Annotated in this window: 46 protein-coding genes (1 of these 46 running past the window's edge); 12 read left to right on the forward strand and 34 right to left on the reverse strand. The window is 68.1% G+C overall.

Features of this window, described 5'->3' with window-relative positions:
* Positions 1–123 precede the first annotated feature (123 nt).
* The 3 genes from J5T34_RS19720 to J5T34_RS19730 are packed head-to-tail and all read left to right on the forward strand — an operon-like array spanning position 124 to position 3,609.
* Complete coding sequence (locus J5T34_RS19720; protein WP_208582160.1) at positions 124–1,278, forward strand: acyl-CoA dehydrogenase family protein; 1,155 nt, start codon at positions 124–126, stop codon at positions 1,276–1,278.
* A 39-nt stretch (positions 1,279–1,317) separates the two neighbouring features.
* Positions 1,318–2,295 carry a Bug family tripartite tricarboxylate transporter substrate binding protein gene (locus J5T34_RS19725; protein ID WP_208582162.1) on the forward strand — a complete coding sequence of 326 codons (978 nt, stop codon included), beginning with the start codon at positions 1,318–1,320 and terminating at the stop codon, positions 2,293–2,295.
* Positions 2,296–2,328: 33 nt separating this feature from the next.
* A complete protein-coding gene (locus tag J5T34_RS19730; protein ID WP_208582254.1) occupies positions 2,329–3,609 on the forward strand; it encodes a CaiB/BaiF CoA transferase family protein in 1,281 nt (426 codons plus the stop codon).
* A gap of 117 nt (positions 3,610–3,726) precedes the next feature.
* On the opposite strand, the gene J5T34_RS19735 is transcribed toward J5T34_RS19730, so the two are convergent.
* Positions 3,727–4,164, reverse strand: coding sequence for a PRC-barrel domain-containing protein (locus J5T34_RS19735; RefSeq protein ID WP_208582164.1), 438 nt, complete (start codon positions 4,162–4,164; stop codon positions 3,727–3,729).
* 169 nt (positions 4,165–4,333) lie between these two features.
* On the opposite strand from J5T34_RS19735, the gene J5T34_RS19740 reads away from it, so the two are divergent.
* A complete protein-coding gene (locus J5T34_RS19740) occupies positions 4,334–5,938 on the forward strand; it encodes an alkaline phosphatase D family protein (RefSeq protein WP_208582166.1) in 1,605 nt (534 codons plus the stop codon).
* Between the two features lie 214 nt (positions 5,939–6,152).
* On the opposite strand, the gene J5T34_RS19745 is transcribed toward J5T34_RS19740, so the two are convergent.
* From J5T34_RS19745 to J5T34_RS19780, 8 genes are all read right to left on the reverse strand, one after another.
* Positions 6,153–6,983 carry a M55 family metallopeptidase gene (locus J5T34_RS19745; protein WP_208582168.1) on the reverse strand — a complete coding sequence of 277 codons (831 nt, stop codon included), beginning with the start codon at positions 6,981–6,983 and terminating at the stop codon, positions 6,153–6,155.
* A 40-nt stretch (positions 6,984–7,023) separates the two neighbouring features.
* Positions 7,024–8,085 (reverse strand): P1 family peptidase, encoded by a 1,062-nt coding sequence (locus tag J5T34_RS19750; protein ID WP_208582170.1) that lies wholly within the window; start codon positions 8,083–8,085, stop codon positions 7,024–7,026.
* A gap of 15 nt (positions 8,086–8,100) precedes the next feature.
* Positions 8,101–9,015, reverse strand: a complete 915-nt coding sequence (gene gsiD, locus J5T34_RS19755) for a glutathione ABC transporter permease GsiD (protein WP_208582172.1) — start codon at positions 9,013–9,015, stop codon at positions 8,101–8,103.
* 8 nt (positions 9,016–9,023) lie between these two features.
* Complete coding sequence (gsiC, locus tag J5T34_RS19760; RefSeq protein WP_174105379.1) at positions 9,024–9,944, reverse strand: glutathione ABC transporter permease GsiC; 921 nt, start codon at positions 9,942–9,944, stop codon at positions 9,024–9,026.
* A gap of 103 nt (positions 9,945–10,047) precedes the next feature.
* Positions 10,048–11,604, reverse strand: a complete 1,557-nt coding sequence (gene gsiB / locus J5T34_RS19765) for a glutathione ABC transporter substrate-binding protein GsiB (protein WP_208582174.1) — start codon at positions 11,602–11,604, stop codon at positions 10,048–10,050.
* Between the two features lie 107 nt (positions 11,605–11,711).
* A complete protein-coding gene (locus J5T34_RS19770; RefSeq protein WP_208582176.1) occupies positions 11,712–13,631 on the reverse strand; it encodes a dipeptide ABC transporter ATP-binding protein in 1,920 nt (639 codons plus the stop codon).
* Positions 13,632–13,662: 31 nt separating this feature from the next.
* Positions 13,663–14,667 carry an isoaspartyl peptidase/L-asparaginase family protein gene (locus J5T34_RS19775; protein WP_208582178.1) on the reverse strand — a complete coding sequence of 335 codons (1,005 nt, stop codon included), beginning with the start codon at positions 14,665–14,667 and terminating at the stop codon, positions 13,663–13,665.
* A gap of 49 nt (positions 14,668–14,716) precedes the next feature.
* Entirely contained in the window at positions 14,717–15,754 is a 1,038-nt protein-coding gene (locus tag J5T34_RS19780) for a MurR/RpiR family transcriptional regulator (RefSeq protein WP_208582180.1), read from the reverse strand.
* A gap of 466 nt (positions 15,755–16,220) precedes the next feature.
* On the opposite strand from J5T34_RS19780, the gene J5T34_RS19785 reads away from it, so the two are divergent.
* Positions 16,221–16,958 (forward strand): type 1 glutamine amidotransferase domain-containing protein, encoded by a 738-nt coding sequence (locus tag J5T34_RS19785; RefSeq protein ID WP_208582183.1) that lies wholly within the window; start codon positions 16,221–16,223, stop codon positions 16,956–16,958.
* Positions 16,959–16,998: 40 nt separating this feature from the next.
* Here the strand turns inward: J5T34_RS19785 and J5T34_RS19790 are convergent, their stop codons facing one another.
* From J5T34_RS19790 to J5T34_RS19810, 5 genes are all read right to left on the reverse strand, one after another.
* Positions 16,999–18,456, reverse strand: a complete 1,458-nt coding sequence (locus tag J5T34_RS19790) for an FAD-binding oxidoreductase (RefSeq protein WP_208582185.1) — start codon at positions 18,454–18,456, stop codon at positions 16,999–17,001.
* A 24-nt stretch (positions 18,457–18,480) separates the two neighbouring features.
* Positions 18,481–19,284 (reverse strand): 4-hydroxy-2-oxoheptanedioate aldolase, encoded by an 804-nt coding sequence (gene hpaI / locus J5T34_RS19795; protein WP_208582188.1) that lies wholly within the window; start codon positions 19,282–19,284, stop codon positions 18,481–18,483.
* 72 nt (positions 19,285–19,356) lie between these two features.
* Positions 19,357–20,832 carry an NAD-dependent succinate-semialdehyde dehydrogenase gene (locus J5T34_RS19800; protein ID WP_208582190.1) on the reverse strand — a complete coding sequence of 492 codons (1,476 nt, stop codon included), beginning with the start codon at positions 20,830–20,832 and terminating at the stop codon, positions 19,357–19,359.
* Positions 20,833–20,866: 34 nt separating this feature from the next.
* Positions 20,867–22,390: a UxaA family hydrolase gene (locus tag J5T34_RS19805; RefSeq protein WP_208582192.1), complete on the reverse strand. Its 1,524-nt coding sequence runs from the start codon at positions 22,388–22,390 to the stop codon at positions 20,867–20,869.
* Positions 22,391–22,448: 58 nt separating this feature from the next.
* Complete coding sequence (locus J5T34_RS19810) at positions 22,449–23,483, reverse strand: tripartite tricarboxylate transporter substrate binding protein (protein WP_208582194.1); 1,035 nt, start codon at positions 23,481–23,483, stop codon at positions 22,449–22,451.
* 168 nt (positions 23,484–23,651) lie between these two features.
* On the opposite strand from J5T34_RS19810, the gene J5T34_RS19815 reads away from it, so the two are divergent.
* Entirely contained in the window at positions 23,652–24,647 is a 996-nt protein-coding gene (locus J5T34_RS19815; protein WP_208582197.1) for a LysR substrate-binding domain-containing protein, read from the forward strand.
* Positions 24,648–24,677: 30 nt separating this feature from the next.
* On the opposite strand, the gene J5T34_RS19820 is transcribed toward J5T34_RS19815, so the two are convergent.
* The 5 genes from J5T34_RS19820 to J5T34_RS19840 form a co-directional block, all read right to left on the reverse strand.
* Positions 24,678–25,601: a nucleotidyl transferase AbiEii/AbiGii toxin family protein gene (locus J5T34_RS19820; protein WP_208582199.1), complete on the reverse strand. Its 924-nt coding sequence runs from the start codon at positions 25,599–25,601 to the stop codon at positions 24,678–24,680.
* On the reverse strand, positions 25,598–26,212 hold the full coding sequence (locus tag J5T34_RS19825; RefSeq protein ID WP_208582201.1) for a type IV toxin-antitoxin system AbiEi family antitoxin domain-containing protein: 615 nt from the start codon (positions 26,210–26,212) through the stop codon (positions 25,598–25,600). The genes J5T34_RS19820 and J5T34_RS19825 overlap by 4 nt, the downstream gene beginning before the upstream one ends.
* 335 nt (positions 26,213–26,547) lie before the next feature.
* Positions 26,548–28,053, reverse strand: a complete 1,506-nt coding sequence (locus J5T34_RS19830; protein ID WP_347880676.1) for a TAXI family TRAP transporter solute-binding subunit — start codon at positions 28,051–28,053, stop codon at positions 26,548–26,550.
* A 2-nt stretch (positions 28,054–28,055) separates the two neighbouring features.
* A complete protein-coding gene (gene gltS, locus J5T34_RS19835; RefSeq protein ID WP_208582204.1) occupies positions 28,056–29,249 on the reverse strand; it encodes a sodium/glutamate symporter in 1,194 nt (397 codons plus the stop codon).
* A 152-nt stretch (positions 29,250–29,401) separates the two neighbouring features.
* Complete coding sequence (locus tag J5T34_RS19840) at positions 29,402–30,742, reverse strand: dicarboxylate/amino acid:cation symporter (RefSeq protein WP_208582206.1); 1,341 nt, start codon at positions 30,740–30,742, stop codon at positions 29,402–29,404.
* 318 nt (positions 30,743–31,060) lie between these two features.
* On the opposite strand from J5T34_RS19840, the gene J5T34_RS19845 reads away from it, so the two are divergent.
* On the forward strand, positions 31,061–32,965 hold the full coding sequence (locus J5T34_RS19845; RefSeq protein WP_208582208.1) for a sensor histidine kinase: 1,905 nt from the start codon (positions 31,061–31,063) through the stop codon (positions 32,963–32,965).
* A complete protein-coding gene (locus tag J5T34_RS19850; RefSeq protein WP_208582210.1) occupies positions 32,962–34,362 on the forward strand; it encodes a sigma-54-dependent transcriptional regulator in 1,401 nt (466 codons plus the stop codon). The genes J5T34_RS19845 and J5T34_RS19850 overlap by 4 nt, the downstream gene beginning before the upstream one ends.
* 434 nt (positions 34,363–34,796) lie before the next feature.
* Here J5T34_RS19850 and J5T34_RS19855 read toward each other — a convergent pair whose 3' ends face one another.
* The 3 genes from J5T34_RS19855 to J5T34_RS19865 are packed head-to-tail and all read right to left on the reverse strand — an operon-like array spanning position 34,797 to position 37,654.
* Positions 34,797–35,798 carry a tripartite tricarboxylate transporter substrate binding protein gene (locus J5T34_RS19855; RefSeq protein ID WP_208582212.1) on the reverse strand — a complete coding sequence of 334 codons (1,002 nt, stop codon included), beginning with the start codon at positions 35,796–35,798 and terminating at the stop codon, positions 34,797–34,799.
* 18 nt (positions 35,799–35,816) lie between these two features.
* The gene (locus J5T34_RS19860) at positions 35,817–36,656 is read right to left on the reverse strand and encodes a phosphate/phosphite/phosphonate ABC transporter substrate-binding protein (RefSeq protein WP_208582213.1); all 840 of its coding nucleotides are present in this window, start codon (positions 36,654–36,656) and stop codon (positions 35,817–35,819) included.
* Positions 36,653–37,654: an ornithine cyclodeaminase family protein gene (locus J5T34_RS19865; protein WP_208582222.1), complete on the reverse strand. Its 1,002-nt coding sequence runs from the start codon at positions 37,652–37,654 to the stop codon at positions 36,653–36,655. Before J5T34_RS19865 ends, J5T34_RS19860 begins: the two co-directional genes overlap by 4 nt.
* A 121-nt stretch (positions 37,655–37,775) precedes the next feature.
* Here J5T34_RS19865 and J5T34_RS19870 point away from each other — a divergent pair, with 121 nt between their 5' ends.
* Positions 37,776–38,663 carry a LysR family transcriptional regulator gene (locus J5T34_RS19870; protein ID WP_208582224.1) on the forward strand — a complete coding sequence of 296 codons (888 nt, stop codon included), beginning with the start codon at positions 37,776–37,778 and terminating at the stop codon, positions 38,661–38,663.
* 33 nt (positions 38,664–38,696) lie between these two features.
* Here the strand turns inward: J5T34_RS19870 and J5T34_RS19875 are convergent, their stop codons facing one another.
* The 5 genes from J5T34_RS19875 to J5T34_RS19895 all read right to left on the reverse strand — a co-directional run bounded on the left by J5T34_RS19875 (position 38,697) and on the right by J5T34_RS19895 (position 44,113).
* On the reverse strand, positions 38,697–39,884 hold the full coding sequence (locus J5T34_RS19875) for a c-type cytochrome (protein ID WP_208582227.1): 1,188 nt from the start codon (positions 39,882–39,884) through the stop codon (positions 38,697–38,699).
* A 49-nt stretch (positions 39,885–39,933) separates the two neighbouring features.
* A complete protein-coding gene (locus J5T34_RS19880) occupies positions 39,934–40,803 on the reverse strand; it encodes an ABC transporter ATP-binding protein (protein WP_208582229.1) in 870 nt (289 codons plus the stop codon).
* Positions 40,797–41,888 carry an ABC transporter permease gene (locus J5T34_RS19885; protein ID WP_208582231.1) on the reverse strand — a complete coding sequence of 364 codons (1,092 nt, stop codon included), beginning with the start codon at positions 41,886–41,888 and terminating at the stop codon, positions 40,797–40,799. The genes J5T34_RS19880 and J5T34_RS19885 overlap by 7 nt, the downstream gene beginning before the upstream one ends.
* A gap of 3 nt (positions 41,889–41,891) precedes the next feature.
* The gene (locus J5T34_RS19890) at positions 41,892–42,920 is read right to left on the reverse strand and encodes an ABC transporter substrate-binding protein (RefSeq protein WP_208582233.1); all 1,029 of its coding nucleotides are present in this window, start codon (positions 42,918–42,920) and stop codon (positions 41,892–41,894) included.
* Between the two features lie 83 nt (positions 42,921–43,003).
* Entirely contained in the window at positions 43,004–44,113 is a 1,110-nt protein-coding gene (locus J5T34_RS19895; RefSeq protein ID WP_208582235.1) for an LLM class flavin-dependent oxidoreductase, read from the reverse strand.
* Between the two features lie 205 nt (positions 44,114–44,318).
* On the opposite strand from J5T34_RS19895, the gene J5T34_RS19900 reads away from it, so the two are divergent.
* Entirely contained in the window at positions 44,319–45,524 is a 1,206-nt protein-coding gene (locus J5T34_RS19900) for an acyl-CoA dehydrogenase family protein (RefSeq protein WP_208582237.1), read from the forward strand.
* Positions 45,525–45,529: 5 nt separating this feature from the next.
* Here J5T34_RS19900 and J5T34_RS19905 read toward each other — a convergent pair whose 3' ends face one another.
* Positions 45,530–48,442, reverse strand: a complete 2,913-nt coding sequence (locus tag J5T34_RS19905; RefSeq protein ID WP_208582239.1) for an EAL domain-containing protein — start codon at positions 48,440–48,442, stop codon at positions 45,530–45,532.
* Between the two features lie 318 nt (positions 48,443–48,760).
* Between J5T34_RS19905 and J5T34_RS19910 the strand changes: the two genes are divergently transcribed.
* A complete protein-coding gene (locus tag J5T34_RS19910) occupies positions 48,761–49,210 on the forward strand; it encodes a nuclear transport factor 2 family protein (protein WP_208582240.1) in 450 nt (149 codons plus the stop codon).
* Positions 49,211–49,271: 61 nt separating this feature from the next.
* Here the strand turns inward: J5T34_RS19910 and J5T34_RS19915 are convergent, their stop codons facing one another.
* The 6 genes from J5T34_RS19915 to J5T34_RS19940 all read right to left on the reverse strand — a co-directional run bounded on the left by J5T34_RS19915 (position 49,272) and on the right by J5T34_RS19940 (position 57,329).
* On the reverse strand, positions 49,272–50,285 hold the full coding sequence (locus tag J5T34_RS19915) for a tripartite tricarboxylate transporter substrate-binding protein (protein WP_208582242.1): 1,014 nt from the start codon (positions 50,283–50,285) through the stop codon (positions 49,272–49,274).
* 201 nt (positions 50,286–50,486) lie between these two features.
* Positions 50,487–51,413: a LysR family transcriptional regulator gene (locus J5T34_RS19920; protein WP_208582244.1), complete on the reverse strand. Its 927-nt coding sequence runs from the start codon at positions 51,411–51,413 to the stop codon at positions 50,487–50,489.
* Between the two features lie 102 nt (positions 51,414–51,515).
* Complete coding sequence (locus J5T34_RS19925) at positions 51,516–51,833, reverse strand: YkgJ family cysteine cluster protein (RefSeq protein WP_208582246.1); 318 nt, start codon at positions 51,831–51,833, stop codon at positions 51,516–51,518.
* 163 nt (positions 51,834–51,996) lie between these two features.
* Complete coding sequence (locus J5T34_RS19930; RefSeq protein ID WP_208582248.1) at positions 51,997–55,194, reverse strand: autotransporter outer membrane beta-barrel domain-containing protein; 3,198 nt, start codon at positions 55,192–55,194, stop codon at positions 51,997–51,999.
* A 273-nt stretch (positions 55,195–55,467) separates the two neighbouring features.
* Entirely contained in the window at positions 55,468–56,472 is a 1,005-nt protein-coding gene (locus J5T34_RS19935) for a tripartite tricarboxylate transporter substrate binding protein (RefSeq protein WP_432207689.1), read from the reverse strand.
* A complete protein-coding gene (locus tag J5T34_RS19940) occupies positions 56,469–57,329 on the reverse strand; it encodes an amidohydrolase family protein (protein WP_208582250.1) in 861 nt (286 codons plus the stop codon). Before J5T34_RS19940 ends, J5T34_RS19935 begins: the two co-directional genes overlap by 4 nt.
* Positions 57,330–57,458: 129 nt before the next feature.
* Between J5T34_RS19940 and J5T34_RS19945 the strand changes: the two genes are divergently transcribed.
* On the forward strand, positions 57,459–57,671 hold the start of the coding sequence (locus J5T34_RS19945; protein WP_174109096.1) for a LysR family transcriptional regulator. It continues 675 nt past the right edge of the window; only the first 213 of its 888 coding nucleotides appear in the window; it begins with the start codon at positions 57,459–57,461; its stop codon lies off the right edge, out of view.

The following is a 57,671-nucleotide window of genomic DNA, read 5'->3' on the forward strand; positions in this document are numbered from 1 at the left end:
TGTTAAAGATGGCAAAACAGCGAGCCGCTATTTGCCGCTGGATTGCTAGGCTGCCTTCCACCCGATACGGGCCCGCCGGTATGGCCCCCGGCCCGCCGCCAACCGAAAGAGGAAGCTATCGCGATGATCCGTGACCCCGACACCTACCCCGCCTTTCTCGCGCAATTGCGCCGCTTCGTGCAGCAACGCCTGGTACCGCGCGAAGCCGAAGTGGCATCGCGCGACGAGGTGCCGGCCGACCTGGTCAAGGAAATGGCCGACTTCGGGCTGTTCGGGTTTTCGATTCCGGAGGCCTATGGCGGCGCGGGCATGACGACCGAGGAACTGGTTCTGGCGGCAATCGAGCTGTCGCAATGCTCGGTGGCCTTCCGGGCGCGCGTCGGCACCAATACCGGCATCGGCTCGGAGGCGCTGGTCGCCGACGGCACGCCCGAGCAGAAGCAGCGCTATCTGCCGCGCCTTGCCAGCGGCGAGATCACCGGCTCGTTCGCGCTGACCGAGCCTGAGGCCGGATCGGATGCGACGGCGTTGACCACCTCGGCGCGCCGCGACGGCGACCACTACGTGATCAACGGCACCAAATGCTTCATCACCAATGCGCCCATCGCCGGACTGTTTACCGTGATGGCCCGCACCGATCCCGAAACCACCGGTGCGTCGGGCATCTCGGCCTTTCTGGTCGAGCGCGGCACGCCGGGCCTGAGCACGGGACCGGCCTATCGCAAGATGGGCCAGGAGGGCTCGCCGGTATCGGAGGTCCATTTCGACGATTGCCGCGTCCCTGCCGCCAATCTGATTGGCGGTATCGAAGGTCAGGGCTTTCGCACGGCGATGAAGGTGCTGAACAAGCAGCGCATCCATCTGTCGGCGCTGTGCATCGGCCCGGCGATCCGCATGCTCGACGATGCGATCCGCTTCGTCAGCACGCGCAAGCAGTTCGGGGAGCCGTTGTCCAGCTTCCAGCTGGTGCAGGCGATGATCGCCGACTGCCAGACCGATATCCACGCGGCGCGTGCGCTGGTGCTGGAGACCGCGCGCCAGCGGGACCGCGGCGAGGACGTGACGATGCAGGCCTCGATCTGCAAGTACTTCGCCTCGGAGATGTGCGGACGGGTCGCCGACCGTTGCGTGCAGATGTTCGGCGGCTACGGCTATATCGCCGACTACGGCATCGAGCGCTTCTATCGGGACGTGCGCCTGTTCCGGCTGTACGAGGGCACCAGCCAGATCCATCAACTCAATATCGCCAGGCGCACGCTGGCGCAGGCCGGCGCCTGATCCCCGCGCCGCAGCCGATAAAACACAACAGGAGACAGCATGTTCAAGACCCTTGTCGCCGCGCTCGCGCTGGCGGTCGGCGCCGCCACGCCGAGCGGCGCGGCCCGCGCCGATGCCCCCTACCCCAGCAAGCCGATCCGGCTGGTGGTGCCGTTCGCGCCGGGCGGTTCGTCCGATATCCTGGCGCGCCTGCTCGCCGACCGCCTGAAGACCGAGCTCGGCCAGGTGGTGGTGGTCGAGAACAAGCCGGGCGCCGGCGGCAATATCGCGGGCGAGAACGTCGCGCGCGCCGCACCCGATGGCTACACGCTGCTGCTGGCCGCTGCCGGGCCGACCGTGATCAATCCGAGTCTGTACAGCAAGATGCCGTTCGATCCGGCGCGCGATCTGGCGCCCGTCACGGTGCTGGCACGGGAGCACAATCTGATGGCCGTGAAGGCGCAGTTGCCGGTGCGCACGCTGGCGGAGTTCGTCGCCTATGCACGCAGCCATCCGGGCAGGCTGTCGTTCGGCTCGCCGGGCAACGGCACCGTCGCGCATCTCGGCGGCGAGCTGCTGAACCGCACCGCGGGCCTGCAGATGCAGCATGTCCCGTACAAGGGCAGCGGTCCGGCGGTGGCGGACCTGATGGCCGGGCATATCGATCTGATGATCGACAACATGCCGGCGCTGCTGGCACAGGTGCAAGCCGGCAAGCTGCGCCCGATCGCCGTCGCCAGCGACAAGCGCGCCGCCGCGCTGCCCGAGGTGCCGACCTTCGAAGAAGCCGGCGTCAAGGGCTATCAGGTCACCGCGTGGAAGGGCCTGATGGCGCCGGCCGGCACGCCCAAGCCCGTCATTGCCAGGCTGCATGAGGCCTGCGCCCGCATTCTCGCCACGCCGGAGATGCGCAAGCGCGTGATCGAACTGGGCGCGGAACCGGTCGGCAACAGCCCGGAAGCCTTTGCGGCGCAGATTCGCAGCGAGACGGCCTGGTGGGCGGCGCAGGTGAAGGCGACCGGCACGCGCCTCGATTGAAGCCACCCGCTGACAGGAAACCGAACACCCATGATGCCGCCGCGCCCCGAATCGCCCTCCTGCGCCAATCCGTCCCATCCGCCCGAGCGCAAGCACGGCCCGCTGTCCGGCGTGCGCATCCTCGACATGGCGACCGTCCTTGCCGCGCCATTCGCCAGCACGCTGTGCGCCGATATGGGCGCCGACGTCGTCAAGCTCGAACTGCCCGACGGCAGCGATCCCTTGCGCGGATTGGCGCCGGTCAAGGACGGCCTGCCGCTGTTCTGGAAGGTGACCAACCGCGGCAAACGCGGCATCACGCTCGACGTGCGCAAGCCGGAAGGCCGCGCATTGTTTTTGCGGATGCTGCCGCAGTTCGACGTCCTGGTGGAAAACTTCCGCACCGGCACGCTCGATCGCTGGGGGCTGGACTTCGAGACCTTGCAGGCGGCCTGCCCGGGTCTGATCGTGCTGCGGCTGACGGGCTTCGGCCAGACCGGCCCTTACGCCCGGCGCGCCGGCTTCGCCCGCATCTTCGAGGCGATGAGCGGCTTCACCAATCTGGCCGGCGAGGCGGGCGGATCGCCGCTGCATATGAACTATCCGGTCGGCGACATGGTGGCAGGGCTGTTCGGCGCCTTTGCGATCTCCGCGGCGGTGGCCGAGCGGCGTGGCGGCGCGAGTCGCGGCCTTCACCAGCAGGACGACGCGCCGCTGCGAGGACGCGAAATCGATCTGTCGGCCACCGAAGCGCTGTTCCGGCTGCTGGAGGCCCTGCCGGTCGAGCACGAGCAATTGGGCCAGGTTCGCGGCCGTGCCGGCAATCGCGCCGGCTATACCGCGCCGTCGAACATGTATGCCACCGCCGATGGTCAATGGATTTCGCTGGTGGCGTCGTCCGATCCGATTTTCCGGCGGCTATGCGCCGCCATCGGGCGCCCGGAACTGGCCGACGATCCCTGCTTTGCCACCAATCCGCTGCGCGTTCGCCATATCGAACGGCTCGACGCGATCCTGGCCGACTGGTTCGCCGCGCACGATTACGCGACGGTCAGCGCGGCTTTGGCCGCAGGCGAAATTCCGTTCAGCAAGATCTTCACGATTGCCGACGTTGCGCAGGACCCGCATTTCGCCGCGCGCGAGGCCATCGTGCGGCTGCCCGATGCGGATCTGGGCAGCGTGCCGGCGCCCTGCGTGGTGCCGCGCTTCTCCGGATACCGGCCACCGCCGCCGCACAGCGGTCCGGCGGTGGGCGAACACAATGCGTCGTTCTATGCCGAACTGGGCATCGACGCCGGCCAGCTGGCCGCGTTGCGCGACCAGGGCGTGATCTAGCAGGATCCGCGTGCGACTCGGCGCTTTGCGCCTACCGCCTCGTTCGCCATTGCGGAATTACATGCCGCTGTAAGAACGACGCGCCCGCCTGGCATCGATGCGCGCGCGTCGTCGATATCACAGCGTGCCGCTGCCGGACACCCAATACGGCTCGCGTTCGTAGTACTGGTGCAGCTGCGTCCCCCATTGCGGGTCCGCCATGCGTGGCCATTGGTCCTTGTTGAAGCCGGGCGCCGCCTTGATCCGATCGGCGGTGATGCCGAGGCGGAAGCATTTCTGGTCGGTATCCATGACCAGCGCATTCCACGGGATCGCGTGCAGCGTGTCGCCGATGCCGAGAAAGCCGCCGGTGGTCAGCACGGCATAGGCAATGCGGCCGCGGGGCACGTCGAGCATGATCTCGCTGATCTCGCCCACGTGCTCGCCGTCCGACGAATAGACCTTGGTGTCTTCGAGGCTCGAGGCCGCCATCACTTCCGGCCCCGGGCCTTCGCCGACCCCAGACCCTACGATATTGGCACCGCCCTGATCCGTGCCGGGTTGCGAGGGATTCATCGCCGTCTCCTTGATGGTGGTTTGCAGGAACTGGTGTTTCGCAACGACCATGCCATCCCGGTGCGGCGGGCCTGCCCCCGGCCGGCGCCGCCTTTCATCATTTTTTCGCAATCGCCCGCTAAGGTCCTGCCTTTCCCTCCCCCACACCTTGAAAGGCAAAAGGCAGGACATGACCCGAACCCCCTACCCCCGTCGACGTTTCCTGATCCACACCGGCGCGCTCGGCCTTGGCACCAGCCTCGGCCTGACCGCCTGCGGCTCCGACGACTCGCCCGAGGCGCCGGCGGTCATCGTGCCCGACAGCGAACGGCCCAAACTGCCGTACGGCATCCAGATCGGCGATGTGGGCGGCGGGCGCGCGGTGGTCTGGGCACGCGCCGACCGTCCCGCGCAGCTGCGCGTGGAGTACGACACCACCGACAGCTTCCGCAATCCGCGCAAGGTGCTCGGTCCCACCGTCAGCGCCGCATCCGATTTCACGGGCCGCGTGGAGCTGTCGGGGCTGCCGGCCGGCGAATCGATCTTCCTGCGCGTCGCCTACGACAGCATCGACAACCCGCGCGCGACGGGCGTGGTGGTGCCGGGCCAGTTCCGCACGATCCCGCGCACCGACGCCAACCGCCCCGTGCGCTTCGTCTGGGGTGGCGACGTCGCCGGCCAGGGCTGGGGCATCAATACGGAATTCGGCGGCATGAAGATCTTCGAGGCGATGCGCCGCCGCGAGCCGGACTTCTTCCTGCATAGCGGTGACACGATCTATGCCGACGGCCCGATCCTGGCCGAGGCCACCGCGGAGAACGGCCGCGTCTGGAAGAACCTGGTGACGCCCGAGGTCTCCAAGGTTGCCGAAACGCTGGACGAATACCGCGGCCGTTATCGCTACAACCTGATGGACGAGAACGTGCGCCGCTTCTCGGCCGAGGTGCCGCAGATCTGGCAATGGGACGACCACGAGGTCACCAACAACTGGTCGCCGACCAAGGACCTGAGCGCCGATGCGCGCTACACCGAGAAGAACATCGCCACGCTGGTCGCGCGCGCCACGCAGGCCTTCCGCGAGTACGCGCCGATGCGCATCGGCAGTACCGCGGCGGAGCAGACGCTCTATCGCAAGGTCTCGTACGGCCCGCTGCTCGACGTGTTCGTGCTGGACATGCGCACCTATCGCGGCGGCAATACAGCCAACCTGCAGACCACCGAGAACGGCGACACCGTCTTCCTCGGCAACGAGCAGATCGAATGGCTGGTCAACGGCGTGAAGCAATCGCAGGCGACCTGGAAGATCATCGCCGCCGACATGCCGATCGGTTTGTGGGTACCGGACGGCAAGGACGCGGCCGGCAATGCGCGCTGGGAAGCGATCGCCAACGGCAACGACGGCGCCGCCATGGGCCGCGAGCTGGAGACCGCGCGCCTGCTGCGCGCGATCAAGGGCGTGCCCAATGTGGTCTGGCTGACCGCCGACGTGCACTATTGCGCCGCGCACTACTACGATCCATCGCAGGCCCAGTTCACCGACTTCTCGCCGTTCTGGGAATTCGTCGCCGGCCCGCTGAACGCCGGCACCTTCGGCCCCAATCAGCTCGACGCCACCTTCGGCCCGCAACTGGTCTTCCAGAAGGCGCCGCCTGCCGGCCAGGCGAACCTGTCGCCGTATTCGGGCTTCCAGTTCTTCGGCGAGGTCAATATCGATCCGGCGACGAAGGCGCTGACCGTGGATCTGCGCGATCTGGATGGGGTCAGCGTGTTCAGCAAGACGTTGCCGGTGGCTTGAGGCCGTTGCGATTGGCAAGGCCTTGGCAGCTGATCTCGCCGCTTGTGTTCTCGCTCGCCCCCTCATGGGGGAGAGGGTCGGGGAGAGGGAGGTGGTTTTTTCTTGCGATGGCTGCATAACGACCGCTGCCTGCCCTCTCCCCCGCCCCTCTCCCGCAAGCGGGAGAGGGGAGAAAACACGCGCCCGGATCTTCGGCGGTCGGACGTTTTCGCCGCTAGCGCAACATGAACGACATCGCCGACAGGCAGTTCAGCATGCGCACAGCGTCGGACACGCTGGCGGCATCGAAGCACAGCGTGACACCGTCCCGCCGCTGCAGCGCGGGCCATTGGCAGAACAGGTCGGCATGCGCAGGCGTCAGCGTCCGCAATTGGCACGTCACGGGGCCCGGAATGGTGAAGGGCTGCACCGCGGTCGGATCGGTCTGCAGCGAGCGGACCGCGGCTTCGGCTGCCGCGGCGATGGCTTCGCCCGCCGCGGCCGGCGTCATCGAGTCGCCGGTGCCCTGCCCCTGCGCGCTCTTGGTGGCGACATAACGCACCCACGGCAACAGCGCCGACGTCTCCTCGACGAACACATCGTCGCCGCTCGCCATCAGCACCGGCACACCGGCCTCGCCGGCGAGCGCGGCATACAGTCCCGCTTCGCCCAGCTCGATGCCGTTGACGCTCACGCTGGCAAACGCGCCGCTGTTGATTGTATGCGCGAGAATGCCGCGTCCCTGCGCACGGCCGTGATAGCCGATCATCAGTACGCCATCGCAGCCCTGTTCGATGCCGCTCATCATGCCGGCGTAGCGGGGCTTGCCGAGCACGAGGCGCACGCGCGGGTCCAGCAGATCGGGCAGCAGATTGCGGAAGCCGCCATGCGAGTCGTTGACCAAGACGGCCTCGGCACCCGCCGCGAAGGCGCCACGCGCGGCGGCGTCGGCCTCGCGGGTCATCCAGACGCGGGCACGCTCGTACTCGCCGTTGCCCGGACGCGTCTGTTCGGGATGGAAGACGCCGGCGACGCCCTCGATATCGGTGGAGATCAGGATCTTCATGGGAATGGCGCACGCCGAACGGATCGACGGCGTAGGTGGTTCAACCGGCGGACTTCAGTTCAGGCATCACTGCCAGCAAGGATTGGCGGCAGTGTCCGTCGCGGCCGCTGACGGTCTCGGCGTACCACAGCGCATGCAGGATGGCCTGCTCGACGCTGTCGGCCGCGGCATGGAACAGCGGATCGAGCGCGGTCTCGTGGACCATCGCGACCGCCGGCATCGGCGTGCCCGCTTCGTGCGGCACGGTATAGGCCGTACTGAACGCCAGCACGATATCGCCGGAGCCGTGGCCGTAGACCGAGCCGGTGCGCGCCAGCCCCGCTCCGGCGCGCCGCGCCAGACGTCCCAGCTGGCGGGAATCGAGCGGCGCGTCGGTGGCGACGATCATGATGATCGAGCCTTTCTCCGGCGCGGTGTCCGGTGGAGCGGCCGCTGCCAGGCGTTGTGCCAACTGCGGGCCGACTCGCCTGCCCGCGACCGTCAGCATCGACGGCGTGCCGTAGTTGGCCAGCACCAGCGCGCCCACGCGGTGCGGGCCCGCAACACGCGACGCCGTGCCAATGCCGCCCTTGGCGCCGAACGCCGACATCCCGCGTCCGGCCCCGACCGAACCTTGTGCAACCTCGGCGTCCGCAGCGGCGCAGGCTTGCAGATAGTGCGCTTCGCCAACGGCCATCGCCTGGATATCGTTCAGATAGCCGTCATTGCATTCGAATACCAGCGGATTGACCGTGGGCCAGCTGCGCCCGATCTCGGCATGCACGGCGACGGCCTGCCGGATCTGCGCCTGTGCCACCGCGCCGACCGAGAAGGTGTTGGTCAGCGCAATCGGGGTTTCGAGTACACCGAGTTCGTCGACCTGCACCAGCCCGATGCTCTTGCCGAAGCCGTTCAGCACCGCGGCCGCGGCAGGCACCTTGTCCAGATACGGATCACCGGCGTGCGGCAGCACCACGGTGACGCCGGTCTGCACCGCGCCATCGGCCAGCGTGCAATGGCCCACGCGCACGCCAGGTACATCGGTGATCGCATTGCGCGCGCCAGCCGGCAGATCGCCAATATGCGGCGGCACGCCTGGCGCGACAGAGGATGGTTGCGGCATTGCGATAGTCTCTCGCTAGCGGCGATCGATCTTCGGATCGAGCGCGTCGCGCAGCCCGTCGCCGAGCAGGTTGAACGCGAGCACGGTCAGGAAGATCGCCAGGCTGGGGAAGATCGCCACATGCGGTGCGGTCACCATGTCGGCGCGCGCTTCGTTCAGCATCGCGCCCCACTCCGGCGTCGGCGGCTGCGCGCCCAGCCCCAGGAAGGACAGGCTGGCGGCGGTGATGATCGAGGTGCCGATCCGCATCGAGAAATAGACGACGATCGACGAGATCGTGCCCGGCAGGATATGCCGCATCAGGATGGTCCAGTCGGACGCACCGATGCTGCGCGCGGCCTCGATATAGGTCAGGCGCTTGAGCATCAGCGTGTTGCCGCGCACCAGCCGCGCGAACGCCGGGATGCTGAAGATCGCCACCGCGAACACCACGTTGACCATGCCGTTGCCCAGGATGGCAACGATGCCGATCGCCAGCAGGATGCCCGGAAACGCGAACAGCACGTCGGAAATCCGCATCACGATCCGGTCCCACCAGCCCTCGTAATAGCCGGCCAGCAGACCCAGCAGCGTGCCGACGATCGCGCCGACGATCACCGAGAAGAAGCCGGCCGCCAGCGAGATGCGCGTGCCGGCCAGGATGCGGCTGAAGATGTCGCGGCCCAGCGAATCGACGCCGAACCAGTGCGCCGCCGACGGCCCGGCGTTCAGCGCGTCATAGTCGAAGTAGTTCTCGGGATCGTAGGGCACCAGCTGCGGCGACAGCACCGCGACGATCACCAGCAGGATCACGAACACGCCGGCGGCCAGCGCCAGATGCTGGCGGCGGAACTTGCGCCAGAACTCGCTCCACGGCGTGCGGACGGGCTCGGCCTGCGCCGCTGCGTTCGGCACGGCGGCCTCGTTGGCCACGGTCGATAGCTCGGTCATGGACGGCCTCACTTGTAGCGGATGGTGGGGTTGATCACCGTGTACAGCAGATCCACCACCAGATTGATCAGGATGAATTCGAGCGAGAACAGCAGCACCTCGGCCTGGATCACCGGGTAGTCGCGCATCTCGACGGCGTCGACCAGAAGCCGGCCCAGGCCCGGCCAGTTGAACACCTTCTCGACGACGATCGAGCCGCCCAGCAGAAAGCCGAATTGCAGGCCCATCATCGTGACGACCGGGATCATCGCGTTGCGCAGGCAGTGCTTGGCGACCACCAGCGACTCGCGCACACCCTTGGCACGCGCCGTGCGCACGTAATCTTCCTGCAGCACCTCGACGAACGAGGCCCGCGTAAAGCGCGCCATCACCGCCGCCACCGCGGCGCCGAGCGTCAGCGACGGCAGGATGTAGTGCTTCCAGCTTTCCGCGCCGATCGACGGCAGCCAGCCGAGCTGGACCGAGAAGATCTCCATCAGCAGCATGCCGAGCGCGAAGGCCGGGAACGAAATGCCCGACACCGCCAGCGTCATGCCGATCCGGTCGGGCCAGCGATTGCGCCAGACCGCGGAGCCGATGCCGATCAGCATGCCGAACACCACGGCCCACAGCATCGAGGCGACGGTCAGCCACAGCGTCGGAAAGAAGCGATCGCCGATCTCCTCGCTGACCGGACGCTTGGTGCGCAGCGAGGTACCGAATTCCCCTTGCAGCGCGTTGCCGAAGAAGGTGACGAACTGCTGGTGCAGCGGCTTGTCCAGGCCCAGATCCTTGCGCACCAGTTCGACGGTGGCGGCATCGGCCTCGGGCCCCGCGGCCAGCCGCGCCGGATCGCCGGGCAGCAGATGCACGAACAGGAAGACCAGCACCGCGACGATCAGCATCGTCGGCACTACGCCCAGCACGCGCTTCAGAAAGTAATTCAACATGACGACTCCCAACCCGCGGTTTGTTTTCCCCGCCGATTCGGTCGTCCCCGCGAACACGGGGACGACCAGGATCAGCGGAAAAAACCGATCGCGGGTGCGACGCTTACTTGATATCGATGTTCTCGAACTCGAACGAGCCGTCCGGCATCACATGGGCGCCGCTCAGCCGCTTGCTGCGGGCATACAGCACCTGCTCGGTCACCAGGAAGGCCCACGGCGCGTCGTTCCAGATGCGCTGCTGCGCGTCCTTGTACAGCCGGGCCTTCTCGTTGCGATCTGTGGTGCGCAGTGCGCCGGCGATATCGGCATCGACCTGATCGTTCTTGTAGTAGGCGGTGTTCAGCAGCTTCGGCGGCATCGACTCCGACGCCAGCAGCGGACGCAGCGCCCAGTCCGACTCGCCGGTCGACGACGACCAGCCCACGTAGTAGATGCGCACGCCGGCGTCCTCGGGCTTGGGTACGCTCTCGACCTTCTCCACGCGCTGGCCGGCCTCGAGCGCCTGCACCGAGGCCTTGATGCCGACCTGTTGCAGTTGCTGCTGCACGAACTGGATCACCTTCTGCGCGGTGGTATGGTTATAGGCCGACCACAGCGTGGTTTCGAAGCCGTTCGGATAACCGGCCTCCTTCAGCAGCGCGCGCGCCTTGGCCGGATCGTACGGCCACGGGCCCAGCTTCTCCGCGAAATCGACGCCCGGCGGCACCACGCCCTCGGCCGGCACCGCATAGCCGGCGAAGGCCACCTTGGCCAGCGCCTGCTTGTTGATCGCGTAGTTGATCGCCTGGCGCACCTTGGGGTCGTTGAACGGCTTGACCATCGTGTTCAGCGACAGATAGCGCTGAATGATCGAGGGCGCCGCGATCAGATCGACCTTCGGGCTGGCCTTCAGTACCGCAGCCTGCTCGAACGGGATGCTGAACGCAAAATCGGCCTCGCCGGTCTGCATGATGGCCGAGCGGCTGTTGTTGTCGACCACCGGCTTCCACGTGATGGTGTCGATCTTGGGCAGACCGGTTTTCCAGTAGCCGGCAAATTTCTTGCCGCGCAGATGGTCGGGCTGCTTCCACTCGACGAATTCGAAGGGACCGGTGCCGACCGGATGGAAGGCGATGTCCTTGCCGTACTTCTTCAGCGCGGTCGGCGAGATCATCACCGCCGACGGATGTGCCAGCACGTTGATGAACGGCGAGAACGGCTCCTTCAGCGTGATCTTGACCGTGGTCGGGTCGACCACCTCGGTGCGCGCGACGCGGTTGAACAGCGTGTAGCGCTTGAGCTTGTTGGCCGGATCGGTGACGCGGTCCAGATTGACCTTGACCGCCGTGGCGTCAAAGCTGGTGCCGTCGTGGAACTTGACGCCCTTCTTGACCTTGATCGTGTAGACCAGCCCGTCCTTGCTGACGTCGTAGCTGTCGGCCAGCACGTTGACCAGCTTCATGTCCTTGTCCAGGCCGAACAGGCCCTGGTAGAAGGTCTTCGATACCGCCTGCGACAGCGTGTCGTTCGAGTCGTAGGGGTCCAGCGTGGTGAAGGTCGAGGCCACCGCCATCACCGCATCCTTGGCGGCGAAGGCCGGTCCGGCCGCGAACGCGGCCATCAGCAGGCCGCCGGCAAACAGGCGCGCCGCGCCACGTCGGGACAAACTGGCTTGCATCATTGTCGATTCTCCTTGGTAAGACGCACAGGTAGCACAGGGGGATCGGGCTGGATCGGCTCTTGACGGCCTTGCAGCCCGGGTTGACTCTGGGTTGACTCCGGGTTGACTTAATAAGCGCCGCCGACAGCGTGCCGGGCAACGAAGTGGTCCGGCGCGACCGCAACCAGCGGCTGCACCACCGGTTCGTCGCCGATCGCGCGGATCGGGCTGGGAAGCTCCTCGGTCCGAGGCTCGCGCCGCAGATGACGACGCGCGGGGTCGGCCACCGGTACCGCGGACATCAGCTTCTTCGTATAGGGATGCTGCGGATTCTCGAAGATCGCGCGGCGCGGGCCGATCTCGACGATCTGCCCCAGATACATCACCGCGACCCGGTGGCTGACGCGTTCGACCACCGCCATATCGTGCGAGATGAACAGGAAGGCGATGCCCATCTCGCGCTGCAGGTCGAGCATCAGGTTGACGATCTGCGCCTGGATCGAGACGTCCAGCGCCGACACCGATTCGTCGGCGATCACCACCTTCGGATTCAGCGCCAGGGCGCGCGCGATGCAGATGCGCTGCCGCTGGCCGCCCGAAAACTCGTGCGGATAGCGCGCGGCATGGGCCGGCGACAGGCCGACCTTGTCCAACAGCCAGGCCACACGCTGCTCGGCCTCCTTGCCGCTCGCGACCTTGTGCACCAGCAGCGGCTCCATGATCGAATAGCCGACCGGCACGCGCGGATCGAGCGAGGCGAACGGGTCCTGGAAGATGAACTGGATATTGCGGCGCAGGCTCTGCAGCGCCGGTCCCGACAGCTCGCCGATGTTCTGGCCGGCGAACTCGATGGTGCCGCTCTGGCTCTCGACCAGGCGCAGCAGCGAACGGCCGGTGGTCGATTTGCCGCAGCCCGACTCGCCGACCAGCGCCAGCGTCTCGCCCGGATACAGATCGAAGCTGACGCGCTCGACCGCATGCACGCGTCGCGTCGGCCGGCCGAACAGACCGCCAGGGACATCGAAACGGGTCACGAGGTCGCGCACGCGCAGGATCGGCTGGGCCGTGGCATCGGGACGCGTCGCCGCAGCCGGCGTATCGCTGCCGACATCGGCGCGCGCATGCCCATCGCCGCCCTCGACCCGCACCAGCGGAAACTTGGCCGGCAGATCGGTACCTGCCATCGCGCCGAGCTTGGGCACCGCCGACAGCAGTGCGCGCGTGTAGGGATGCGCGGGCCGCTCGAACACGGTCGGCGCCTCGCCCTCCTCCACCTTCTCGCCGCGATACATCACCAGCACGCGGTCGGCCATTTCGGCCACCACGCCCATATCGTGCGTGATGAACAGCACGCCCATCTGCATCTCGGCCTGCAGATTGCGGATCAGCTGCAGGATCTCGGCCTGGATGGTGACGTCCAGCGCGGTGGTTGGCTCGTCGGCGATCAGCAGCGCGGGCCGGCACGACAGCGCCATCGCGATCATCACGCGCTGGCGCATGCCGCCGGACAGCTGGTGCGGATAGCGGTCCAGCACGCGCCGCGCCTCGGGAATGCGCACCAGCTCCAGCATCCGCAGGGCTTCGGCACGCGCCGCCGCCCGGCTCTTGTTCTGATGCAGGCGAATCGACTCCGCGATCTGCTCGCCGACCGGGAACACCGGGTTCAGCGAGGTCATCGGCTCCTGGAAGATCATCGCGATATCGGCGCCGCGAATGCCGCGCATCGTGCCGGCATCGGCGCTGGCGAGGTCGAGCACGTCGCCGCCGCGTCGGCGCAGCATCATGCTGCCGCTGGCGATGCGTCCGCCGCCATGTTCGACCAGGCGCATCAGCGCCAGCGAGGTCACCGACTTGCCGGAGCCGGACTCGCCCACCACCGCCAGCGTTTCGCCGCGGTCGATATGGAAGGACAGGCCGCGCACGGCCTCGACGGTGCGCTCGGAGGTGGCAAAGCGGACCGTCAGGTCGTTGACGGACACGACGCGCTGCGGCGGCAGCGCGAGGCTGGATGCGGAAGATGCGGAAGAGGTGGAAGACGGTGTGGCCATGGACTGTTCCTCGAAGCCTGCGGGCATGGTGTCAGCGGTAGATCGCCACGTGGACCGGCTCGCCGACGCGGGCATGGCCGCGGTACATGCCTTCGGTATTGAACGGCAGCGCAACGTTGCCGGCCGCGTCGATCGCGACCAGTCCGCCGCGACCCTGGATCGCCGGCAGGCTCTGCATCACGACCGCATGCGTCGCCGCTTCCAGCGTGCTGCCGGCATAGCGCATGCGCGCCGAGATGTCATAGGCGGCGACCGCGCGGATGAACATCTCGCCGGTACCGGTGGTCGACACCGCCACCAGTTCGTCGGCATAGCAGCCGGCACCGATCACCGGCGTATCGCCGACGCGGCCGAGCTGCTTGTTGGTGATGCCGCCGGTCGAGGTGGCCGCGGCCAGCCGGCCGTGGCGATCGAGCGCGACCGCGCCGACGGTGCCGAACTTGGTGCCGGGATCGAGCGGCTCGGCACCGGCTTCATCGGCGTTGGCTCGGGCGGCCAGCGCGGCGGCATCGTGATCCAGCAAGGCCATGCCGCTGCCCGCGCGGGCGCGTTGCCATTGCGCGTGGCGCTCCGGCGTGTAGTAGTAGTCCGCCTCGACCAGCGGCAAGCCTTGCGCCTGCGCAAAGGCTTCGGCGCCTTCGGCGGCGAACAGCACATGCTCGCTGTGCTCCATCACCGCGCGCGCCGCCAGCACCGGGTTGCGCAGCCGCTTGACGCAGGCCACCGCGCCGGCGTCGCGCGTGGCGCCGTCCATCACCGCGGCGTCGAGCTCATAGGTGCCGGCGTTGGTCAGCACCGCGCCCTTGCCGGCATTGAACAGCGGGCAGTCCTCGAGCAGCCGTACCGCTTCGGTCACGGCATCGACGGCGCTGGCGCCATCGGCCAGCAAACGCTGCCCGGCGTGCAAGGCCTGTTCGAGCGCGGCGATGTACTGGGCTTCCTTGCCCGCGTCCATCGCGGCGCGGGTAATGGTGCCGGCCCCGCCATGGATGGCGATCACGGGGGTGGGCTTGGAGGTCGATCGTTCTACGTTCATGGTGCTTGGTCCGCCCGCACTGCAGGCAATTCGGTGAGGCTCGGGAGCGTTATTCGGTGCCGGTGTCCGGCCGCCGGCGCCGTGGCGCCTTGCCGGACCCCGGACGGAGCTTGGACTGCGTGTCGCCGGCCGCGGCCGTGCGGCTGGACTCGCCGCCGGCATGGGTGTGATGCAGCCACGGGAGCACGAATTCGGTCATCTCGGCGGCGGCCTTGACCGAACCGGTGGCGCGGTGCGCGACCGCGCCGCACAGCGCCTCGATCATCGCCAGCACCGCCGCATCGGAGTTGGGCGAGAGCTGGCGGCCGGCGCTGACATACAGCGCGATATCGGCAAAGGGCGCCAGCGGCGAGGTCGGTCCATCGGTCAGCGCCAGGATCCGCGCGCCGTGGGCGCGGGCGCGTTCGGTCAGCGCGACGCTGTCATAGACATAGCGGGGAAAGGCAATCGGAATGACCAGATCGCGGCGGGTCAGCTTGAACAGCTGCCGCGCCGCGGTCGACGCGCCGCCAACGCCGGCGACGGTGATCACCGTGCGGCAGTACATGTCCAGGCCATGTTGCAACAGGCCGGCCAGATAGCCGCTCGCGCCGAAGCCCAGCACATAGACATGCTCGGCTTCGAGGATCGCAGTCACCGCGCGCTCGCACGCATCGGCATCGAGCGCGCGGCGGGTTGCCTGCAGGTTGCGCTCGTTCTCCTCCAGCGACGCGGCGATGATTTCCGTGATGGTGGCCGGGCGCTCCAGTTCGGTGCGCAGCTTCTCGACTGGCGCCAGCGTGGCCTCGAACCCGCGCACCAGTTCGGCGCGGAACTGCGGGTAACCGTCGAAGCCCAGCGCATGCGCGAAGCGGTTCGCCGTCGCCACCGACACCTGCACCGCCTGCGCGAACTCGTCGATACGCATCGTCGCCGCGCGGAACGGGTTGGCCAGCACGTAGTCCGCCATGCGCTGGTGCGCCGGCGTCAGCGACGGAAACGCCTTCGCGATGCGTTGGGAAACCGTGGCGTCGGGCGCGGTGTCTGGCGCGGTGCCTGGTGCGGAAACGGCCGGCTTTGCAGCCGGGCCGGGACGGGAAGCATTCATGGCTCTGCGGTGGGCCGGACGCAAACTGGTGCATCCGGCGAACGGCTATCGATGTAAACAAATTTACACGCAATAGCCGTGCCATGAAAATAGAGTTTACGAGAGCAAGGGTTTACACTGAGGCGCGCTTCCTCGCGACGGGGCCGCCTGCGTCGTCCAAAGTTAACGATTACGGGCGCTAGCCGCAGTTATGCTTCGCCGCGTCTCGCCATGCAGAGCTTGTCGGTTTATGTTCGCGGTTCGAAGCGACTGACCGGATGAGATTGAGCGCTTCCCAGCGGCGCAAGCCGTACTCGCGCGAGGCGGGTCGAAAGTGGTGTCCGGATCTGTTTGATCAAAGGCGCCATCTGGATGGCGCCTTTTCTATTTCCGCCACGGGCTGGAGATCAAGGCCTGTGATGGCATTGGCAATTGTCGGAACGCTTCTTGCAGCTTTCGAAATTCCCCCGAAAAGCAGGAGGCACCCATGTCATCGCAACGCCGAATCCTGGTGGTCGCGACCAACGTCGACCAGTACCAAAAAGTGGGCTTTCGTACCGGCCTGTGGCTCAGCGAACTCACGCACTTCTGGGATGTGGCGGAGGAAGCCGGCCATACGCTGCAGCTGGCGTCGCCCTCGGGCGGCAAGATCCCGATCGATCCGGAGAGCCTGATGCTGTCCGAACTTGCACGAAGTGCCGGCATGCGCAGCAGTGTTTTCAAACGCTATGAGGACCGGATCTTCATGGATGTGTTGAACGAGTCGGTCAATGTCGCAGCGATCGATGCCGGCGAGTTCGATGCCATCTACCTGACCGGCGGGCATGGCGTGATGTTCGACTTCCCGGGCTGCGAGTCGCTGGCGCGGCTGATCGCGGCGATGTACGAGCAGGGTCGCGTGGTGGCGGCGGTGTGCCACGGTCCGGCCGGGCTGCTCGACGTCAGGCTGAGCAACGGTGAGTTGCTGGTGCAGGGCAAGCGCGTGACCGGCTTCTCGTGGAACGAGGAGATCATGGCCAAGCGCGACTTCGCGGTGCCGTTCGGGCTCGAGCAGGAGCTCGGCAAGCGCGGCGCGCAATACAGCAAGGCGATGCTGCCGTTCGCGCCCTATGTAGTCGAGGATGGGCGCCTGATCACCGGACAGAACCCGGGCAGCGCGTATGGCGTGGCCAAGGCGGTGCTGCGCACGCTGCGGCTGTCCGAGCCCGCCGCCGAGCCCGCTTGAGCCCGGCTGGCAGACTACGGGCCGGCGGCAGGCCGAACGCTCAGGCCGCGCCGCCCTCGTCCATCGCCGGCAGGACGCGGCCCGGATTCATCAGGTTTTTCGGGTCCAGCGCCCGCTTGACCTGCCACATCAGCTCCAGCTCGACCTGCGACTTGTAGCGGCGCAGGTCGTCGCGCTTGACCGCGCCGATGCCGTGCTCGGCCGAGATCGAGCCGCCTTCACCGTGCGCGAGGCCATCGACCAGATCGGACACCGGCTTGTACCACTGCGCGAGGAACGTCTTCGCATCGGCGTCCTTCGGTCGCAGCGGATTGAAGTGGACGTTGCCGTCGCCCATATGGCCGTAGATCACCATGCGGGCATCGGGCACCAGCTCCAGCACGCGACGCGAGGCCTCGTCGATGAAGCCTGCAATGCGCGACAACGGCACCGAGACATCGCACTTGATGCTGCCGCCGGTACGCGTCTGTGCGTCCGAGATTTCCTCGCGGATGCGCCAGAAGGTCTGGGCGTCGGCGACGCTGGCGGCGATCGCCGCGTCCTGCACCAGCTGCTGTTCGTAGCCGCTCTCGAGGATCTCCAGCAGCGTCGCTTCGAGACTGGCGGCGTCCGCGCCCGAGCTCAACTCCATCAGCACCATCCAGTCGTGCCGCTGCGCCAGCGGCGCGGCGACATTGCCCAGATAGTCGAGCACCAGATCGAGCGCCGGACCGGAGATCAGCTCGAACGCCGTCACGGCGCCGCCGGACAGCCGCTTGGCCTCGCCCAGCAGGCGCACGGCCGCGTCCGGCGAGGCCACCGCGACAAAGGCCACCGCGCTGGCGCGCGGCTGCGGCATCAGCTTGAGCACCGCGGCGGTGATGATGCCCAGCGTCCCTTCGGCGCCGATGAACAGGTGTTTCAGGTCGTAGCCGGTGTTGTCCTTGCGCAGACCGCGCAGCGACGAGTAGATGCGCCCGTCGGGCAGCACCGCCTCGATGCCGAGCACCAGGTCGCGCATATTGCCGTAGCGCAGCACCGCGGTGCCGCCGGCGTTGGTCGACAGGTTGCCGCCGATCTGGCACGAGCCTTCGGAGCCGATGCGCAGCGGGAACAGCCGGCCGCCCTCTTCCGCCGCCGCGCGTGCGGCGGCCAGCGTCACGCCGGCCTGCACGGTCAGCGTGTCGTTGACGGTGTCGATCGCCAGCACCTGGTTCATGCGGCGCAGGTTCAGTACCACGGCGTCGCCGCGCGTGTCCGGCACCGCGCCGCCCATCAGCGAGGTATTGCCGCCCTGCGGCACCACGGGCACGTCGTGCGCATGGCACCACGCCATTACCGCGCTGACCTGCTCGGTGCTCGATGGCAGCACCACCACGCTGGCCTTGCCGCGACTGATGCGCCGGTAGTCGGTGACGTAGGACTCGGTATCGGCGTCGGCAACGAGGCAGGCGTTGTCGCCGACGATGGCTTGCAGGGCGCGCAGCGTGGCGTCGCGTTCGGAACTATCCAGTGACATGGTGCGAAGAAATCGGGAAAGCGTTCAGTAGGCCGCGGAGGACGGCTGTGCGGGGACGGCGCCTTGTTCGCGGAACGACGCGGCCAGCTGGCGCGCGGCCTTGGCGAACAGCAGCACATCCACGCCGGTGGCGACGAAGGTGCAGCCCAGTTCGAGATAGCGCCGGGCCAGCGCGGCATCGGATGTCAGCGTGCCCGCGGCCTTGCCGCTGGCGACGATGGTACGCATCGCGTTCTCGATCGCGGCCTGGACCTCCGGGTGGCCGGGATTGCCGCGATGCCCCATCGACGCGGCCAGATCGGCCGGCCCGATAAAGACGCCGTCGACGCCATCGACCGCGCAGATCTCTTGCAGATTCGCCAGCGCGGTCACGGTCTCGGCCTGCACCAGCAGGCAGACCTCGTCATCGGCGACATCGAGATAGTCGGCACGACCGCTCCAGCGCGAGGCACGCGCCACCGCGCTGCCGACGCCGCGGATGCCCTGCGGCGGATAGCGCGTGGCGCTGACCAGCATGCGCGCCTGCTCGGCGGTATCGACCATCGGCACCAGCAGCGTGGTCGCGCCGATATCGAGCAGCTGCTTGATCAGCGGCACGTCTCCCGCCACCGCGCGCACGACCGGCGCGCTCGGATACGCGGAGACCGCCTGCAGCTGCGCCAGGATGCTGCGCACATCGTTGGGCGCATGTTCGCCGTCGATCAGCAGCCAGTCGAAGCCGGCGGTGGCCGCGACCTCGGCCAGATACGGCTCGGCCATCGACAGCCACAGGCCGATTTGCGGCCGGCGGGCGGCCAGCGCGGTCTTGAAGGGATTGGATGCGGGCATGGCGGGTCCTGTCAAAAGCGATGCGGGTGCGATGGGACTTGGCGACTGGGCTTTATACGGCTTCGGTCGGTCTCAGTCCAGCTGCCCCTGGCACAAATACTTCAAATGCAGATAATCGTCCAGCCCATGGCGCGAGCCCTCGCGGCCATAGCCGGACTCCTTGACGCCGCCGAACGGCGCCGCCTCGGCGGCGATCGCGCCCTCGTTGATGCCGACGATGCCGGTCTCCAGCGCCTGTGCGACGCGCCAGATGCGGCGCACATCGTTCGAATAGAAGTACGCTGCCAGACCGAAAGGCGTGTCGTTGGCGTGCCCGATCACCTCGGCCTCGCTCGCGAAGCGGAAGATCGGCGCCACCGGGCCGAAGGTTTCCTCGCAGGACAATGCCATCTCCGGCGTGGCGCCGATCAGCACGGTAGGCGCGTAGTAGTGCGGACCGTCTTCCGTACGCACGCGCTTGCCGCCGGTCACGACGCGCGCGCCCTTGGCCACCGCATCCTCGACATGGCGTGCGATCTTGTCGACCGCGCGCGCATTGATCATCGGGCCGATCTGCGAACCCTCCTCGCTGGCCGGCCCCACCTTCAGCGCACCGACGCGCCGCGCCAGCCGTTCGACGAAATCGTCGTGGACGGCCTCGTGCACGTAGATGCGGTTCGGGCAGACGCAGGTCTGGCCGCCGTTGCGGAACTTCGACGCCATCAGCCCCTCGACCGCGGCGTCGAGATCGGCGTCCTCGAACACGATAAAGGGCGCGTTGCCGCCCAGCTCCAGCGACAGCTTCTTCAGCGTGGGGGCGGACTCGCGCGCCAAATGCTTGCCCACCGGCGTCGAGCCGGTGAAGGTGATCTTGCGCACGCGGCTGTCGGCGAGCCAGACGTCGACCACCTCGGGCGTGCGTTCGCGCGAGGCGGTGACGATGTTCAGCACACCCGGCGGCATGCCGGCGAGTTCGGCTAGATAGACCAGCGCCAGCGCGGTCAGCGGTGTGTCCTCGGCAGGCTTGGCGACCACGGTGCAGCCAGCCGCCAGCGCCGGTGCGATCTTGCGCGCGATCATCGCCAGCGGGAAATTCCACGGCGTGATCGCCGCCACCACGCCGACCGGTTCCTTCAACACCAGCAGCTTGCGGCCCGGCACGGCCTCGGCCACGATGTCGCCGCAGATGCGGACCGCCTCGGCCGCAAACCACTCGACATACGCGGCGCCGTACTGCACCTCGCCGCGGCTCTCGTGCATCGGCTTGCCCTGCTCGGCCGAGATGATCCGGGCGAGGTCTTCCTGGTGTTCGAGAATCAGCGCGTGCCAGCGCTGCAGCAGCCGAGCGCGTTCCTTCGCGGGGCGGCGGCTCCAGTCGGCGCACGCCGCGTGCGCGGCATCGGCGGCGCGGCGCGCATCGTCGGCGCCGCTGTCCGCGACTTGCGTCAGCGTCGATCCATCGGCGGGATTGGTGACATCGAGACGGCGGCCGGTTGCGGCGGGCAGCCAGTGCGGGCCAATCAGGTTCTGGCCGCGCAGCAGCGCGGCGTCGGAAAGCGACAGGGACATGATGCGATGGAGGTCTTGAAAAGGATGCGGCCGATCAGCTGACGATGCCCATATGCCAGGGCACGAACTCGTTGTCGCCCAGGCCGAGCAGCTCGCTGCGGGTCTTCTCGCCCGAGGCCGTGCGCAGGATATGGTCGAAGATGCGTTGTCCCATCTCGGCGACCGTCAGTTCGCCATCGACGATGACGCCGCAGTTGATGTCCATGTCGTCGGCGAGGCGCAGGTACATCGGCGTGTTGGAGGCCAGCTTGATCGTCGGCGCGGGCTTGGAGCCGAACATCGAGCCGCGGCCGGTGGTGAAGCAGATCAGGTTGGCGCCGCTGGCGATCTGGCCGGTGACCGCGACCGGGTCATAGCCGGGCGAATCCATGAAGACGAAGCCAGCCTTGTCGATCGGCTCCGCGTATTCGTAGACCGCCTGCAGCGGCGTGGTTCCACCCTTCATCGCAGAACCCAGCGACTTCTCGAAGATATTGGCGAGCCCGCCCTGCTGGTTGCCGTGGCCCACCACGCCGTTGAACTGGGCGTTGTGGCCGGCGGTATAGCGCTCCCACCAGGCCAGCCGGTCGAGCAGCTTCTGGCCCACCTCCGGCGTGACCGCGCGCCGCGTCAGCATGTATTCGACGCCGTGAATCTCCGGCGTTTCGGACAGGATCGCGGTGCCGCCGTGGCGCACCAGGATGTCCATCGCCGCACCCAGCGCGGGATTGGCGGTGATGCCCGAGAAGCCGTCCGAGCCGCCGCATTCGAGGCCGATCTTCAGATGACTGGCGGGGACGGGCTGGCGTTTGGCGGCGTTCGCGGCCGGCAGCATCGATTCGATCGCCCGGATGCCGGCGGCGATGGTCTCGCGCGTGCCGCCGGTGTCCTGCATCACCATCGTATGCAGATGGCTGCCAGGCTCCAGCTGCTGCGACTCGACCAGCGAGGCGACCTGATTGCGCTCGCAGCCCAGGCCCACGATCAGCACGCCGGCCAGGTTCGGATGGCGCGCGTAACCGGCCAGCGTACGCCGCAGCAGATCGAAATGCTCGCTCGGCGACGACATGCCGCAGCCGGTGCCATGCGCAAACGCCACCACGCCATCGACATTGGGATAGGCTGCCAGCCGCTCCCGCGTGAAATGGTCGGCGATATGCCGGATCACCGTGGCCGAGCAATTGACCGACGACAGGATGCCGATGAAATTGCGCGTGCCGACGCGGCCGTCCGCGCGCACGAAGCCCTGGAACGTCGCGCGCTCGGCCTCGGGCACATAGTCGACCGGCCGCACATCGCTGCAGAAGGCCGGATCGCGATAAAAATCGACCAGCTTCAGATTGTGCGAATGCACGTGCTCGCCCGGCGCGATGTCGCGGTCCGCCACGCCGATCACGGTGTCGTACTTGCGCACCGGTTCGCCCTTCGCAATCGCGCAGGCGGCGATCTTGTGGCCGGCCGGCACCTGGGCACGAGCGCGCACGCCCATCTCGGCGAGCGGCTGCCCCAGCGCCAGGTCCTGGCGCGCAATCAGCACGTTGTCGTTGGCGTGCAGGCGGATGACGGCATTGACGTTCACGTCGAGCAATTCCTGTGGTTGGCGGTGGCGGTGGCGATGATGGTCCGGGCTCGCAGGATCAGCTCTGCTGCAGCATTTCCTTGAGCTTGAGCCGCTGGATCAGCTGGGTCTCCTGCTCGTAGACCGTCGCCACGTACTTCTTGTAGTCGGGGCCGTCGAGGTACATCACCGGCGCGTCGATGCGCGCCGCGACCTGCCTGAATTCCTTGCTGGCCACCGCGGCGCGGAAGGCATCGCGCAACTGCTTCTCGATCGCCGGGTCCAGCCCCTTGGGCGCGCCGATACCGTTGGGCGCTTCCACGACGACGTCGTAGCCGAGCTCGCGCAGCGTCGGCGTGTCCTTGAAGCGCGGCGTCCGCTGCTCGCCCCAGGTCGCCAGCAGGCGCAGCTTGCCGGATTCGACATGCGGCGCCCACGAGCTGGAATCGGCCAGCAGATCGACCTGGCCGCCGAGCACGTCCTGCAGCGCGGCGGAGCCGCCCTTGTACGCGATCGCGTTGAAACGCACGCCGGCCGCCAGCGCGAATTGCTCCATGCCGACATGGGTCGCGCCGCCGATGCCGGCGTGCGCATAGGTCAGCTTGCCGGGATTGGCCTTGGCCGCCGCAACGACTTCCTGCAGCGTCTTGTAGGGCGAGCTTGCCGGCACCGCGATGCCGAAGGTCTGGCCCGAGGTGCGCGCCAGATAGGTCAGCTCCGTGCGCGGATCGATCTCCAGCATGCCCAGCTGCGAGAAGCGCGTTACCGAGATCGGAATCTGGCCGATGGTGTAGCCGTCAGGCTTGGCGCGTGCCAGCGCGCGGGTGCCGATCATGCCCGACGCGCCGGCGCGGTTCTCGACGACGATCGATTGCTTCAGGATGCCCGAGGCGACCTGGCACAGCGCGCGCATCGATTGATCGGCGGTGCCGCCGACCGGCCATGGGCAGATGAACGTGATCGGCCGCTCGGGATAGGAAGCGGCGCTGGCGCTTCTGGCCAGCAGCATGCCGGCGGTACCGGTGGTCGCGGCGGCTGCGGCGGTGGCAACGCCCGCGCTGGCGCCCAGGATCAGACGGCGGCGCGCGAGATTGGTGGGGAAACCTTGGTTCATTTGTCGTCCTCGCACTGTGTTATTGGTGGTGGCCGCGGTGGTGGCCGGCGCGCATCGAGGCAACGCCATGGGCGGCATTGTGTCCGGCTACGACATAACGATCCAATCCAATATCGTCATTGCTTCATAACCTTTGCGTTAAGTAGACCACGAGGTAGACTGCGCGGCATGCCCCATATCGACCGCGCGCTGCGCTCCAATATCAAGCTACGCCATCTGCAGCTGCTGGTGGCGCTGGACGAGTTCCGCCATCTCGGCAAGACCGCCGAATTCCTGTCGATCAGCCAGCCCGCGGTATCCAAGACGCTGACCGAGGTCGAGAAGATGCTCGGCCTGGTGCTGTTCTCCCGCTCGACCCGCGGCACGGAACCGACGGCGGCCGGCGAAGCGCTGATCCGCTTCTCCCGCCGCGTGCTGGCGCAATACGATCGCACGCGCGAGGAGATCGAAGCGGTCGATACCGGCGCCGCCGGACGCGTGCGTGTCGGCGCGATGGGCGCCGCGCTGCCGGTTCTGCTGGCGGGCGCCACTGCGCGGCTCAAATCGCGTTCGGCACAGGCCACCGTGCTGATCGAGGAAGGCGATCTGACGCATCTGTTGCCAAAGCTGCGGTTGTCCGAGCTCGATCTGATCGTCGGCCGGCTCGAGCCCGGCTACGCGGCGCCGGACCTCGCCACCGAAGCGCTCTACAACGAGCCGATGGTCGCCGTCGTTCGGCCCGGCCATCCGCTGGCCGGCAAGCGCAAGCCGGGCTGGGCAGACCTCGCGAAGCTGCCCTGCGTGATGCCGCCACCGTGGGCCTCACTGCGAGTCAAGCTGGAACAGGCGTTCCTGGCGCAGGGTCTGGAACCGCCATCGGACCGGATCGAGACTTCGTCCTATCTGGCGGTATCGACCTTCGTCGCCCAGCGCGACGCGGCCGGCTTCCTGGCGCGCTCGGTGGCACGACAGTTCGCCAGCGAGGGCAGGCTCGACATCGTCAACATCGCCGTGCCGATCGAGTTGCCGCCGGTGGGGATCATCACCTTGCGGACATCGCGGGAAACGGGACTGGGCGCCAGCGCCGCGCATCTGGTCGATTGCCTGCGGCTGACGGCTGCGGAGATGGGCTCGGGCGAGAAGCCGGCAAGGCGGACCGGGCGCAGACGAATAACCGGTAGCTAGTCCGGCAGCCAGTCGACCTGCGGGGCGTATTCAGCCCCACGCAGCGCTATTGGGATCCCACCGCCCGCTCGGCGTCTCCGGAACCGCCAGCTTGGCGATCACAGGCTCGAGGAAACGGCGCAGTTCCTGCTGCAGCTCGATAAATGATGACGGTCGAAGGCTCGGCGGACTTCGGCGAAGAAAACCGGTCCATAGGCCACGCTCCTCGGCAATCTTCGCAAACACGTCAGTGAGGCCAACCGGCATATCGGTTGGAATCGCGGTTTCCCGGCGCCGCAGCGTCCCGCGGACCGCCTCCATCAGGCTGGCCAGGTCGAATGGGAAGGTGCGGATCATGACCCAGATATCGTGAAAATCCTTGATCCTCCCGTTTGCCTCACCGAAGCGGATCATGGCCTCGAATTTCTCCGCCACCACGGTTTCGGGCGGATACATCAGGATGTTGGCGGCCGGAAGCTCAGGCAAAAGGGCCGGGAAAGTGCAGCGCTTCGGCGGCGGGTAAACATGGTCGCCAAATCCGATGTCCACCTGCACGTGGATGACCGCCTTTGCCAGTTCGCCCTTCAAGCTCAACTGAACGCCCTGGTATCTGTTTGCTTCACGCACTGGTTCGGCCTTCAACGTGGACGGATCGAACACGATGCCATCGTCTGGCGCGTCCACGCGGCAAATCTGGGTGAAGAGCTCAACGATGGCATCCGGGTCAGGGTCGCCCATGCCAAGCAAATCGAGATCGCCGGAGGGGCGGTATATCTGCTCTGGCCACGTCAGAAACAGCATGGCGCCCTTCAGTACATAGCGCTCCGCCGCATCCGTCAGGCCAAGCCGATAGAGAAGACGTTCGATGGCAAAGCGGGTCAGGACGCGCTGATAGTCGTCACCCCGTTCCTTGGCGTAGTTGAGCAGCCTCGCTCTGATAGACCCCGGAGAATTTCGAGAAGCCTTCGCGTTCATAGCATCGCCTTGATGTAGGGCCCCATCAGCCGGGCAACGCGATTGATTGCGGCGAATTGCATCAACTCGCTTGCCGTGGTCCGCCTTTGCTCCAATGCATTGCGCAGCGCTTCGATCGCCACATCCTCACCGACATGGCGTCGATGCTTGAAGCAGTCGGCAATCGTCTTGGCGATGCCATAAATCGGTACGGCGACACCCTCGATCCGGAAATGTTCGACACCTGCGGTCAGCGCCTCCCCGGTGGCTCGAACGATTTCGAGCTTGATGCCTTCGGTTTTCGGCGCTCTGGCCTTGTGGGGAATGGTGATCCACACGGCGTGCGGCAGCTGAGTGGTCAGCCCGTGGTACCGAAGGGCGCTGACGAGGCTGATCACGCCGCTCGGGACAAGACGAGCGGCTTCCGCGAGATTGTGAGCGGCACTCACTCCCACGTGTTCAGCATCCTGGTAAAGGCCCCGGCCCAGGCGGACAAGGTCACCGGAGTCGGTCAGGCGCTTCAGGTAAACAAGCGGGATCCCTGCCGCCTTGAAGTCACGGGCGCGGGCGATGCCACGATCTCGGACAAGTACCAGGGCGCGTTGGCGATGAGTCGTTTGGCGGGTCACCATGGTGTTACCAGATGTCGGCAAAAATCGCGTAATTGCCGACATATGGTAACCCTTTTGCTTGGGTGAACAGAGGATTTTCATTGGGGTGGCGTCGACCGGGCCAAGACACCCGCGCCGCAGTGGTTGACGGAGGCTCCTGTGTATCGCAGGCGCACCCGAGGCTGACAGGTCAGCCGGGACCACAGTGGCAGTTCCCGCAAGGAAATGGCGGATATCGATAGGCGCGCCGGAATATGCGTCGGTCATCGGGCGTTCCGCAACGACATGCGAGCGCAGACGAGGCGGTCCAAGGGATAGATCGATGGTTGGCCGTCGGGTCGTGCGCCGGCCGGCGATCATTTCCCCTGCCGCGCGGCCCCGCCGCCCTTGACCAGCGCCTCGATCGCCCTGGCCGCCGCCAGATGCTGCGGCACCGACAAGCCCTGCGTGGCGGTGGCCGGTGAGATCTGCGCGCCCTGGGCGCTGCCGCGGGCCGTGAAGTCCGCGCCGGGCGCGTACACGTTGCGCGCGATGGCGCCGACCTCGGCGTCGGACAGGTCGGCCGCCACCAGCAATTGGGCCGCAACCGCGATGGTGGCAACGCTGGCGGCCTGGTTGGCATAGGTGCCGGCGGGCACTGTATAGCGCAGGTAACCGCGGCCGGAATCGGCGAGCGAGGAGGCGGCCTTTTCGCTCAGCGGCAGCAGGCGCAGCGGGATCGCGGCAAGCGCGTCGCGGATGCTTTCCGACGGCACGCCGATGATCTGGATCACGGCGTCGACTTCGTTCTGCCGAAGCGCGACCAGCGATGCGCTGATGCCAAGCTCGCGCGCGGAGAAGTCCGTGGGCCGCAGGCCGTGCGCGGCGAGGACGCGCAGCGCCGTCCGCTGCGATGCGCCGCCCTTCTCGCCAATGGCGACGCGCTTGCCGCGCAGCTCGGCCACCGTCTTGACGGCCGCATCGGCGCGAACCAGCACATGGACGGCTTCCGGATACAGGCTGCCAACCGCGCGCAGCGAGGTAAACGGTCCCTCCGCGACGAAGTCGCCGTCGCCGCGATAAGCGTCGAGCGCCGCGTCGGCCTGCGCCAGCGCGAGCGAGGCCTTGCCCTGGCGCAGCATGCGCAGGTTCTCGTCGCCGCCGCGCGTAACCAGCGGCACGACGCGGGTACCGGGTTTGGCGGCCAGGGCCTGGGCAAAGCGCAGGTATTGCCCGCCCTCGGCCCCGGCGGCCAACGGATAGCCCTGCCTGGCGCGTGCGAGCCTGGCGCGGATGCTGGCATGCGCGGCGGCAAGTTCCTGCGTGATCATCGCGTGCTGCTCCGGCGCGGCTTCAGCCGGCACGGATTCGACGATGCGGCGGACGGCCTCGAGCATCGCCGCCGCGCCTTGCGGTGCGCTGGCCGCATAGGCGGGCGCCGCGACCGGACGATAGCCGCCCGTCACCACCGGCATCCACCGGCCATTCTCCTCGCGATACACCGCGGCGCCGTGCGCCCGGATGATGTCGCCCGCCTTGTTGCCGCCCAGCGCGATCCCCTGGACGCCCTTGGGCGCCGCGCCTAACGCGGAGATCAGGCCAGCGACGCCGGGCGCATCCCACGCACCGAAGTCGAAGTCGCGCGTGAGCTTCAGTTCCGCGTCGAAGTAGACGACACGCCGTGGCTCGCCGGGCGGTCCGCGCCGGTCGGTTTGCGAGCCACGGCGCCGCAGCTCCGCCAGTTCGACGGTTCCCGGCGGCAGCGCCTGCGCCAGACGCGCGGCGACATCCTTGCGCAGGGTATCTGCGTCGGGGCCGCGTTGGCACCCTGCCAGCAGCAACGCGAGGATCAAGGCAAACAGCGCGGTAAACAGGCGGCGCACGGTCAGCCTCCCATCAGCGGCATCGCCAGCATCAGCGTCAGCACGAACGCATTCATGATGTCGACGAAGAAGGCGCCGGCCAGCGGCGCCACCACGAAGCTCTTCGGTGCCGGCCCGTGCTTGGCGGTGATCGCCTGCATATTGGCCATGGCGGTGGCGGTCGAGCCCATATTGAAGCCGATGAAGGCGGCGGACAGGACCGCCGCCTCGTAGTCGCGTCCCATGAAGCGGAAGCAGACCAGCACCACGTACAGCACGATAAAGACCACCTGCATCGCGATGATCGCCAGGAACGGCCCCGCGGACAGCGCCACGTCGACCAGATCGAGCGCCATCATCGTCATCACCAGGAACAGCGACAGGCTCACATTGGAAATCAGTTCCGCCGGCCGGTCGTCGAAGCGCACGCCGGCCAGGGGAAGCAGGTTCCGGATCGCGATGCCGGTCAGCATGCACCACAGGAAGCCCGGTATGGTGATGGCCTGGCCCGAGAACAGCGTGGCGAGCCAGCGTCCGACCACTACCGCCACCAGGATGCCGCCGAGCGCGCCAACCGCGGCGACGGTCGTGATGGGGAAACCATGGGCTTCGGCGGCGACGCTCGCTTCGTCCTCGCCCTCCGAACGCAGGCGATATCGCGAGATCAGGTACTGCGCGACCGGCCCCGCGATGATGCCGCCCACGATCAGGCCGATCGTCGCCACCGTCATCGACAGTTCCATCACCGACTGCAGATTGTTGATCTCGGCGAAGCGCTCGGCGTAGGCGGCGCCGGTGCCGTGCCCGCCCACCAGCGTGATCGAACCGCCGACCAGCCCGAAGATCGGATGCAGGTCCATCGCCTTGGCCATGCCGACGCCGACGGCGTTCTGCACCGCGATATAGGGAAACAGCACGATCAGGAAAATGACCAGCGCCTTGCCGCCCTGCTTCAGCGCGCGCAGGTCCGCGGCCATGCCGACACCGGCAAAGAACATCAGCAGCAGCACCGGCTTGATGGCGGCATCGATGACGACGCGGAAGTCGAACAGCGCCTGCGCGATGGCCGCGGCTGCAGCGAACAGGATGCCGCCGGTGATCGGATCGGGAATGTTGTAGCGCGACAGAAAGCCGACCCGGCGATTGATCAGCGTACCGAGCAGCAGGACCAGTACGGCGATCAGCACCGAGGCGACCGGATCGAGGCGAATCTGCATCGAGTTCTCACCCTTGCCCGCCAGTGCCGGCGGAAAAGTGACGCGTATGGATCCATGCCAGCATAGACGCCGCAAAAGCGAACCGCAATGCGCAAAAAAAATGCCGGACGCGATTCACCGCGTCCGGCATTCGGGTCGGAAGCTGTCGAAGGCTACGCCGCCGACTGCGTCAGCTCGGGCGTGCCCGCCGCGGCCGGCGCGACGGCCTCGCCCGCCATCGCCTTGCGAAGCTGCTCCTTGTCCAGCTCGCCTTCCCAGCGCGCGACGACGATCGCGGCGGTGGCGTTGCCGACCAGGTTGGTCAATGCGCGGCATTCCGACATGAAGCGGTCCACGCCAAGGATCAGCGCCATGCCGGCGACCGGCACCGAGGGCACCACCGCCAGCGTCGCCGCCAGCGTGATGAAGCCCGCGCCGGTCACGCCGGCCGCGCCCTTGGAGCTGAGCATCGCCACCAGCAGCAGCAGGATCTGATCGCCGAACGACAGATGGATATCGCAGGCCTGCGCAATGAACAGCGCGGCCATCGTCATATAGATATTGGTGCCGTCCAGATTGAAGGAATAGCCGGTCGGCACGACCAGGCCGACCACCGACTTGGCGCAGCCGGCGCGTTCCATCTTCTGCATCAGCGTCGGCAGCGCGGCCTCGGACGAGCTGGTGCCCAGCACCAGCAGCAGTTCCTCGCGGATATAGCGGATCAGCTTGACGATCGAGAAGCCGTTATAGCGCGCCACCAGGCCCAGCACGATCAGCACGAACAGCAGCGAGGTCAGGTAGAAGGTGCCGACCAGCATCGCCAGGTTGGCCACCGACTTGATGCCGTACTTGCCGATGGTGAACGACATCGCGCCGAACGCGCCGATCGGCGCGACCTTCATCAGGATCGACACCAGGCGGAACACCGGCAGCGTGACCGCCTGCAGGAAATCGACCACCGGCTTGCCACGCTCGCCGACCAGCGCCAGCGAGATGCCGAACAGCACCGCGACGAACAGCACCTGCAGGATGTCGCCATTGACCATGGGGCTGAGCACCGTGGTCGGGATGATGTTCATCAGGAAGCCGGTGATGGTGGAATCGTGGGCCTTGGCGACGTAGCCGGACACCGCGTTCGAATCGAGCGAGGCCGGGTCGATGTGCAGGCCATGACCGGGCTGGACCACGTTGCCGACGATCATGCCGACCGCCAGCGCCAGCGTCGAAAAGGTCAGGAAGTAGATCATCGCCTTGCCGGCGACGCGACCGACCTTCTTCAGGTCCGACATGCCCGCGATGCCGGTCACCACGGTCAGGAAAATCACCGGCGCGATGATCATCTTGACCAGCTTGATGAAGCCGTCGCCGAGCGGCTTCATGCTCGAGCCGATATCGGGCCAGTAGTGGCCCAGCGCGATGCCGGCGACGATGGCGACCAGCACCTGCACGTACAGATGGCGATAGAACGGACGAGGCTGCGCGGCCGTGGCCGCGGCGGTGTGGGTGTCGATCATGCGGGTGTCCCCTGCCAATGGGCTGCCCGGCGCCATGGGCGCACGCGGTAGCGAGTTTCTTGAAATATCCTGGCCGAGCGGATGCGGCGCCGGACCAGCCGCTATCGCAATGCGTGTGCCAGCTAAATGGCTTTCACAAGTCGTTGATCTTTAAAGAAAAAATTCAGAAGCGCCGGTGGCTTCGCTGGCAATTGAGTGGAAATCCACATAGAATTCGGCCCGCTTGTATGGAAATCCACACAACTTGAGCCGCACATGGTCCCGACATGGGACCCCGCGATACGCGTACTCCCCTTCCGCCACCCCGTTCCCCCGCCGATGGCCCAGCCGCCCACCTCGACCTTGCCGACCGAAGACACGCCAGCGCGTCGATCGCTGTCGCGGCGCGCCGCTGTGGGCGTTGCGCTGGCGGTGCTGCTGATGCTGGCGCTGACCGTCGCGGTGCTGCGGCTGGTCGAGCGGACCGCGCATCGGGAGGCCGCCGCGGCCGTCACCCAGCGCGCGCTGACGGCCGCGCAGTTCAACGTCGCCACGCTGCGGCGCGATCTGGAAAAGCATCGCGCGCTGCCGTTCGTGCTGGCGCAGGATCCCGACGTGAAGAACGCGCTGACAACGTCCGACCCGCAGCGCCTTGCCGCGCTGAACCGCAAGCTGGAAGCGCTGGCGGCCGGCACCGGCGCCTCGGTGATCTACGCGGTCGACCGCCGCGGTCTGACGGTCGCTTCGAGCAATTGGCGCGGTCCCGACAGCTTCGTCGGCGAGAACTACGCCTTCCGCCCCTACTACCAGGGCGCGATGGCCAGCGGCGCCGCCGAGCACTTTGCGCTGGGCACCATCAGCCGTCGTCCTGGCCTGTACCTGTCGCACCGGCTGGTCGATGCCGCCGGACAGGCGCTCGGCGTGGTGGTCGTCAAAGTCGAGTTCCCCGGCCTGGAAGAGGACTGGGCGCATCTGGCCGAACCGGTCTTCGTTACCAACAGCGACGGCGTGGTGCTGCTGACCAGCGAGCCGGACTGGCGTTTCCGCTCGCTGGTGCCGCTGGGCGAGACGGCCGCCGAGCAGTTGCGGCGCAGCCTGCAGTTCGGCGATGCGACCTTCGCCCCGCTGCCGATCCGGTCCTTTGCCTCGGCGGCCGGGGAAACGCCGGCAAGCAAACCGCCGGCCAGCGGTGACGAGGTGCGCGCCGACGCGCCAGGACACCCGGCCGGCGACAGCTATATCCACGTCGCGCTGCCCGTGCCGTCCACACATTGGACCTTCCATCTGCTGGCGCCCAGCCGCGACGAGCGGACCGGCATCGCTGCACGGATGCAGGCGCAGGCGCTGGTGGTGCTGCTGCTCGCTTATTTCGCCATCGCCACCGCGATGTACGCGCGGCGCCGGCTGCAGCGGCATAACGCCCAGCAGGCCGCGATCCGAGCCGAACTCACGGCGCGAGTGCAGGCGCGCACCGCGGAACTGCAGCAGGCCAACGATCAGCTGCGCGCGGAAATGGAGGAACGCCGCCAGGCCGAGCTGCGGCTGCATGCCGCGCAGGAGGAGCTGGTGCAGGCCAACAAGCTGACCTTCCTTGGCCAGATCGCCGCCGGCGTTGCGCACGAAATCAATCAGCCGGTGGCGGCGATCCGCAGCTATGCGGACAACGCCGGCAGCTATCTGGAACGCGGCCAGCCTGAGGGGGCGCGCTCGAGCCTCGCGCGCATCGGCGCGCTGACCGAGCGCATCGGCGCCATCACCGGACAACTGCGCGCCTTCGCGCGCAAGGGTTCGGGCGCGCGCGAGCCGACGCCGGTCGATGCCGCGATCGACGGCGCCCTGCTGTTGCTCGGCCCGCGGCTGCGCACGCAGCCGGTGGCCCTGACGCGCTCCGGCCCGACCGGCCTGCGCGTGCAGGCCGATCGGCTGCGGCTGGAGCAGGTGCTGGTCAATCTGCTGCAGAACGCGCTCGACGCCGTCGCCGGACGCGACGATCCACGGATCGACATCGCCCTCCATGCGCAAGGCCCGCGCGTGCGCATCGAGATCGCCGACAACGGCCCCGGCATTGCGCCCGAGATCGCCGAACGGCTGTTCACGCCCTTCTCGACCTCGAAGCCGGAAGGCATGGGGTTGGGACTGGTGATCAGCCGCGACATCGTCGCCGACTTCGGCGGCACGCTGGATAGCCGCCCGGCCGATCGCGGCGGCGCGATCTTCACCATCACACTGAATTCAGCCCAATGACGCCAACTACCGAAGCGCAAGCCAGCCCGGGCCCGGTGCGCCGGGTAGCCCTGGTCGACGACGACCACGACGTCCGCTCGGCCGCGGCCGAAAGCCTGACGCTCGCCGGCTATCGGGTCGACGCGCACGCCAGTGCGCAATCCTTCCTCGACAGCCTGCGCGATGGCTATCCGGAGGTGCTGGTCACCGATATGCGGATGCCGGGGCTCGACGGTCTGCAACTGTTCGAGCGGGTGCTGGAGCGCGACGCCAGCCTGCCGGTGATCTTCATCACCGGGCATGGCGATATTGCGCAGGCGGTCGAGGCGATGCGCCGCGGCGCCTACGATTTTCTCGAGAAACCCTACGCCACGCATCGCCTGCTGACCGCCGTCGGCCATGCGTGGGAGCAGCGCCGGCTGGTGCTCGAGAACCGCCGCCTGCAGGATGCCGCGGCGCAGGCCGAAAGCGCGTGGCCGCTGATCGGCGTGACGCCTGCGATGGAGCGGCTGCGCCAGACCATCCGCCATATCGCGGATGCGGACGTCGATGTGCTGGTGGTCGGCGAGACCGGCAGCGGCAAGGAAATGGCGGCCACCGCGCTGCATCGCTGGAGCCGGCGCAGCGCCGGCGAATTCGTCGCGCTGAACTGCGCGGCGCTGCCCGAGAGCGTGATCGAGAGCGAGCTGTTCGGCCACGAGCCGGGCGCGTTCACCGGCGCCCAACGCAAGCGCATCGGCCGCATCGAACACGCGAACGGCGGCACGCTGTTTCTCGACGAGATCGAAGGCATGCCGCCTTCAGTGCAGTTGAAGCTGCTGCGCGTGCTCGAGACCCGCAGCGTCGCGCCGCTGGGCACCAACGAGATGCGGCCGGTGGACCTGCGGGTCATCGCGGCCAGCAAGGTCGATCTGGGCGACCCCGCACACCGTGGCGATTTCCGTGAAGACCTGTACTACCGCCTGAATGTCGTCACGCTGTATATGCCGCCGCTACGCGAGCGGCGCGAAGACATTCCGCTGCTGTTCGAGGTCTTCACGGGCCAGGCCGCGCGCCGCTTCCAGCGCGAGGCGCCGCCGGTCACCGACGCGGTACGGCGCTATCTGAACACGCACCCATGGCCGGGCAACGTGCGCGAGCTGCTGCATTTCGCCGAACGCTTCGTGCTCGGCGTGCATACGCTGCCGACGGCTCCCGCCGCCGATACTGCAACGTCAGGCGGTGCCGCAGGCGAAGGCACGCTGGCCGAACGGATGGACCGCTACGAGGCGCAGCTGATCCGCGACACGCTCGCCGCAAACGGCGGCAATGTTCGGGCGACACTGGAATCGCTTGGCATCGCACGCAAGACGTTCTACGACAAGCTGCATCGGCATGGGATCGAGCGGCGGGAGTATCTTGGAGAGAAGGCGGAATAGACTCGAAGCCCAGAGCGCACGCCCGTTCACGTCGGCAAGCCCACGCGCTCAACCATGGCATTGGGAGATGCGATACCCAAGAAATTTTCATTCTGCGACCGGCGCAGCTGGGCCATTTGGCGTAGTCGCTTGGTGGTGCACTTCCACATGGACCGTTCTCCACTCCACAACTCCCCCCGTGACCTGACACTGCGATAAGGTCAGCGAGTATCGAACGTCTTGCCAGCAACCTCAGTCGGGAAGTACACGATACTTCCGAACTACGCTACAATCCGCCCACGGCCCTAACCTGTCCTCTCCCGGATGCACATGCCGGTGATGACTCTAGTCAATCCATGGCCCGCCTCGCGCGGGCCATGTCTATTTTGGGCGCCGCCCTCTATTGCGACGGGCCTCTGGCTCCGGCGCGGTATGTCTTGCCGCGCTCGAATGCCTCATTCCACCGTAATCCCCCGCTGCCTGATCACCGCAGCCCAGCGTGCCGTCTCCTTCTGGATCGTCTCTGCAAGCTGCTTCGGCGTGCCCCCACCAATCTCCATGCCGAGCGTCGCGAGCCTGGTCTTCAGGGCCGGATCGGCCAGCACCTCGCCGGTCTGGCGGTTCAGTTGCTCGACCACCTGGGGCGGCGTGCCGGCCGGTGCCATCAGCGCGTACCAGGACACCGCCTCGAACTGCGGGAAGCCCTGCTCGGCAACGGTGGGCACATCGGGCAGCACGGCCGAGCGCCTTGCGCTTGCCACGCCGAGCGCCTGCAGCCGGCCGGCCTTGATGTAGGGCAGCGCCGCCGACATCTGCGCGAACATCATCGTGACCTGGCCGCCGACGAGGTCCGTCATTGCGGGGCTGACGCCCTTGTACGGCACGTGGATCAGCTTGACGTTGGCGTCCAGCTGCAGCAGTTCCCCGGCCAGATGCGCCTGGCTGCCGGCGCCCGGCGAGGCGAACGTCAGCTTGCCGGGCTGCTGGCGCGCGAGCTTCAGCAGATCGCCCAGCGACTTCGCCGGGACGCCGGGATGCACGACCAGCACGTTTTCGGCAGTGGCCAGCATGGCCACCGGCATCAGGTCCGCGGCCTTGTACGGCAGGTTCGGCATCAGCGAGGGATTGACCGCGATATTGCCGACCGGCACCACGGCCAGCGTGTAGCCATCGGGCGCGGCCTTGGCGACCTGATCGACGCCGATCGTGCCGGCCGCGCCGGCCTTGTTCTCGACGACGACCGGCTGACCCCAGCGTTTCGACAGGCCATCGCCCACCGCGCGCCCCAGCACATCGGCCGGGCCGCCGGCGGCGAAGGGCACCACCAGCCGGACCGGCTTGGCGGGAAAGCCCTGCGCAGCGCCCCCACCGCCGCTGCCGCCGCCCTGCGCGAGCGCGCCCAGCGGCAGGCTTGCGGCAAGCAGCGCGCCAAGAATCGTGGAAAGCAATCGCGTCATGTGAATCTCCCCGAGTGGTCAGAGCAATCGATCGAACGTGTGCGCAACGGGATGCGAAGCGGTCAGGGCGATGCCGGCGCGGTCGGCCTCATTGGCCCATCGCACCAGACGATCGTAATCGCCCGGCACCACCGCCGCGAAACGGGACAGCCGCAGCGTGGCGAACGCATCGGCGCAATCCGGATCGCGATGCGCGCGCAGCAGCGCGACGCGCAGCCGCTCCGCGATGCCTTCGTCGATGCCGGGCGAAGCAACCAGCGGCGGAATCGGCGCGCCATGCGTCACGGCGAGCGTGCGCAATTCGGCCATCCGCTCGGGCGCATGCAGGCGCAACAGGTCCAGCACATAACTGTCGACCACGCCCACCTCGGCGCGCCCCGCGATGACGGCGTCGATCACGTCGTGCGGCGTCGGCGTGGGCTGATCGGTCGGCAGATACAGCGCGCCATCGACCAGCCCGAACTCCATCAGATAGCGGCGCGGCGCGTTGTAGCCCGAATTCGATTCCGGCAGCATGCACGCAAGGCGCGTGCCGAACGTCTGCGCCAGCGAGGTGCAGGACGCATCGGCCCGCACGATGAACTCGCTGAAATAGCGCGGCAAGCCACCATAGCGCGGCAGGTCCGGCACCGGTGCGGCCAGCAGCCGGTAGCGCACCGGCGCGGTCGCGAACGGATAGCCGCACATCAGCACGCAGGCGCAGTCGTCGCGCTCCCAGAGCTCGCGGATCGGTGCGGGCGCGTCGTGCTCGACATAGTCGAGCGCCACGCCGGCGCGCTGCGCCACGGTCATCAGCAGCGTCCGCCAGGCATCGCTTGCCTGCGCAGACACCGAATACATCCGTGCATTGGCGATCATGCGTACACCAGCCTTTGGCCGATGCCCATGCGCTGCGCCTTCTGCATGATGGCGTGGCCGAGCGCGATATCGCTGAGCGACAGGCCGCGATGCCAGAACAGATTGGTCTCGTCGTCGCGCTGGCGTCCGGGCTTGCGGCCGGCCACGATTTCGCCGAGTTCAGCGTACAGCGTCTGTTCCGACAGCTTGCCCGCCTCGACATGCGCGCGCAGCGAGCCGAACATGCCGCCCTTGCACTGGCTCCAGTCGTCGACCACCAGCTTGTCCATGACGTCGGTCAGCGACAGCTCGACCGCGCTCATCGTGCCGTAGGGCACGACGAATGCGCCCTTGGCGATCCATTCGGTCTTCAGCAGCGGCGTGGGCCGTTCCAGCCGCGAGGCTTCGACCACGATATCGGCGCCGCGCACGCACGATTCCCACTCCTCGGTGACGACGATCGGCTTGCCGAGGTCGCGCTCGAGCCTGGCCGCAAACGCATTGCGGCTCTCGGGACGGCGCGAGTGCACGCGGATCTCGTCGAAGTCGAACAGGCTGTCGAGCAGCCGGATGTTCCAGTACGAGGTACCGCGCGCGCCGATGTGGCCCAGCACCTTGCTGTTGCGTCGCGCCAGATGACGGGCGCCGAGCGCGGTCAGCGCACCGGTGCGGGCATCGGTGATGAAGGTTGCGTCGATCACGGCGACCGGCATGCCGGTGCGCGGGTCGAACAGATTCAGCAGCGCCATCTCCGACGGCAGCCCCTGTTTGTAGTTGTCGACGAAGTCGCCGACGATCTTGACGCCCGCCAGTCCGAGCGGCGCGACATAACCGCGCAGCACGTTGAAGTGCCCGTTGAAGGCAGGGTCCGGAATCAGATGCATGCGCGGCTCGATCACGGTCTGGCCGTTGCCCTGCGCCACCAGCCCCTGCTCGACCGCGGCCAGAATCTCCGCGTCGGTCATCGCCAGCTGCGCGATGTCCTTGCCGTTGAGGTACGTCAGATGGATATCGCTCATTCCCTCTCCTGATGTTGTGGACGCCGTGAATCCGTCGTGCAAGCGTCGAAATCAGTGTAGGGAGCGCGGCCATGACTGTCATATGCTTATATATCGGTGACGCTTAACATCTTGTTATGTCATGAAAATCAATCTGCGCCAGATCGAAGTGTTCCGCGCGGTGATGCTGACGGGCTCCATCAGCGCGGCCGCCAAGCTGCTGTACGTGTCGCAGCCGGCCATCAGCCGCCTGCTGTCGCATACCGAGCAGCGCCTGGGCTTCCCGCTGTTCCGTCGCACCAAGGGGCGGCTCTATCCGACACCGGAAGCCCGGCGCATGCTGGCCGAGGTCAATTCGGTCTACGAAGGCATCGAGCGGGTCAACGAGATTGCCGAGGACCTGGCGGCGAACCGTACCGGCAGCCTGCGCGTGTCGTGCAGCCCCAATCTGGGGCAGACGGTGCTGCCGCGTGCCATCGCGCGCTTTCGCCAGGCGCATCCCGAGGTGCGCATCGTGGTGCGCACGCAGATCCCGGCCAATATGCTGCGCGCGCTGCTGTCGGGACAGGCCGAGCTGGGCGTGTCGACCATGCCGCTGACGCATCCGAATCTGGAGGCGCGCGTGCTGGCGCGCAATCCGATCGTCGCGCTGGTGCCCGAGGGCCATCGGCTCGCCGGCCGCAGCGCGGTGCGGCCGGCCGACCTCGCCGGCGAGGCGCTGATCGGCTATAGCGACGATGTGCCGTTCGGCCTGCTGATCCGCGAGATGTTCGGCGGCGAGGCGGACCAGCCCGACTTCCGCGTACAGGTGGAACAGGCCCACGTCGCGCGGGCGCTGGCGCAGGCCGGCGCCGGGGTCGCGCTGGTCGACGCGATGACGGTGTTCGGGCAGAGCTGGCCGGACATCGTCGCGGTGCCGGTCAAGACCCGCATCACCGCGTCGGCGCAGATCTTCCATGTCGAGACCGAGCCGCTGTCGCGGCTGGCGCTGGATTTCGTCGATACGCTGGTGGCGATGATGAAGCGATGAAGCGCTCTTCCACGCGCCGGTGCGGCCCTGCCGCTAATGAACGATGCCGCCCTTGACGAAGCGCACTGGCTGGGCGTCCATCCTCGACAGCAACGCGGTCAGCCCGTCGGGCGCCGGCTTGTCGCTCGCTGCGCGCTTGCGGGCCTGTCCGGATTCGCACAGCAGGTCGGCATCGGACCAGCCCTTCTGCTGCGGCGTGCCGCGGGCGCGCAGCCAGCCGTCGCGATCGGCCAGCAGCGCGGTGCCGGCCAGGCGCGAGGACGGGACACCGGCGAGCCGCGCGACCGCATCCCAGGCGAGCCCGGACACCGCCACGCAGTCGCTGCGAAATTGCGGCACCGAGGCAGGTGGCTTGCCGTCGGGCGTCACCAGCAGCGTCAGGAAACGCGGATCCTCCAGCGGGATACGTTCCGGCGATCCATCGTAGGCCACCAGCCGCAGCCGTTGTCCGTCGCGCCATTGCGCCAGACGCCGCGGCGTGTCGGCGCCGCAGCGTATCGTCATGTCGGGAACGGGCACGGCCATCGGCCAGCTGCCTGCGGCCTTCGCGCCCTCGCCGGCCGCGAGCGCCTTGGCGTAGTCGAGCACCGCCCAGATCTCGTCGTCGCGCAGTACCCCGGAGAAGGCCGGCATCACGAGGCGGCCCTCGTCATCGCGCATGCCGTCGGCGATATGCCAGAACAGTTCGCCGTCGGCGCGGCGCCCGAGCAGCGGGCCGACCAGCGTCGGCGGCCAGCGCGGCAGCGTTGCCGCCAGCGGCCCTTCGCCGCGTCCGTCCTCGCCGTGGCAGGCCGCGCAGTGTTGCCCGTAGACGCGTGCGCCGAGCGCGATCGCTTCGACCGAGAAGCCGGTCGGGCTGGCATGAAAGCTCGTCGGCGCGGCGCGCACGAACAGCAGCGCTGGCGAGGGCCAGGGCGCCAGCACCAGCCACGCGGCGGCGATCGTCAGCAGCATCGCACGGCGACGCCGCCATGCCAGCGCCAGCAGTATTGCCGTCAGCGCCAACCCGACCGCGATCCCGCTCCACGCCAGCTGCCGGGCCACGCCGAGATCGATCAGCAGGGTTTCGCCGGCGATGCGATGGCTCCAGGGCCAGGCCGGCTGTCCATGCGCTTCGCCGGTCAGCCCCAGCCAATGCCATCCGCGCAGCAAAACGGACTGTGCCTGCTCGACGATGGCCAACAGCGCATCGAGCCACGCCGGCAATACCACGCCGTTCATCGCACCGCTCGCACCACTGTCCCGAACGCTCCCCCCATCCCCGCGCCCATCACCAGCTCGCGTCCAGACCCAGGTGGCGCAGCGCCTCGTGCCGCATCTCCGTCAGCCGAGGATCGCCGCGGTGGCGCGGATATGGCAGATCGACCTCGATCTCGGCGCGGATGCGCGCCGGCCGGTCGCTGAACACGATGACCCGCTGCGCCAGGAACAATGCCTCCTCGACGTCGTGCGTGACGAGCAGGGCCGAGAAGCCGGCGCGCTGCCACAGCCCGACCAGCTCGCTCTGCATCGCAAGCCGCGTCAGCGAGTCGAGTTTGCCGAGCGGCTCGTCGAGGACCAGCAGGCGCGGGTCGTTGACCAGCGCGCGGGCCAGCGCCACGCGCTGCGCCATGCCGCCGGACAGCTGATGCGGGAAGGCCCCCGCAAAGTCCTTCAGGCCCACCCGTTCGAGCGCGGCGTCGACCCGATGGTGTTCGCGGCCCAGCAGTCCGCGCGCCTGCAGGCCCAGCGCCACGTTGTCCCAGACGCGTCGCCACGGAAACAGCGTCGGGTCCTGGAACACGACGATGCGGGACGGATCCGGCTCCGCGATCGTCGCGCCGTCCTGCAGGATCTGCCCTTGCACCGGCGCATCGAGGCCCGCGACCAGCCGCAGCAGCGTCGATTTGCCGCAGCCGCTCGGCCCCAGCAGCGCGACGAATTCGCCCGGCTCGACCTTCAGGTCCACCCGGTCCAGCACCTGCAGCCGCGTCTCGCCCTCGCCGAACCAATGGCTGACCTGCCGCACTTCGATGCGCGCCCCCGCACCCTCCCCTTGGATGACCCCGCCCGTCCCGTCGTTCTTTTCGTGATGACGCCCGGCCCCCGATGCCGGCGCCGCTATCGTTTCGGCCCTGTCCGCAACCGCCGCGTTTACCATTTGACCGTCCCCTTCTGCCACGACAGTGCCCGATCGCGCAGCGCGAACAGCAGCGTAATGACCCCGGAAAACAGCAGCGCCATCACGATCAGCGCCGCGTACATATTGACGTACGACGCCCAGCCCTGGGCCCAGGTCAGATACCAGCCCAGACCCGACTTGACGCCCATCATCTCTGCGGTGACCAGCACCGAGAACGACGCGCCCAGTCCCATGAACAGGCCGACGAACACCTGCGGCAACGCCGCGGGAATCGCCACGCGCAGCACCAGGAACCAGCCCGACGCGCCCATCGTGCGCGCCACGTCGTAGTAGCGCTTGTCGACGCTGGCCACCCCCGACCACGTCAGCACCGCGACCGGAAACGCGGTGGCCAGCGCGATCAGGAACACCGCGGCCGAATAGCTCGACGGAAAGAAGTAGAAGGTCAGCGGCAGCAGCGCGGTCGACGGCAAGGGCCCCAGCACGCGCAGCACCGGATGCACCCAATAGCCGATCCGGCGCGACCACCCGATCGATACGCCGATCAGAAAGCCCACCACCGCGCCGTGCGCGACACCGAAGCCGAGCAGCTTGAGCGTATTGAGCGCGCTGTCGCCGAGCCTGCGCCAGTCGTCGAGATAGACCTCGATCAGCGCCTGCGGCGGCGCGAAGAACGGCGTCGGCAGTGTCGCGGTCTTGGCGGTCAGATATTCCCAGGCGGCCAGTACCAGCGGCACGGCGATCAGCCAAGGCCCGGCGCCGCGCAGCGCCGCCCAGCCGCGGTGCCGCGCCCACAAGCGCGGACCGATCGCCGCGGACAGCGCGAGCGCCGCTGCCACGACCAGCGCGGCGATGCCCAGTTCGGCGGTATAGGCCCAGTCGCTGAATCCGGCGACGCGGTTGGGCCAGCGCCAGGTCAGCAGGCCGAAGGCGGCCCATGCGAGCGCCGCGGCGTAGCCGATCGGCCATCGCTTCGACACCGGCGCCGCGGCTGCCGGAGAGGGAGCGGCGGCCGCGGAAGGCCGTATGGCGTCGCGCTTGTCCCGGCGTGTTGCCCGCCCGGAATCGCGCGCCGCGTCGAACGCAGGTTGATGCGTGCTCATGATTTATCCCAGGACATTGGCATAGACATGCTGTGCCAGGCGTTGCGGGTCGGTGGTCTTCTTGATCACGCCGATCTTGCGGAAATCCTCGGCATAAAAGGCGATCTCATCGCGCAGATCGATGCCGGTCGGATGATGGGTATAGGTCAGCGTCGCGTAGAGCTTGCGAAGATCCTCCAGCGAAATCTTCGGCGAATACTTGGCGAACACCTTGGCCGCCTCGTTCGGGTTCTCGTGCACGAAGTCGGTGGCTTGCACGATCGACCGCGCCAGCGCCGAGGCCGCGGGCCGATCGTTGCGGACCAGTTCGCCGCGCGCCCCCACCACGCAGCAGACCTTGCGCGCGTATTCGCCCGTCAGGTTGGTCGCCAGTTCGACATAGGCGCCGTTGGTGCGCTTCTCCAGCAGATAGAGATTCGGATCGCCATCGGCGATCGCCTGGATCTCGCCCTTGTCGACCGCCACGCCGAGCAGGTCTGCCGGATACTGGCGCCACGTCACGTCCTTGTCCGGATCGATGCCGTTCTTGGCCAGCAGGATCGTGAAGAAGTGCTTGCCCGGCGCGGCCAGATCGCTGACGCCGACCGTCTTGCCCTTCAGCGCCTGGAGGTTGGTCACGCCGGCTGCCTTCGCGCCGACCAGCCGCACGCAGCCGCCGTGCGAGCTGCCGATGATCTTGACGTCGAACCCGGCCTCCAGCGGCTTGAGCCAGCGGTGGATCATGCCGACCGCGGCGTCCGCCTTGCCGGTGGCGATCGATTCGAGCAGCTGATCGGTCGAACCGCTGTAATTGATCAGATCGACCTGCAGGCCGTTCTTCTCGAAGAAGCCCTTCTCCTGCGCCACCACGATCGGCGTCAGGCAGAACGAGTTCTGGTTCCAGGCAAAGGTCAGCTTGCGCGGCGCGGACCAGGCGCGCCGGCCCAGCATCAGCGCCGGGGCGGCAAGGGCCGCGGCGCCGGCCAGGCGCAGCACGTCGCGCCGCCGCTGGACGGTGGGCGTGGCATCGGCGGAGGATTCGAGTTGGCTCATGGTGATACGGCTCCCGTGGTTCGAGGTGTTGTTGGTTTGATCTCGATATATCCGAATGCGTGTTGCCGGCGCGGCGACCGGGCTCATGCCGCTTGCAGCTGCCCCGGTTGTTGTTGCTGCCGCCGCGCATCGCGTTCGGCCACCAGCGCGCGCAGGCGCGGAATCAGCTCGCGGCCGTAGTCGATCGCATCGTCGAGCGGATCGAAGCCGCGGATCAGGAAGGTGGTGACGCCAAGGTCGTAGTAGTCGAGCAGCGCGTGCGCGACCTGTTCGGGCGTGCCGACCAGACCGGTCGAGTTCGACCGTCCTCCGGTCTCGCGTGCGATCGCGGTCCACAGCCGGGTATCGACGCGATCGCCCTGCTCCGCGGCGGCGAGCAGGCGGCGCGCGCCCTCGCTCTGCTGGGGCCCGCCGCGGCTGAAGCCCTGCTGCACGCGCAGCGCGCGGGTGCGCTCGAGAATGCGGTCGGCCCGTTCCCACGCCTTCTGTTCGGTGTCCGCCAGCACGGGACGGAACGACACCGAGAAGCGGATCTCGCGGCCGTGCCGCGCGGCTTCGGCCCGTACCCGCGCGGTCAGCTCGCGGACCTGATCCAGCGATTCGCCCCACAGCGCGTAGACGTCGGCGTGCTTGCCGGCGACCTCGATCGCCGGCGCCGAGGCCCCGCCGAAGTAGATCGGCACATGCGGCTGCTGGGCCGGCTTGACTTCGGAGAAGCCGCGCTGGAAACGGTAGTAGCGGCCCTCGTGATCGAAGGGCGCCGGCTCGGTCCAGATGCGGCGCAGGATGCCGAGATACTCGTCGGTGCGCGCATAACGTTCGTCGTGGTCCAGATAGTCGCCATCGCGCTTCTGCTCGTCGTCCGAGCCGCCGGAAATAAAATGCACGCCCAGCCGGCCGCCGCTGAACTGATCCAGCGTCGCGATCTGCCGTGCGGCCAGCGTCGGCGCGGTGAAGCCAGGCCGATGCGCCAGCATGAAGTGGATCCGCTCGGTCACCGCGGCCGCATACGCGATCGTCAGCGTGGCCGACGGCCCGGTGGAATGATGCGGCACCAGGATGCGATCGAAGCCGGCCTGCTCGTGCGCCTGCGCGAAGGCCCGCACATAGTCGCGATCGACGACGGGCCCGCTGGCCGGATGGATCTCGGATTGCTTCTGGCTCTGGATCATGCCGATGATGTCGACGCTCATGGGTTCTCCTGTGTCGCCGTCACGGCGGCGCGATGGGTGCGATGGTCGTGCGCAATGGTCGTGCGCAATGGCGACAAACGTACGTCAAAGGCCCGGCCGGCTGAACGAATAAAAACGACACTCCATATTCGATTTGCATCGTTCATCGACGGGGCATTGCGGCGTTACGCTAGGCGCCGATTCGAATCCGCACAGGAACATCTCCATGCCCTCTTCCGCATTACGCCGGCTGCCGAGCAGCGAGCCGCGCCTCGATGACACGCTCGACACCTTGCGTGCGACCCTTGCCGCCTCCGCCGCGCGGCACGATGCCGACGGCAGCTTTGCGCACGACAATTTCGCGCTGCTGCATCGCTACGGCCTGATTGCGCAGGTCGTGCCGCAGTCCTTCGGCGGCGGCGGTGCGAACCTCACGCAGGCGCGCCGCATCGTCGCAGCGGTGGCCGCCGGCGATGCCGCCACCGCGCTGGTGCTGACGATGACCTATCTGCAGCACCGCGCCATCGCGCGCGACGACCGCCATTGGCCGCAAGCGGTCGCGCAACTGGTGTTCGACAGCGCGGTGTCCGAGGGCGCGTTGATCAATGCGCTGCGCGTCGAGCCCGAACTGGGTTCGCCTTCGCGTGGCGGACTGCCGGGCACGGTGGCCACGCGCACCGCGGACGGCTGGCGCCTGCATGGGCGCAAGCTCTATTGCACCGGCATCCCGGCCCTGCGCTGGCTCGCTGTCTGGGCGCGCACCGACGAGCCGCAGCCGCGCGTCGGCGTGTTCCTGGTGCCGGGGCCGGTCGATCCGGCACGCGGCATTCGCGTGATCGAGAACTGGAATCACCTCGGGCTGCGCGCTTCTGGCAGCCACGAGACGGTGCTGGACGATGTGTGGATCCCGCCGGAGTTCGCCGTCGACATTCGGCCGCCCGAGCAATGGGCGCCGGCGGGCGCCAGCCAGGCCGATACCGACGCGAATGCCGATCAGCAGGCATGGATGGTGGTGCTGCTCGGCAGCCTCTACGATGCCGTCGCGCGCACGGGCTTCGACTGGATTCGCGATTTCGTACGGACCCGTGCGCCGGCAAGCCTGGGCGCGCCGCTCGCTACGCTGCCCCGTGTGCAGCAGACCATCGGCGAAATCGCCGCGTTGTTGCAGACAAATCGGGCGTTGCTCGACGACGCGACCAGGCGCATCGATGCCGGCCAGCCGCCATCATTCGGCGACAGCGGGCTATTGAAATTCACCGTGACCGGCAATGCGATCCGCGCGGTCGAGCTGGCGCTGCAACTGGCCGGCAATCATGGACTGAGCCGCAACAACCCGCTGGAGCGCCATTACCGTGACGTGCTCTGCAGCCGCGTCCATACGCCGCAGGACGATGCGATCCTGATCGCCGCGGGCCGGCATGCGCTGGCGTGAGGTCCTCATGAAGCCGGTCGCCTCGCGATATGCTCGCTGGCGCCGCGCTCGATCAATCGAAGTGCCTGCTCTGCGGGCACGGGCGGACTGAACAGATAGCCCTGCCCCTCGTCATAGCCTTCCTCGCGCACCGCGGCCAGCTGGCTCGCGGTCTCGATACCCTCGGCGGTGGTGACGAGCCTGAACGCCGCGCCGAGGCTGGCCACCGCATGCAGGATCGCACGCGCCTCGTCGTTGCCGCGCACGTCGGTGACGAAGCAGCGATCGAGCTTGATCTTGTCGAAGGCAAAACTGCGCAAATAGCCCAGCGACGAATAGCCGGTGCCGAAGTCGTCCATCGCGATGCGCAGGCCGATGTCGCGCAGCGCCTGCAGGGTCGACCGGTTCGACTGGCTCTCCTGCAGCAGCACCGATTCGGTGATCTCCAGCTGCAGGCGCGCGGGCGACAGCCCCGCCTCCTGCAGCGCGTGCCGCACGGTGTCGACCAGCGCGGGATCGCGGAACTGCAGCGGCGACAGGTTGACGGCCACCGCCACGGCCGCGGGCCACGCCGCGGCCTGCCGGCTCGCCTCGCGCAAGACCCATGCGCCGATCGGCACGATCAGGCCGGTTTCCTCGGCCATCGGTACGAATTCCGCGGGCGGGATCATGCCGCGCTCGGGATGCTGCCAGCGCAGCAGCGCCTCGAAGCAGCGGATCTCGCCCGAGCGCAGGTCATAGACCGGTTGATAGTGCAGCAGCAACTGTCCCTCGGCCAGCGCCTGGTGCAGGTCGCGCTTGATCGCCACGCGGGCGCGCAGCTGCGCATCCATGTCGGCGTGGAAGGCGAGCACGGCCCCGGTCCCCTCGCGCTTGGCGTAATCGAGCGCGATATCGGCGGCACGCAGCAGGTCGTCGGGCTGATCGCCGTGTTCCGGCGCGACCGCGATGCCGACACTCGCGCCAATCGTGACGGTATGTCCGTCGACGGTGAACGGCTCGGACAGGCAGGCCTGGAGGCGGCGCGCCAGCCCCGCCGCCTGCTCGCCCTCGGCCACCGGTGTCTGCACCACGACGAATTCGTCGCTGCCCAGCCGCGCGATGGTATCGGCCTCGCTCAGGCAGGTGCGCAGCCGCTCGGCAACCTGACGCAGCACGGCATCGCCGACCGCATGGCCGAAGGTATCCTTGACGCCCTTGAAGCCGCTCAGATCGACGCAGTGCAAGGCGATGCGGCGGCGCTCCCGCCGCAGCAGTTGTTCGAGATGCTCGCGCAGCGCGACGCGGTTCGGCGTGCCTGTCAGCGCGTCGTGGCGGCTCAGATAGGCCAGCCGCTGCTGCGCGGCCAGGCGCTCCTGTTCGGCGCGGCGGCGCTCGGTGATGTTGCGGAAGAAGATCGACAGCCCGTCGGTCGTCGGATAGGCGTGCACCTCGAGCCAGATCGCCAGCGGCGGCAGATATTCCTCGAAGGCCACCGGCACCTGTTCGTCCAGCGCGCGCCGGTAGTGCCGCGCAAATACGCCGTCGGCTTCCTCGGGGAACATGTCCCACAGGCTGCGGCCGATCGCCGGTCCGCGCTCCTGCAACGCGCGCGCGGCGTTGCCGTTGAAGTAGGTCAGGCGCCAGTCGCGGTCGATCACGATCACGCTGTCCATGGTGCTCTCCAGCACCGTGGACAGCCGTTGCGCCAGCTGCTGCGCCTCGCGTTGCGCGCGGTCCGCCGCCTCCCGCGCCTGGCGCGCCTCGGTGGCATCGAGCGAGATGGCCAGCAGGCGCGCCGGCCGGCCTTGCTCGCCGGGGATGGACGCGGTCACCGTATCGAGCCACTGGACGGCGCCGCTGCGGGTATGGCGGCGAATCGTGAAGCTGCCGATGCCGCCCGCGCGCGCGGCGTCCAGCGCTTGGCCGGCGTCGGCGCGGCAGGCTGGCGGCAGCAGATCGATCCAGCGCTCGCCGAGCACCGGTTCGTCCTCGTCGATCTCGAGCAGGCGATAGGCGGTCGCATTCGCGTACAGCACGCGTCCATCCAGGTCGAGCACGCGGATGCAGTTGGGACTGTTCTCCAGGATGCTGCGGCTGAATCGTTCGCTCTCGCGCAGCGCTGCCTCGACCCGCATGCGGTCGTCGATGTCCTCCAGCGTGCCGTACCACCGCATCACGCGGCCCTCGCCGTCCCGGCGCGGGGCGGCACGCGAACGGAACCAGCGGTATTCGCCGGTGCGCATCCGCAAGCGAAAGGTCTTGTCGAACGGCGCACCGCTGTCGACGCTGGTGCGCCAGCGCCGCAGCGTTTCTTCGAGATCGTGCGGGTGGACCTGCTCGGCCCAGCCGGTGCCCTTGCCCTGCTCCACCGATCTGCCGGTCAGCTCCTCCCACCGCGGCCCCGCTTCCGACACCAGACCTTGTGCGTCGGCGGTCCACGGCACCTGGGGATTCAGTTCGACCGAATGGCGGTAGTGCTCCTCGCTTTCGCGCAGCGCGCTCTGGGCGCGGCGGATATTGGTGATATCGACGATCGAGGCGATCACGACCGGCAGCGGGGCCCCGTCGGGCCCAGTCAGCATGACGCGGCGCTTGCGGGTGGACAGCACGCGCGTGCTGCCGTCGGCGGCGGTCAGGCTTTCCTCGACCTCGCGCTCCTCGCCGGTGTCGAACACCTCGTCGTCGACCGCCCAGTAGCCGTCGGCCTGTTCCCTCGGCAGGAAGTCGTGGTCGGTGCAGCCCAGCAGCGTGTCGCGGCTGTGGCCCATCAGCTCGCACATCTGGTCGTTCAGCAGCAGCCAGCGATGGGCGCGATCCTTGACCAGCACCGGATGGGGCAGGCCGTTCAGCAGGGCCTCGAGGGCGGCGGCGCCGCGATCGCCGCGAAACAGCGCGAAGGGGTGCGCGCCATCGTCCGATGGCGCTTGATGCCGGCCTGGCGCGACGCGAGCAGTCATGAGTCGTGAGGGTGTCGGCATGGCGAACGAGGGCGCGTCGTCGAATGACGGTGCCGGATGCCATGGCTATTGGGCGGCACTGTAGCGCACCTGCGCTGCCCCCTGCTATCCACCGCAGTCCGACACTCGGGTAGCGTCGACGTTGAGACGGCCGCGATGGGACGGACAGCGGCTGTCATGCGCTCGGCGGCTGGAGCCAGCAAACCCTATGCAACTGGTTGCATACCGATGCGCGCACTGCTACTCTCATTGCAACCCGTTGCATATCGCCGCACGGCCGGGCGCCGAGCCGCATTCCCGACAGAAGAGGAGAGCCAGATGGAAATCGACGACCAACCCTTGTCCGACGCCGCGCGCCGCACCCTGGCGACCTGGCATCAGTTGCTGGAGCGCAATGCGATGGAGGAACTGGATCCGCTGCTGTCGGACCGGATCGTGTTTCGCTCGCCGGTCGCGCATACGCCCTACCCCGGCCGGGACGCGATCAAGCTGGTGCTCAAGACCGTCAATACGGTGTTCCAGAACTTCCGCTATCACCGCACCTTCGCCAGCAGCGATGGCAGCAGCGTGGTGCTCGAATTCAGCGCCGAGGTCGACGGCAAGGCGCTCAAGGGCATCGACATGCTGCGCTTCGACGAGGAAGGCCGGATCGAGGAGTTCGAGGTGATGGTGCGCCCGCTGAGCGGGCTGCAGGCGCTGGGCGCCGCGATGGGCGAGCGCCTGGGCGCTGCCCGCGCAACGCTGACGGGCAAGGCGCCGCGGGATTGACCCGGCGGCGCCTGGCCTCGGTAACCGACCGATGCCGGCCGGTGCCGCCGGTACCGGCCGCTCAGTCGGCGAAGGCGCCGGCCTTGCGCAGCATCGGCTGCCACTTGTCGCTTTCGGCCTTGAGCCAGGACTTCAGCCCGTCCGGCGTCTGCTTGGCCGGCGGCACGATCTCCGCGCCCAGTTCGTCCAGGCGCTTGACCACCGCCGGGTCCTTCAGCGCCGCCTGCAGCGCGGCGGTCAGGCGCGCCACCACCGGCGCCGGCGTGCCCTTGGGCGCGTACACGCCGTGCCACACCTTCATCTCGAAGCCCTTGAGCCCGCCTTCCTGCAAGGTCGGCGCATTGGGCAACGCGCGAATCCGCTGCGGCGTGGTGACCCCGTACAGCTTGACCTTGTTGGCGGCGATCTGCGGCAGCGTGGCGGTGGTCTGGTCGCACAGCACATCGACCTGACCGCCCAGCAGCGCGGTCATTGCCGGCGCCGTGCCCTGGAACGGAATCACGTTCAGCTTGACGTTGGTGGCCTGCTCGAACAGCAGCCCGCACAACTGCGAGACCGCGCCGAGGCCGGCGTTGGCCAGATTGATCCTGGCCTCGTTCTGCTGCACGTAGCGGACCAGTTCGGCGGTGTTGTTGGGCGGCAGGTCCTTCTTGCCCAGCAGCGTCATCGGCACGTCGGCGACCTGGCCGATGTACTCGAAGTCCTTCAGCGGGTCGTACGACAGCTTGCGGTACAGCGCCGGCGCGGTGGCCATGCCGTTGTGGTGGATCAGCAGCGTGTAGCCGTCGGGCTCGGCGCGCGCCACATAGGCCGGCGCAATGGTCCCGCCCGCGCCGGTGCGGTTCTCGACCACGACGCTTTGGCCCAGGTGTCTGGACATGGCCTGGCCCAGGCTGCGCGCGACCACGTCGGTCGGACCGCCGGCCGAGAACGGCACCACCAGCGCGATCGGTTTATGCGGGAAGGCGTCGGCCGCCTGCGCCCCGGCAGCGGCGAGCAGGCCGAGCGCCGCGACAGCCAGATGCAGGGAAGCCAACGGTCGATGGGAACGGGTGGACGCAATACGAACAGCCATGGCGATGTCTCCGGATGTAATGCCCTGCGTGCCCAGGGCTCGAAATCGCCGTAGTGTCGGCCAACCGACCGCTTCGGCGCCATCTGCCATTGCTTAAGCCATCGTACGCGTCAGCGGAAGCCGGGTTTATGCGGATCGTTGGTATGCCCGGCCACGGTGGTTCGTTGCGGCGGCTCGTTCGGAGACCGTCCCTCGGACAAATCAGCCCGGCGGCGCGCCCTGCCCGTCCGCCGCGGCCATCTGCTCGAGATGCGCCACCAGCATGCGCGCGGCCGGCGACAGGCTCTGCTCGTCGCGGAAGCAGATGGCGAAGCGCCGGTGCGCCCAGCCATCGGCCAGCGGCACCACGCGGACGTCCAGCGTGGCGGCGACCGGTTCGACGACCTCGCGCGGCACGATCGCCAGACCCAGCCCGGCGCGCACGCAGCGCAGCGACGCATCGAACGTCGACACCACCGCCCGATAGGTCACCGGCCGCCCCACGATCGCAGCGTGCCGGGCCAGCATGGTGTGCACCGCCGTCTGCGCGGGCAGGCCGATATGATCGAAGTCCAGCGTATCGGCGAACGTGCATTCCTTTGCCTGTGCAAGCGGATGGGAAGCATGTACCACCGCGGCCAGATGGTCGGCGCGATAGGGCCGCGTCGCCAGCCCTTCCAGATCGGCGGCATCCCAGCAGATGCCCAGCGGCGCCGATCCCTCCCGCACCGCGCGCACCACTTCCCGGCTCACGGCTTCCTCGACCGAGACGCGGATGTCGCGATGCTCCGGCTGCTGCAGGAAGCCGGCAATGTCGTCGGGCAGCGACTCCGCCATCGACGAGACCGTGGCCAGCAGCCGGACCTGCCCCTTGATGCCGGAGCCATAGTCCGCCATATCGCGCGCGACCCGATCGGCCGCGGCCAGCATCGCCCGCGCATGCTCGAGCAGAATCTCTCCGGCAGGAGTCGGAATCACGCCGCGCCGCCGCCGTTCCAGCAACTGCGCGCCGACCGTATCCTCCAGTTGCGCCAGCCGCTTGCTGATCGCCGACGCGACGATATGCTGCTGCTCCCCGGCCCGCGCCATGTTCCGCGTCTCGCAGACCGCGACAAACAGGCGCAGGCTGGTCAAATCCAGGTCCCGCATCGTGGGCTTGCTCCTTGGCACCGCTAACGGCTCGTCAGGGGGCAAATCATAGCGCGCCGTTTCTCGGCTGGAGGCAATTCCCACGCCGCGCCCTAATGTCCCTTACGACAGCACCAAAGGCGCCAGCCCGTGCTTCTCCCGTGCACGATTGCATGCGTCGGTGCCCGCGCTGAACTCGCGGCATGGGGAAGCGCGTTGCGGGTAGATCGTGCAGGACACGGCGCTGCCGACTTCGCCGCTGAGGGCGACGCAGCGCGGGCGGCGCGTGTCGGTGCCGCGCATGGCGACCAGATGGGGGGTGATGGGCACCGTCAAGGCATGGGGGACGGTGCCGGCGGGATGGGCGTCGGACTCGGCCCAGTAGAACGACACACGGAAATGGGCGCAGCAGGCGCCACAGCTCAGGCATGGTTCGGACATCGGCGTTCAGCGATTCGGCAAAACGGCAAAACGGCAAAACGGCAAAACGGCGGCAAATATAGCAGCGCGGCCGGCATCGCGGCTCCCTCTCCCGCTGGCGGGAGAGGGATGGGGAGAGGGCCGGACGGTACAAGCCCTGGCGCCGCTCGCCCCCGCACGCGCCTCACCACGTGTATTTCACCCCCACCCGCACCACGTACTGGTGGTAGCTCTGCTCGCCCCACGTGCCCGCCAGATTGGCCCAGCCGGTCCAGCGCTTGTCGAGCTGCGCATTGACGCCGAGCTTGGCCTCGTAGCGGTTCTCGGGATAGAGATCGCCGACGGTCACCCGGTCGAAGGTCATGCGGCGATCGGTGTCGGCGTGCCACCAGTTCAGCGTCAGATAGGGCTGGATCCGGCGCGTGTCGCCGTGGACGAAGGTGCGATGCAGCCGCACGCCGAGGCGCGTGATCGGGCCATCCGAATCGCCGCCCGCGATCCGGGTGCCGTTGGCCTCGGCGATGTCGTCCTGCCGATAGTCCACGTAGATCAGCTGCGCCTGCGGCTCGATCACCCAGTCGGCGCGCAGCGGAATGGCATAGCCGAGCTCGCCCGATACCGCGAGTCCATGCGCGTCGTACTTCACGGCCGGCAGCCCCGCCCCCTCGACACGCTGGTCGAACCAGCCGTACTGGAACCAGGTATCGACATAAGCCCCGAGCTTGTTGTCATCGTTCTGGTACCAGGTGCCATAGACCCCGGCGCTGAAGCCGTCCACCTTGCCGCGCGCGCGTGCCGGATTGCCTGCCGCCTGCGCATCGGTGGTTGCCGCCAGATAGCTGCCCATCACGCCGAGGTGCACGCGGTCGGCTGCGCCGAACAGCGACCACTTCGCCAGTTCGGCGCCGCCCTGCAGCAGAAAGGTATCGGTATCGACCTGGAAGTTGCCGTCGCGGCTATGGCTGCCCTCCCACTTGCCGAGCATGCGCAGCCAGCCTGAACGCGGCTGCTGGCTGGCCGGCGCGAAGCCCTGCGCCTCGACGAATTGCGGCTCGCCAAGACGGTCGTGCAAGCTGTGCACGAACATCTCGCCGGCGGCTCGCCGATTGGCCAGGTAAGCCGCCGCTTCGGGCCGGAACAGCGGCTGCGGCGGCTGCGGCGGTCCGGGCGGCGTCGGTTGCCGCTCCGAGCGCAGATACCACGACTGCGGCGACGACGGATCGACGCTGCCGCGGAACAGGCGATACTCGTAGGCGCCGGCGACCACGCGTCCGTCCAGCGCGAAGGCGTCGGTCGTGGTGGTGGCGCCGCTGGCCGCCTCGACCACCTGGATACCGTTCGCGCTGGTCAGGGCGCCCGCGCCGCCGGCATTGACGATGCGAAGCCGCGATTGCCCGCCGGCACTGCCCTGCACGACCAGCTTGTCCGACGGGGAATCGTCGCCATCCAGCCGCGTGTTCAGCGCGATCAGGCCGCCGACGCCGGTGTATTGCTGCACCGTCAGCGTCTTGAAGGTGCCCCCGACGGGCGGGGCGAACACGACCTGGCTGGCATCCACCGTCAGGCGCGTCAGGTTGGAATTGCCGGTCATGTTCCAGTGCGTGCCCTGCCGCAACGTCACGTCCGACACGCTGCCCGGCTCGGTCAGCGCCGCACCGGTGATCCGGCTGTTGCTCGCAGCAATGGTGCCGAAGCCGGGCTCCGTGCCGGTGCTGACGATCGCGGTAGCGGTCGCCATCGCGAGATCGCGCTCGGTCGCCACCGGGTTCGATGGCGCTTCGTTTTCGCCCTGCGGGCCCGAAGGCTGGAGGACACGGCGCGCCGCCGCGGAGAAGGCATCGTTCGGGCCGACCCGCAGCCACAGCGTGCCGCCGGTGACGGTGGCATCGGCCAGACCCACGGTCGCGGTGCCGCCCGCCACGGCGATCGCCGGCCCGGACACGCTCGACAGGCGGCTGCCACCGGTGAAGACGGCGCGCGAATGCGTTCCCGCCAGCCCGGTCAGAAACAGCGCCGAAGCATCGGCGCCAGTTGCCTCGGCATTGACGCCGGTTCCGGTCAACGTGGCGCCCTGGTACACCGCGAAGGCATGGGCACCGCCGCCTTCGGTGCCGACCGTCGTGCCGTCGATCGATGCGGTCGATCCGGCATCGATGGCGCTGACGCCGTGGCTGCCATCGCCGGCGGTACGCACGCTGCCGCGCGCCATCGCCAAGGCACCGGCGCCAAACACCGCGGCGCCCGGCGCGTCGGCACCGGCAGTCGAGACGGCGACCTCGGTGGCGCTCAGCGTGGTGTCGGTGTCGCCGACGAACAGACCAGCCGCTCGCTCACCGGCGGTCGTCACCGCACCACGCAATAGCGCGATGCCGCCACTCGCCCGTGCATCAGCGCCGTAGCCGTTGGCGCCGCGGGTAGCCACCGTGCTGTCCGTCGCGGCAAGGCGCCCGGTGAAGGCCGCGAACCAGCCGGCGGCATCGTCGCCGGCGATATCGACTGCCACTCGCCGTGCGTCGATACGCGCCCCGCCACTGGTTGCCAATGCGCCGTGCGCGTTGTTGCCGGCGGTCGCCACGCTGGTATCGGCCAAGGCGATGCGCGATCCCGGCCCCGCCATCCCCGAGGCCCGCACCGCGCTGCTGGCCGGCCCCTCGGTGACGATCGATCCGCCGTTCACCGTGATCCCGGCGCCGGACTGCGCGTTGATGCCGAAGCTGCGATTGGCCCCGGCCTGCCGCGCTGCGACCGCAACGTCGGTCAGCGTCAGCGCACCGCCGCCGACGGCCATCGCGCCTGTCCCGTCACCGGTGGTGGTGATCGAACCGCCGGTCAGCGCCGCGGTGCTGCCGGTGCCCTGAACGAACACGCCATGCGCGCGCAGATCGCCCGCCGCTGCGCCGGCGGTGGCGATCGTGGCACCGGACAACGCAACGCGGCCGCCGCTGAACACGCCGACGCCATACTCGCCGTTCGCGCTGGTGCGGATCGTCAAACCGCCCGACGGGGAGGCGCCCGGTGCCGTCTCGACGACCGCGTTCTGTTCGACGCGCAGGGCCTGCCCCTGAGCGGTTCGCGTCGACAGTTGAATGGGCCCTTGCGAAGTATCGAAGACCACGCGGCTGCCGTTTCTGGCAACCAGCGCCCAGCCGGCACCGGGCGTGGCAGGCACGTCGATCGTGGTACCGCTGGCCACGATCGCGTCCTGCGCGTCGAGCATGACCGAATTGGTGATGAGACCCGGACCGATCGGCGTCTGCGCCTGTGCGCCGATGGCGCTCAGTGCCGCCAGGCCGATGCAGTGCCTTGCCAGTGATTTGCCGCGCCGCGTGGACGACGGGCACGGGGGACGCACCCCCGCTTGCAGACAACAGGTTGTGCGCATGACAGTCTCCCCGGTATCGACCAACATGCCGGCGGACCGTCTATCGATCGATGCCGCAACCTTTCGTTGAAGGTATGCGTGGGGCCCGCCTGCATGGCGGTCTATTCTGCGACTGTCGGGCGCACAGGGTGAGCGGTTTTTTCCTGCGAACTTTTGATCTGCGGCGCTGCCGTCACCAACCGCGTCTCGCTGTCGACGCACGCCGGTCCGCACGCCGGTCCGCACGCCGGTCCGCATGCCGGTCCGCATGCCGCCGCAGCGAGACGCTCGACTTCAATCGAGGCTCAATTTCGCCTGCGCCGCGACCTTCTTCCACTTGGCGATCTCGGCGCGCCGGAACGCATCGAGCTCGGCCGGCGTCGAGCCGACGGTCTCGGCGCCGAAGCCGGCGAGCTGCTCGGCCACCACCGGATCCTTCAGCACCTGCGCCAGCGCGCGGGACACCTGCTCGACGATCGCCGGCGGCGTGCCGGCCGGCGCGAACACCGCGTTCCACTCATAGCTTTCGTAGCCCGGCACGCCCGCCTCCGCGATCGTCGGCAGTTCAGGCGCGGCCTTCGAACGCCTGGCGCCGCCGACGGCCACCGCACGCAGCTTGCCGTTCTTGATGTGCTGCCAGGCCGAACCCATGCTGGCGAACATCACCGGCACCTGGCCGGCCATCACGTCGACCATCGCCGGACCGCCGCCCTTGTAGGCGACATGTTCGAGCCGCGTGTTCGCCATCAGATTGAACAGTTCGCCCGCCAGATGCTGCGCCGAGCCGTTGCCGGCGGACGCGAAGTAGACCGGCTTGCCGGCATTGGCCTGACCCAGCTTGATCAGGTCGGCCACCGTCTTGACCGGATACGAGGGCGTGACCACCAGCGCATTGGGCACGCGCAGCAGCAGCGACACCGGCGCGAAATCCTTCAGCGTGTCGAACTGCATGCGGCTGTGCAGCGCCGGATTCTGTGCGTGGTTCGAGGCATCGAGCATCAGCGTGTAGCCGTCCGGCTTGGCGCGCGCCACATAGGCGCCGCCGATCATGCCGCCGGCGCCGCCGCGGTTGTCGATGACGACCGGCTGGCCGAGCAGCGTCGACAGCTTCGGCGCCAGCAGGCGCGCGACCACGTCGACGGTGCCGCCGGGCGGATAGGTGACGACCAGCGTCACGGGGCGCTCGGGGTAAGCCGCGGCGGCGGGCGCAGCTGCCCCGGCCATCAGCAGCGCCGAGGCAGCGAGCAGGCAGGCGCCGGCACGGCGCGACAGCGTGTGGAACAGGTCAGGCAGCATCATGCGAAGTCTCCTTGGAACTCGAATTGGAATAGGGTCAGCGCGGTATCGCCAAGCAACTGCCGGCGCTGGGCGGCATCGTCGATCCAGTCGTCGAGCCATTGCCGGGTCGCCCCGTAGGCCACGTGCGGATGTTGGGTATGGGGCCAGTCGCTGCCCCACAGCAGGCGCCGGGCAGTGAAGGCTTCCAGCAACTGTTGCGCCGCGCGCCGCCCCGCCTGCGCGCACTGCGCATCGGACCAGTTGCGATAGGCGCCGGACAGCTTGACCCAGACCCGGCCGCTGTCGGCCTGGCGCAGCAGATCGCGAAAGCCGGGGTCGGCCGCGCCGAGGGCCGGATCGGGCCGGCCGAAATGATCGACGACGATGCGGCAGCCGGCCGCCAGCAGTGTCGGCATGACTTCCTGCAGCCGCGCCGCGGGCAGATGCAGCTCGACGTGCCAGCCTCGCGCGTTGACCCGCTCGAGCAGACCGCGCCACGGCGCCGAGCCGAGCGCCGGCGCCGGCAGGCCGATCAGATTCAGCCGGATGCCGACCACGCCGGCGGCGGCCATCGCGTCCAGCTCCGCATCGCCGATCGCGGGGTCCACCACGGCCACGCCGCGCAGCCGCGCCGGCCGAGCCAGCAGCGCGGCCAGCAGATAGCGGTTGTCGGTGCCAAGAAAGCTCGGCTGGACCAGCACGCCGTGGCTCAACCCATGCGCGTCGAGTTGCGACAGGTAATCGCCGAGCAGCGCGTCGTGGTCCGGCCGGTAGCGCCGGTTCGCCGCCAGCGCCAGGCCGCGCTCGAACACGTGGGCGTGCGAATCGACGGCCGCTGTGATCAACGGTGGCGGCGCGGATGGCGAGGACTGGGACAAGGCACGACTCCGGACGGGAAATGGCTGGGCACCGAATGAAACGGAATAAAGCGGAAGTTGGGACGGATTCTAGGGAGCGCGGGTATAGTTTTCCATTATCCCGATGCTGTTTATTCATACCGTTTCGATATGGAAACTCGCCACCTGCGCTACTTCCTGGCCGTGATCGATCACGGCAGCGTCAGCCGTGCCGCCGACTGGCTGGGCATCGCACAGCCCGCGCTGAGCACCGCGCTGGCCCGCATGGAGAAGGATCTGGGCGTCCGGCTGTTCGAGCGCTCGCGCCGCGGCGCGCAGCCGACCGCGGCGGCGCTGGCGATCCTCGACGATGTGCGCACCAGC

Origin of the sequence: Cupriavidus gilardii (genome assembly GCF_017598945.1) — a bacterium.
GTDB lineage: Bacteria > Pseudomonadota > Gammaproteobacteria > Burkholderiales > Burkholderiaceae > Cupriavidus > Cupriavidus gilardii_E.

Excerpts from the sequence above, each read along its gene's own strand:
- J5T34_RS19720 (WP_208582160.1), top strand. The coding sequence starts at position 124 with ATGATCCGTGACCCCGACACCTACCCCGCCTTTCTCGCGCAATTGCGC.
- J5T34_RS19725 (WP_208582162.1), top strand. The coding sequence starts at position 1,318 with ATGTTCAAGACCCTTGTCGCCGCGCTCGCGCTGGCGGTCGGCGCCGCC.
- J5T34_RS19730 (WP_208582254.1), top strand. The coding sequence starts at position 2,329 with ATGCCGCCGCGCCCCGAATCGCCCTCCTGCGCCAATCCGTCCCATCCG.
- J5T34_RS19735 (WP_208582164.1), bottom strand. The coding sequence starts at position 4,164 with ATGAATCCCTCGCAACCCGGCACGGATCAGGGCGGTGCCAATATCGTA.
- J5T34_RS19740 (WP_208582166.1), top strand. The coding sequence starts at position 4,334 with ATGACCCGAACCCCCTACCCCCGTCGACGTTTCCTGATCCACACCGGC.
- J5T34_RS19745 (WP_208582168.1), bottom strand. The coding sequence starts at position 6,983 with ATGAAGATCCTGATCTCCACCGATATCGAGGGCGTCGCCGGCGTCTTC.
- J5T34_RS19750 (WP_208582170.1), bottom strand. The coding sequence starts at position 8,085 with ATGCCGCAACCATCCTCTGTCGCGCCAGGCGTGCCGCCGCATATTGGC.
- gsiD (WP_208582172.1), bottom strand. The coding sequence starts at position 9,015 with ATGACCGAGCTATCGACCGTGGCCAACGAGGCCGCCGTGCCGAACGCA.
- gsiC (WP_174105379.1), bottom strand. The coding sequence starts at position 9,944 with ATGTTGAATTACTTTCTGAAGCGCGTGCTGGGCGTAGTGCCGACGATG.
- gsiB (WP_208582174.1), bottom strand. The coding sequence starts at position 11,604 with ATGATGCAAGCCAGTTTGTCCCGACGTGGCGCGGCGCGCCTGTTTGCC.
- J5T34_RS19770 (WP_208582176.1), bottom strand. The coding sequence starts at position 13,631 with ATGGCCACACCGTCTTCCACCTCTTCCGCATCTTCCGCATCCAGCCTC.
- J5T34_RS19775 (WP_208582178.1), bottom strand. The coding sequence starts at position 14,667 with ATGAACGTAGAACGATCGACCTCCAAGCCCACCCCCGTGATCGCCATC.
- J5T34_RS19780 (WP_208582180.1), bottom strand. The coding sequence starts at position 15,754 with ATGAATGCTTCCCGTCCCGGCCCGGCTGCAAAGCCGGCCGTTTCCGCA.
- J5T34_RS19785 (WP_208582183.1), top strand. The coding sequence starts at position 16,221 with ATGTCATCGCAACGCCGAATCCTGGTGGTCGCGACCAACGTCGACCAG.
- J5T34_RS19790 (WP_208582185.1), bottom strand. The coding sequence starts at position 18,456 with ATGTCACTGGATAGTTCCGAACGCGACGCCACGCTGCGCGCCCTGCAA.
- hpaI (WP_208582188.1), bottom strand. The coding sequence starts at position 19,284 with ATGCCCGCATCCAATCCCTTCAAGACCGCGCTGGCCGCCCGCCGGCCG.
- J5T34_RS19800 (WP_208582190.1), bottom strand. The coding sequence starts at position 20,832 with ATGTCCCTGTCGCTTTCCGACGCCGCGCTGCTGCGCGGCCAGAACCTG.
- J5T34_RS19810 (WP_208582194.1), bottom strand. The coding sequence starts at position 23,483 with ATGAACCAAGGTTTCCCCACCAATCTCGCGCGCCGCCGTCTGATCCTG.
- J5T34_RS19815 (WP_208582197.1), top strand. The coding sequence starts at position 23,652 with ATGCCCCATATCGACCGCGCGCTGCGCTCCAATATCAAGCTACGCCAT.
- J5T34_RS19820 (WP_208582199.1), bottom strand. The coding sequence starts at position 25,601 with ATGAACGCGAAGGCTTCTCGAAATTCTCCGGGGTCTATCAGAGCGAGG.
- J5T34_RS19825 (WP_208582201.1), bottom strand. The coding sequence starts at position 26,212 with ATGGTGACCCGCCAAACGACTCATCGCCAACGCGCCCTGGTACTTGTC.
- gltS (WP_208582204.1), bottom strand. The coding sequence starts at position 29,249 with ATGCAGATTCGCCTCGATCCGGTCGCCTCGGTGCTGATCGCCGTACTG.
- J5T34_RS19840 (WP_208582206.1), bottom strand. The coding sequence starts at position 30,742 with ATGATCGACACCCACACCGCCGCGGCCACGGCCGCGCAGCCTCGTCCG.
- J5T34_RS19845 (WP_208582208.1), top strand. The coding sequence starts at position 31,061 with ATGGCCCAGCCGCCCACCTCGACCTTGCCGACCGAAGACACGCCAGCG.
- J5T34_RS19850 (WP_208582210.1), top strand. The coding sequence starts at position 32,962 with ATGACGCCAACTACCGAAGCGCAAGCCAGCCCGGGCCCGGTGCGCCGG.
- J5T34_RS19855 (WP_208582212.1), bottom strand. The coding sequence starts at position 35,798 with ATGACGCGATTGCTTTCCACGATTCTTGGCGCGCTGCTTGCCGCAAGC.
- J5T34_RS19860 (WP_208582213.1), bottom strand. The coding sequence starts at position 36,656 with ATGATCGCCAATGCACGGATGTATTCGGTGTCTGCGCAGGCAAGCGAT.
- J5T34_RS19865 (WP_208582222.1), bottom strand. The coding sequence starts at position 37,654 with ATGAGCGATATCCATCTGACGTACCTCAACGGCAAGGACATCGCGCAG.
- J5T34_RS19870 (WP_208582224.1), top strand. The coding sequence starts at position 37,776 with ATGAAAATCAATCTGCGCCAGATCGAAGTGTTCCGCGCGGTGATGCTG.
- J5T34_RS19875 (WP_208582227.1), bottom strand. The coding sequence starts at position 39,884 with ATGAACGGCGTGGTATTGCCGGCGTGGCTCGATGCGCTGTTGGCCATC.
- J5T34_RS19880 (WP_208582229.1), bottom strand. The coding sequence starts at position 40,803 with ATGGTAAACGCGGCGGTTGCGGACAGGGCCGAAACGATAGCGGCGCCG.
- J5T34_RS19885 (WP_208582231.1), bottom strand. The coding sequence starts at position 41,888 with ATGAGCACGCATCAACCTGCGTTCGACGCGGCGCGCGATTCCGGGCGG.
- J5T34_RS19890 (WP_208582233.1), bottom strand. The coding sequence starts at position 42,920 with ATGAGCCAACTCGAATCCTCCGCCGATGCCACGCCCACCGTCCAGCGG.
- J5T34_RS19895 (WP_208582235.1), bottom strand. The coding sequence starts at position 44,113 with ATGAGCGTCGACATCATCGGCATGATCCAGAGCCAGAAGCAATCCGAG.
- J5T34_RS19900 (WP_208582237.1), top strand. The coding sequence starts at position 44,319 with ATGCCCTCTTCCGCATTACGCCGGCTGCCGAGCAGCGAGCCGCGCCTC.
- J5T34_RS19905 (WP_208582239.1), bottom strand. The coding sequence starts at position 48,442 with ATGACTGCTCGCGTCGCGCCAGGCCGGCATCAAGCGCCATCGGACGAT.
- J5T34_RS19910 (WP_208582240.1), top strand. The coding sequence starts at position 48,761 with ATGGAAATCGACGACCAACCCTTGTCCGACGCCGCGCGCCGCACCCTG.
- J5T34_RS19915 (WP_208582242.1), bottom strand. The coding sequence starts at position 50,285 with ATGGCTGTTCGTATTGCGTCCACCCGTTCCCATCGACCGTTGGCTTCC.
- J5T34_RS19920 (WP_208582244.1), bottom strand. The coding sequence starts at position 51,413 with ATGCGGGACCTGGATTTGACCAGCCTGCGCCTGTTTGTCGCGGTCTGC.
- J5T34_RS19925 (WP_208582246.1), bottom strand. The coding sequence starts at position 51,833 with ATGTCCGAACCATGCCTGAGCTGTGGCGCCTGCTGCGCCCATTTCCGT.
- J5T34_RS19930 (WP_208582248.1), bottom strand. The coding sequence starts at position 55,194 with ATGCGCACAACCTGTTGTCTGCAAGCGGGGGTGCGTCCCCCGTGCCCG.
- J5T34_RS19935 (WP_432207689.1), bottom strand. The coding sequence starts at position 56,472 with ATGATGCTGCCTGACCTGTTCCACACGCTGTCGCGCCGTGCCGGCGCC.